This is a genomic window from Streptomyces iconiensis (genome assembly GCF_028657195.3).
GTDB lineage: Bacteria > Actinomycetota > Actinomycetes > Streptomycetales > Streptomycetaceae > Streptomyces > Streptomyces iconiensis.
In genome coordinates, this window is the sequence record NZ_JANCPR020000052.1 from 1 (window position 1) to 57,671 (window position 57,671).

The 57,671-nt window shown below is 72.1% G+C and carries 36 protein-coding genes and 1 pseudogene (1 of these 37 running past the window's edge); 25 read left to right on the top strand and 12 right to left on the bottom strand.

The window, feature by feature from the left end:
- The first annotated feature begins 281 nt into the window (after window positions 1-281).
- The 3 genes from NMN56_RS35355 (at window position 282) to NMN56_RS35365 (ending at window position 4,415) form a co-directional block, all read left to right on the top strand.
- Window positions 282-1,832, top strand: coding sequence for an acyl-CoA synthetase (locus NMN56_RS35355; protein ID WP_274039304.1), 1,551 nt, complete (start codon window positions 282-284; stop codon window positions 1,830-1,832).
- A gap of 375 nt (window positions 1,833-2,207) precedes the next feature.
- Window positions 2,208-3,692, top strand: a complete 1,485-nt coding sequence (locus NMN56_RS35360; RefSeq protein ID WP_274039305.1) for an amino acid permease — start codon at window positions 2,208-2,210, stop codon at window positions 3,690-3,692.
- A gap of 18 nt (window positions 3,693-3,710) precedes the next feature.
- Window positions 3,711-4,415 (top strand): alpha/beta fold hydrolase, encoded by a 705-nt coding sequence (locus tag NMN56_RS35365; protein ID WP_274039306.1) that lies wholly within the window; start codon window positions 3,711-3,713, stop codon window positions 4,413-4,415.
- A 281-nt stretch (window positions 4,416-4,696) separates the two neighbouring features.
- Here NMN56_RS35365 and NMN56_RS35370 read toward each other — a convergent pair whose 3' ends face one another.
- From NMN56_RS35370 to NMN56_RS35380, 3 genes are read right to left on the bottom strand one after another with little or no spacing between them, the layout of a single operon-like run.
- A complete protein-coding gene (locus NMN56_RS35370) occupies window positions 4,697-5,497 on the bottom strand; it encodes an SDR family oxidoreductase (RefSeq protein WP_274039307.1) in 801 nt (266 codons plus the stop codon).
- A gap of 21 nt (window positions 5,498-5,518) precedes the next feature.
- Window positions 5,519-6,763: an NADH:flavin oxidoreductase gene (locus NMN56_RS35375; protein WP_274039308.1), complete on the bottom strand. Its 1,245-nt coding sequence runs from the start codon at window positions 6,761-6,763 to the stop codon at window positions 5,519-5,521.
- Window positions 6,756-8,387 (bottom strand): acyl-CoA synthetase, encoded by a 1,632-nt coding sequence (locus NMN56_RS35380; RefSeq protein WP_274039380.1) that lies wholly within the window; start codon window positions 8,385-8,387, stop codon window positions 6,756-6,758. Before NMN56_RS35380 ends, NMN56_RS35375 begins: the two co-directional genes overlap by 8 nt.
- A gap of 222 nt (window positions 8,388-8,609) precedes the next feature.
- Here NMN56_RS35380 and NMN56_RS35385 point away from each other — a divergent pair, with 222 nt between their 5' ends.
- From NMN56_RS35385 to NMN56_RS35405, 5 genes are all read left to right on the top strand, one after another.
- Window positions 8,610-9,413 (top strand): crotonase/enoyl-CoA hydratase family protein, encoded by an 804-nt coding sequence (locus NMN56_RS35385; protein WP_274039309.1) that lies wholly within the window; start codon window positions 8,610-8,612, stop codon window positions 9,411-9,413.
- A gap of 127 nt (window positions 9,414-9,540) precedes the next feature.
- Window positions 9,541-10,539 carry a Zn-ribbon domain-containing OB-fold protein gene (locus tag NMN56_RS35390; protein ID WP_274039310.1) on the top strand — a complete coding sequence of 333 codons (999 nt, stop codon included), beginning with the start codon at window positions 9,541-9,543 and terminating at the stop codon, window positions 10,537-10,539.
- A complete protein-coding gene (locus NMN56_RS35395) occupies window positions 10,539-11,690 on the top strand; it encodes a thiolase domain-containing protein (protein WP_274039311.1) in 1,152 nt (383 codons plus the stop codon). The genes NMN56_RS35390 and NMN56_RS35395 overlap by 1 nt, the downstream gene beginning before the upstream one ends.
- Window positions 11,691-11,698: 8 nt before the next feature.
- Complete coding sequence (locus NMN56_RS35400) at window positions 11,699-12,865, top strand: thiolase domain-containing protein (RefSeq protein ID WP_274039381.1); 1,167 nt, start codon at window positions 11,699-11,701, stop codon at window positions 12,863-12,865.
- Window positions 12,866-13,025: 160 nt separating this feature from the next.
- A complete protein-coding gene (locus NMN56_RS35405) occupies window positions 13,026-13,244 on the top strand; it encodes a DUF397 domain-containing protein (RefSeq protein ID WP_274039312.1) in 219 nt (72 codons plus the stop codon).
- Here NMN56_RS35405 and NMN56_RS35410 read toward each other — a convergent pair.
- Window positions 13,237-15,630, bottom strand: coding sequence for a HelD family protein (locus NMN56_RS35410; protein ID WP_274039313.1), 2,394 nt, complete (start codon window positions 15,628-15,630; stop codon window positions 13,237-13,239). The genes NMN56_RS35405 and NMN56_RS35410 overlap by 8 nt on opposite strands.
- 324 nt (window positions 15,631-15,954) lie before the next feature.
- Between NMN56_RS35410 and NMN56_RS35415 the strand changes: the two genes are divergently transcribed.
- The 3 genes from NMN56_RS35415 to NMN56_RS35425 all read left to right on the top strand — a co-directional run bounded on the left by NMN56_RS35415 (window position 15,955) and on the right by NMN56_RS35425 (window position 22,274).
- On the top strand, window positions 15,955-19,224 hold the full coding sequence (locus tag NMN56_RS35415) for an AAA family ATPase (protein WP_274039314.1): 3,270 nt from the start codon (window positions 15,955-15,957) through the stop codon (window positions 19,222-19,224).
- A gap of 37 nt (window positions 19,225-19,261) precedes the next feature.
- The gene (locus tag NMN56_RS35420; protein WP_274039315.1) at window positions 19,262-19,759 is read left to right on the top strand and encodes a glycosyltransferase family protein; all 498 of its coding nucleotides are present in this window, start codon (window positions 19,262-19,264) and stop codon (window positions 19,757-19,759) included.
- 82 nt (window positions 19,760-19,841) lie between these two features.
- Window positions 19,842-22,274, top strand: coding sequence for a glycoside hydrolase family 95 protein (locus tag NMN56_RS35425; RefSeq protein ID WP_274039316.1), 2,433 nt, complete (start codon window positions 19,842-19,844; stop codon window positions 22,272-22,274).
- Here NMN56_RS35425 and NMN56_RS35430 read toward each other — a convergent pair.
- Together NMN56_RS35430 and NMN56_RS35435 are read right to left on the bottom strand one after the other, a co-directional pair.
- Window positions 22,261-24,321 (bottom strand): N-acetylmuramoyl-L-alanine amidase, encoded by a 2,061-nt coding sequence (locus NMN56_RS35430; protein ID WP_430542795.1) that lies wholly within the window; start codon window positions 24,319-24,321, stop codon window positions 22,261-22,263. The genes NMN56_RS35425 and NMN56_RS35430 overlap by 14 nt on opposite strands.
- Window positions 24,322-24,479: 158 nt before the next feature.
- Window positions 24,480-25,661: an aminoglycoside phosphotransferase family protein gene (locus NMN56_RS35435; RefSeq protein WP_274039317.1), complete on the bottom strand. Its 1,182-nt coding sequence runs from the start codon at window positions 25,659-25,661 to the stop codon at window positions 24,480-24,482.
- 235 nt (window positions 25,662-25,896) lie between these two features.
- On the opposite strand from NMN56_RS35435, the gene NMN56_RS35440 reads away from it, so the two are divergent.
- Window positions 25,897-27,441, top strand: a complete 1,545-nt coding sequence (locus tag NMN56_RS35440; RefSeq protein WP_274039318.1) for a DNA-binding protein NsdB — start codon at window positions 25,897-25,899, stop codon at window positions 27,439-27,441.
- Between the two features lie 72 nt (window positions 27,442-27,513).
- Here the strand turns inward: NMN56_RS35440 and NMN56_RS35445 are convergent, their stop codons facing one another.
- Window positions 27,514-29,046, bottom strand: a complete 1,533-nt coding sequence (locus NMN56_RS35445) for a PP2C family protein-serine/threonine phosphatase (RefSeq protein ID WP_274039319.1) — start codon at window positions 29,044-29,046, stop codon at window positions 27,514-27,516.
- 299 nt (window positions 29,047-29,345) lie between these two features.
- On the opposite strand from NMN56_RS35445, the gene NMN56_RS35450 reads away from it, so the two are divergent.
- Entirely contained in the window at window positions 29,346-30,818 is a 1,473-nt protein-coding gene (locus NMN56_RS35450) for a HEAT repeat domain-containing protein (RefSeq protein WP_274039320.1), read from the top strand.
- A gap of 204 nt (window positions 30,819-31,022) precedes the next feature.
- The gene (locus NMN56_RS35455; RefSeq protein ID WP_274039321.1) at window positions 31,023-34,688 is read left to right on the top strand and encodes a hydantoinase B/oxoprolinase family protein; all 3,666 of its coding nucleotides are present in this window, start codon (window positions 31,023-31,025) and stop codon (window positions 34,686-34,688) included.
- 87 nt (window positions 34,689-34,775) lie between these two features.
- Here the strand turns inward: NMN56_RS35455 and NMN56_RS35460 are convergent, their stop codons facing one another.
- Window positions 34,776-36,146 (bottom strand): MFS transporter, encoded by a 1,371-nt coding sequence (locus NMN56_RS35460; RefSeq protein ID WP_274039322.1) that lies wholly within the window; start codon window positions 36,144-36,146, stop codon window positions 34,776-34,778.
- Between the two features lie 173 nt (window positions 36,147-36,319).
- Here NMN56_RS35460 and NMN56_RS35465 point away from each other — a divergent pair, with 173 nt between their 5' ends.
- From NMN56_RS35465 to NMN56_RS35505, 8 genes are all read left to right on the top strand, one after another.
- Window positions 36,320-37,090 (top strand): GntR family transcriptional regulator, encoded by a 771-nt coding sequence (locus NMN56_RS35465; RefSeq protein ID WP_274039323.1) that lies wholly within the window; start codon window positions 36,320-36,322, stop codon window positions 37,088-37,090.
- Between the two features lie 318 nt (window positions 37,091-37,408).
- Window positions 37,409-38,917: a hypothetical protein gene (locus tag NMN56_RS35470; protein WP_274039324.1), complete on the top strand. Its 1,509-nt coding sequence runs from the start codon at window positions 37,409-37,411 to the stop codon at window positions 38,915-38,917.
- Window positions 38,918-38,954: 37 nt separating this feature from the next.
- Window positions 38,955-39,929: a hypothetical protein gene (locus NMN56_RS35475; RefSeq protein WP_274039325.1), complete on the top strand. Its 975-nt coding sequence runs from the start codon at window positions 38,955-38,957 to the stop codon at window positions 39,927-39,929.
- Between the two features lie 175 nt (window positions 39,930-40,104).
- The gene (locus tag NMN56_RS35480) at window positions 40,105-45,054 is read left to right on the top strand and encodes a coiled-coil domain-containing protein (protein WP_274039326.1); all 4,950 of its coding nucleotides are present in this window, start codon (window positions 40,105-40,107) and stop codon (window positions 45,052-45,054) included.
- A gap of 515 nt (window positions 45,055-45,569) precedes the next feature.
- Window positions 45,570-48,494: a nitrate- and nitrite sensing domain-containing protein gene (locus tag NMN56_RS35490; RefSeq protein WP_274039327.1), complete on the top strand. Its 2,925-nt coding sequence runs from the start codon at window positions 45,570-45,572 to the stop codon at window positions 48,492-48,494.
- Window positions 48,491-48,934 (top strand): roadblock/LC7 domain-containing protein, encoded by a 444-nt coding sequence (locus tag NMN56_RS35495; RefSeq protein ID WP_274039328.1) that lies wholly within the window; start codon window positions 48,491-48,493, stop codon window positions 48,932-48,934. Before NMN56_RS35490 ends, NMN56_RS35495 begins: the two co-directional genes overlap by 4 nt.
- A gap of 1 nt (window position 48,935) precedes the next feature.
- On the top strand, window positions 48,936-49,319 hold the full coding sequence (locus tag NMN56_RS35500; protein WP_274039329.1) for a DUF742 domain-containing protein: 384 nt from the start codon (window positions 48,936-48,938) through the stop codon (window positions 49,317-49,319).
- Window positions 49,300-49,929 (top strand): GTP-binding protein, encoded by a 630-nt coding sequence (locus tag NMN56_RS35505; RefSeq protein WP_274039330.1) that lies wholly within the window; start codon window positions 49,300-49,302, stop codon window positions 49,927-49,929. The genes NMN56_RS35500 and NMN56_RS35505 overlap by 20 nt, the downstream gene beginning before the upstream one ends.
- A 140-nt stretch (window positions 49,930-50,069) precedes the next feature.
- On the opposite strand, the gene glpK is transcribed toward NMN56_RS35505, so the two are convergent.
- The 4 genes and pseudogenes from glpK to NMN56_RS35525 form a co-directional block, all read right to left on the bottom strand.
- Entirely contained in the window at window positions 50,070-51,578 is a 1,509-nt protein-coding gene (glpK, locus tag NMN56_RS35510; RefSeq protein ID WP_274039331.1) for a glycerol kinase GlpK, read from the bottom strand.
- A gap of 79 nt (window positions 51,579-51,657) precedes the next feature.
- Entirely contained in the window at window positions 51,658-52,395 is a 738-nt protein-coding gene (locus NMN56_RS35515; protein WP_274039332.1) for an MIP/aquaporin family protein, read from the bottom strand.
- A 224-nt stretch (window positions 52,396-52,619) separates the two neighbouring features.
- Window positions 52,620-53,813 carry a lipid-transfer protein gene (locus NMN56_RS35520; RefSeq protein WP_274039383.1) on the bottom strand — a complete coding sequence of 398 codons (1,194 nt, stop codon included), beginning with the start codon at window positions 53,811-53,813 and terminating at the stop codon, window positions 52,620-52,622.
- 183 nt (window positions 53,814-53,996) lie between these two features.
- Window positions 53,997-54,425 (bottom strand): annotated as a pseudogene (locus NMN56_RS35525) (Zn-ribbon domain-containing OB-fold protein); the annotation flags it as partial.
- A gap of 229 nt (window positions 54,426-54,654) precedes the next feature.
- Between NMN56_RS35525 and NMN56_RS35530 the strand changes: the two are divergent.
- The 3 genes from NMN56_RS35530 to NMN56_RS35540 form a co-directional block, all read left to right on the top strand.
- Window positions 54,655-55,584, top strand: coding sequence for a M15 family metallopeptidase (locus tag NMN56_RS35530; protein WP_274039333.1), 930 nt, complete (start codon window positions 54,655-54,657; stop codon window positions 55,582-55,584).
- Window positions 55,585-55,969: 385 nt separating this feature from the next.
- Window positions 55,970-56,785 carry an SAM-dependent methyltransferase gene (locus NMN56_RS35535; RefSeq protein WP_274039334.1) on the top strand — a complete coding sequence of 272 codons (816 nt, stop codon included), beginning with the start codon at window positions 55,970-55,972 and terminating at the stop codon, window positions 56,783-56,785.
- Window positions 56,786-57,059: 274 nt separating this feature from the next.
- Window positions 57,060-57,671 carry the 5' portion of an SAM-dependent methyltransferase gene (locus NMN56_RS35540; RefSeq protein WP_274039335.1) on the top strand. It continues 204 nt past the right edge of the window, so the window shows 612 of its 816 coding nt (coding positions 1-612); it begins with the start codon at window positions 57,060-57,062; its stop codon lies off the right edge, out of view.

The window sequence follows — 57,671 nt, forward strand, 5'->3', positions numbered from 1 at the left end:
CCTCCCCACTGAACCCTGCTCCCCCCTCAACCCGATACGCCCCGAACAACCCCTCCCTCACCCTCACTTCGAGGCTGGTCCCGATACGGGCGGGGGAGTCCAGAGGGGGCGGAGCCCCTTTTGGCGGGGGGATTGCCGGGGGGCGGAGCCCCCCGACGCCCGGCCGGCGAGGCCAACGGGGAAAGGGGCGAAGCCCCATTAGGAACAGGAGCGGGCTTCAACCCACAGGAACCACAACAGGGGCACGGGGCGAAGCCCCGAAACAACGAGAGGAGACAGCTATGTCGGATGCCCCCAACGGCTTCTGGGCCCTAGCCCAAGAAGACCCCGAACGCACAGTCCTCACCACCCCCAACGGCACCCAATGGACCGCGTCCCGCCTGCACGCGGAGTGCAACCGCCTCACCCACGGCCTACGAGCAACCGGCATGCGCCCCGGCGACGCCTTCGCCGCGATCCTCCCCAACGGCCCGGAACTGTTCGCGGCGTACCTCGCCGCGACCCAGGCCGGCTTCTACATGGTCCCGGTCAACCACCACCTCGTAGGCCCGGAGATCGCCTGGATCCTCCAGGACTCCGGCGCGAAGGCCCTCCTCGCACACACCCGCTTCGCGGACACGGCGAAAGCCGCGGCGGACGAGGCGGGCGTACCGCCCGAACACCGTTACGCCGTAGGAGAGATCACCGGCTTCAGGCCGTACGAATCCCTCCTGGAAGGCCAGGACACAGCGCCACCCCAGGACCGCACCAGCGGCTGGGTCATGAACTACACGTCCGGCACCACAGGACGCCCCCGCGGCATTCGCCGCCCCCTGTCGGGCAAACCCCCGGAGGAAACGTACCTCGGCGGATTCCTGGCGATCTTCGGAATACGGCCGCACGACAACAACGTGCACCTGGTCTGCTCACCGCTGTACCACACAGCGGTGCTCCAGTTCGCCGCAGCGGCCCTGCACATCGGGCACCGGCTGGTGGTGATGGACAAGTGGACGCCGGAGGAGATGCTGCGGCTGATGGACACGTACGCGTGCACGCACACGCACATGGTGCCCACCCAGTTCCACCGCCTCCTCGCGCTGCCGGAAGAGACGCGGAACGCGTACGACGTCTCGGCGATGCGGCACGCCATCCACGGCGCAGCGCCCTGTCCCGACCATGTGAAGCGGGCGATGATCGACTGGTGGGGCACCTGCGTGGAGGAGTACTACGCCGCGAGCGAGGGCGGCGGCGCCTTCGCGACGGCCGAGGACTGGCTGAAGAAGCCGGGCACGGTCGGAAAGCCCTGGCCCATCAGCGAGTTGGCCGTCTTCGACGACGACGGCAACCGCCTGGGTTCCGGCGAACTCGGCACGGTCTACATGAAGATGAGCACAGGCGGGTTCTCGTACCACAAGGACGAGGGTAAAACGCGCAAGAACCGTATCGGGGACTTCTTCACCGTGGGCGACCTCGGCTATCTGGACGAGGACGGCTACCTCTTCCTCCGCGACCGCAAGATCGACATGATCATCTCGGGCGGGGTGAACATCTACCCGGCCGAGATCGAGTCGGCCCTGCTGACCCACCCGGCCGTCGCCGACGCCGCGGCCTTCGGCATCCCGCACGACGACTGGGGCGAGGAGGTCAAGGCGGTGGTCGAGGCGGCACCGGGCCACGAGGCCGGGCCGGCCCTCGCCGAGGAGATCCTGACGCACTGCGAGGCGCAGCTGGCGGGCTACAAGCGCCCCAAATCGGTGGACTTCATCGCCGAGATGCCCCGCGACCCCAACGGCAAGCTCTACAAGCGCAGGCTGCGCGAACCGTACTGGGAGGGACGCGAAAGGGTGCTCTGACCAGCGCGTAAGCAAACGGTCCGGCCGCGAACGATATGGAAAGGAGACCTGGCGCCCACTTCTCACACGCCCCTGTCGGGTCCATCATGATCGACCGGTAGTTGTATATACCAGCGAGACCTCGGGTGTCACGAGCACTCGGACACGAGTACTCAGGTACCACGGTGCTCAGGCACCACGGTGCTCAGGTACTACGAGCGCTCCGGCACCACGGTGCTCCGGCACCACGGGCGCTCAGTACCACAAGCGCTCAGGCACCACCGAGAACTCGGCCCCACCGAGAACTCGGCCCCACCGAGACCTCTGGTATCCCCAGCACTCGAACACGAGTGACAACTCCGGCATCAGCGACAACGGCGAGAAGAGGACAGACCCATGGCCGGGCTCTGGAGCGGCGAAGGCGTACTGCGCCGCAAACCCATCGAGCAGATCGAGGACGAAGGAAGCGGAGCGGAATCAGGACAGCAGCTCTCCCGCACACTCGGCCTCCGCCATCTGACCGCCATCGGCGTGGGCGGCATCATCGGCGCGGGCGTCTTCAGCCTCGCGGGCACCGTCGCCAACGGCAAGGCCGGCCCCGCCGTACTGATCTCGTTCCTGGTCGCGGGGCTCGCGAGCGCCTGTGCGGCGCTCTCCTACGCCGAGTTCGCCGGCCTCATCCCCAAGGCCGGTTCCGCCTATACCTACGGCTACGCCGTGCTGGGCGAGATCGGCGGTTGGTTCATCGGCTGGGACCTGCTGCTGGAGTACACGGCCATTGTGGCGGTGGTCGCCATCGGCATCTCCGGATACTTCTCGTTCCTGATGAACGAGATGGGCGCCAGCCTGCCGCACTGGATGCTCGGCGCGCCCGGTACGGGCGACGGGCACCGCGTGGACCTGTTCGCCGCGCTGCTCTGCCTGCTGATCGCGTTCGCCCTCACGCGGGGCATCAAGAGCGCCGCGCGCTTCGAACTGGTCGTCGTCGTCCTGAAGGTCGCGGTCGTCCTGCTCGTCATCGTCGTCGGCTTCTTCCACATCAAGACCGGCAACTACAAGCCGTTCTTCCCCTTCGGTCTCTCCGGCGCCTTCACGGGTGCCGCGACCGTCTTCTTCGCCGTCTTCGGCTACGACGCGATGAGTACGGCGGCCGAGGAGTCCAAGGACGCGCAGAAGCACATGCCGAAGGCGATCATCTACTCGCTGGTGATCTCGATGGTGCTGTACGTCCTGGTCTGCCTGGTGCTCACGGGCATGCAGAACTACAAGGAGATCGACCCCGACAGCGGCTTCTCGACCGCCTTCAAGTCCGTCGGCCTCAGCGGCGTCGCCGACATCATCGCCGTGGGCGCCATCATCGGCATCCTCACCGTGATGTTCACCTTCATGATGGGCGTGACCCGCGTCTGGTTCGCCATGAGCCGCGACGGTCTGCTGCCCAAGTGGTTCGCCAAGACCCACCCCGTACGCAAGGTGCCCACCCGCGTCACCTGGATCGTCGGTGGCGGCTCCGCGCTGATCGCGGGCTTCCTGCCCATCGAGGAGGCCGCCGAGATGACCAACATCGGCATCCTGCTCGCCTTTGTGGTGGTCTGTATCGCCGTGATCGTTCTGCGCTACAGGCAGCCCGATCTGCCGCGTAAGTTCAAGGCGCCGGGCATGCCCGTCGTACCGGCGCTCGGCGTGATCTTCTCGCTGTGGCTCACCACCTACCTCGCGTGGCAGACCTGGGTGCGGTTCGCTGTGTGGTTCGCGATCGGCCTCGTCGTCTACTTCGCGTACTCCTACCGCAAGTCCGAGATGGCCAAGCGCCCCGCCACCACGGGCGCGGAGCCCCCTTCCGACACCCAGCCCCCCTCCTTCGGAAAGAAGGACGACTAGCGAGGTACGGTCCCCCGTATGAGCGGAAACGGAACACGAACCGTCCGCACGGGCGGTGTGCGGCTCGTCTACCGCGCCTGGGGCGCGGAGGCGGGCCGTCCCATCGTGCTGCTGCACTGCCTGGGCGAGGACGGCGAGGACTGGCGCGGCCCTCTCATCTCCCAACTCGGCGCCGACCACCCCCTCTACGCGCTGGATCTGCGCGGTCACGGCGAGAGCGACTGGCCAGGCGCCTATGCCATGGACGACTACAGAAACGACCTGCTCGGCTTCCTGGACGCGCTCGGGCTCGACTCCGTGATCCTGGTCGGCCACTCCTTCGGGTCCGTTGTGGCCTACCTCTTCGCGCAGGAACACCCCGAGCGGGTGGACCGGCTCGTGCTGGAGGAGACGGGTGCCATGCGCCCGCTCGATCCCCCGCAGGAGGTCAGCGCCGAACCCCCGCCGGACGCACCGCCGTTCGACTGGGAGGTCAAGGTCCAGTGGACCCGCCAGCGCAACGAACCCGACCCGCGCTGGTGGGACCGCCTCTCCGCGATCTCGGCGCCCACGCTCCTGATCGGCGGCGGCGCGTCCAGCCATCTCCCCCAGGAAGACCTGGCCCTCATGGCCGACCGCATCCCCAACGCCCGCCACATCACCATCGACGGCGCCGGCCACCTGGTCCACGAGTCCCGCCCCCTCGAATTCACCACAGCGGTCCTCACCTTCCTCACGGAGTAAGCAACGGGGTGCCCCTCCACCTTGCGGGGCACCGTGTGCTCGCTCGGCCCGTGAGGAGGGGGCGGCCCCCTCTCCTTCCGCCGCAACGGCGCCCAGCCGAAACCCTCGTATCCGGCGGTGCCGAACCGCAGCCAGCCACCTGGGGACGGCTCGGCACCGCCGTACACCACCGTGCTGGTTGCGCGCCGTCGCGGCGGAAAGAGGGCACCCCACCAAACCGGAAAGAAGGGGAAACCCCTCAGCCCCGACCGGGAAGCAAAGGGAACAAGGGAAGCAAGGGGTCACTCCCACACGTGAGGCCATGCGCGGGAGCGCAGCAACGCTTCGGTGCCCCCGTCCGCCGTCATCACGGCGCCCACGCAGAAGGACGCGGCGGGCGACAGCAGAAAGCGGATGAGGGCCGTGATTTCCGCTGGCCGCCCGCCCCGCCCGGCGGGGACCGGGTAATGGGCCATCCCGTCGGCCGTGAGCGGGTCGACGCGCCCCGCCGCGGTCATGGGCGTGTCGATGAGACCGGGTGCCACGGCGTTGAGCCGTATCCCGGAGCCGATCCACCCGTCGGTGACGGCGCGCTCGCGGGCGTACCACGCGAGGGCCGCCTTGGTGGCGGGGTAACTGGCCACGCACCCGTGGCCGTCCGCGAGCGCGCACGCCGCGGGCTCGTCGTCCGCGAGGCACGCCTCGGCCAGCTCGACGGACCAACCGGGCTGGCAGGTGGCGGAGTTGGAGGAGACGAGCACGGCGGCCGGGCCGGCGGGGGAGCGGGCGAGGAGGGGGCGTATCCCCTCCAGCAGCCGCACGGCGCCGAAGTAGTTGACGGACACCAGCAGCGACCCCGCGCGCCCGGTGGCGGCGGCCAGTCCGGCGAGAGGTACGAAGCCGTCGACGACGCCGCCGGACTTCTCGGTGATCGCGGAGAGCGCCGCCGCGCGCCCGTCCGCCGTGGCGAGGTCCGCCTCGATGTCCGCGCCCGCGAGGTCGATCCCGAGGACGCGGTGCCCCTCGGCGCGCAGCTTTCCGGCGAGCGCGGCCCCCATTCCTGATGCGGCACCGGTGATGACGTAGGTCGACGGATGCCGCATACGTGCGCTCCCTCCGGGAGGTCAGGCGATCGGGTCCACGACCACACAGCGGCTTCTGCTGTAGATCGTCGGCATGCACTTGTTGCAATGTATGCATGCGGAGCGGGCCTCGGCGCCTGGTGATTCCGCCTGGTGGGACGCGAGTTGGGCGTCCCGCATCCGGGAGACGAGTGCCGGTTCCATCAGCAGGGCCCGGCCCATGGCGGCGAACTCGAAGCCCTCGTCCATCGCGGTGCCGAGAGCGGCGTTGCCCGTGATGCCGCCGAGCAGGATCAGCGGCATGTCGAGGGCCGCACGGAAGCGCCGTGCCTGCGGCAGCAGGTAGCAGTCCTCGTACGGGTAGGTACGCAGGAAGAGCCGTCCGAACACGCGGATGCCCAGCCGCAGCGGCTGGGGAAACGCGGTGGCGAACTCCCGTACGGGCGCGTCGCCGTGGAAGAGGTACATGGGGTTGGCGAGCGAGCTGCCGGCCGTCAGTTCCAGGGCGTCCAGGTGGCCGTCGTCCTGGAGCATGCGGGCCACGCGTACCGATTCCTCGACGGAGAAGCCGCCCCGTACGCCGTCCTCCATGTTGAGCTTAGCGGTCACGGCGATCCGCCGCCCGACCCGCTCGCGGACCGTACGCGCGACGAGCCGCGCGAGGCGGGCACGGTTCTCCAGGGTGCCGCCCCACTCGTCCTGGCGTCTGTTGCTTTTGGGGCTGAGGAACGAGCTGACGAAGTAGCCGTGGCCGAAGTGGCATTCGACGGCGTCGAAGCCCGCCTCGGCCGCCATCTCGGCGGCGTCCGCGTGCCCCGTCACGATGCGTGCGATGTCGGCTTCGGTGGCGGCGCGCGCGGCGAGCCCGGTCAGCGGGCTGCGGCGGCGCGAGGCGGCGACGGCCTCGGCGCGGTTGGACCTGGCGTCGGCCACGGGCCCCGCGTGGCCGATCTGCGCGGAGGCGGCGGCGCCCTCCTCGTGCACGGCTGCGGCGAGGCGCCGCAGCCCCGGCAGCGCCTCGGGCCGCATATGGATCTGCCGCCGCTCGGTGCGTCCCTCGGGTGCGACGGCGCAGTAGGCGACGGTGGTCAGCGCCACGCCGCCGGCCGCCACCTCCCGGTGGAAGGCGACCAGTTCGTCGCTGACGAGCGCTTCGGGTGTACGTCCCTCGAAGGTGGCGGCCTTCACGATCCGGTTGCGCAGCGTCAGCGGCCCGAGGCGCGCGGGCGCGAACGCGTCGCGCGGTGCCGGCCGTCCGGGAGGTGGCGCCGAGGTCGGCTCAGGCATCGCGCGCTGCCTTCAGCGCGGTCTCCTTGGCCCACCTGTAGTCCGCCTTGCCGCTGGGCGAGCGCTGGATACGGTCGCTGATCACGACCGTACGGGGGACCTTGTACCCGGCGAGCCGGGTACGGGTGTGTGCCTGTACGGCGTCCTGGGTGAGCGGCTCCGCGCCCTCCCTGAGCTGGACGACGGCGGCCACCCTGTTGCCCCAGCGCGCGTCCGGTATGCCGGCGACCAGCGCGTCGTAGATGTCGGGGTGCGACTTGAGCGCCTCCTCGACCTCTTCCGGGTACACCTTCTCGCCACCGGTGTTGATGCACTGCGAGCCGCGGCCGAGGACGGTGACCACGCCGTCGTCGTCGACGGTCGCCATGTCGCCGAGCAGCACCCAGCGCGCGCCGTCCGCCTCGAAGAACGTCTCGGCGCTCTTGGCGGGGTCGTTGTAGTAGCCCAGGGGCACATGGCCGCGCAGCGCGATCCTGCCGACCTCGCCGGGCGGGACGGGGCGGTGTGTGGCGGGGTCGACCACGGCAGTGCCGTCGTTGACGGTGATACGGAAGCCCTTGCCCGGGCCCGAGTCGGCCGTCGCCGTTCCGTTGAAGCCGGACTCGGAGGAGCCGAAGTTGTTGATGAGCAGGGTGTGCGGGACCAGTGCGGAGAACTGTTCGCGCACCGTCTCCGAGAGGATCGCGCCCGAGCTGGAGACCGCCAGCAGCGAGGAGCAGTCGGTGCCCTTGAGCGGGCCCGACAGCGCGTCCACCAGGGGGCGGAGCATGGCGTCGCCGACGAGCGAGACCGCCGTCACCTTCTCGCGCTCGACGGTGCGCAGCACCTCCTCGGGGACGAACTTGCGGTGGATGACGACCTTCTGCGCGTAGTTGAGGCCGATGAAGAGGGTGAGCGTCGAGGTGCCGTGCATCAGCGGGGGAGTGGGGAAGAAGACCAGTCCTTCGCCTCCGGCAGCCGCCCGTTCGGCCAGTTCCTCCGGGCGCGAGACGGACTCTCCCGTGGGGGCCCCGCCACCGAGTCCGGAGAAGAACAGGTCCTCGGCCCGCCACATCACGCCCTTGGGCATGCCGGTCGTGCCGCCGGTGTAGATGATGAACAGGTCGTCGGCCGAGCGCGGGCCGAATCCCCGCTCGGGCGATCCCGCGCGCTCGGCCGCCGCGAAGTCCACGGGTGCCACACCGGGCTCCGGCGCGTCCCCCGGCGCCGCTCCCACCCGTACGAGATGGCGCAGCTTGCCGGTGTGCGGCAGCGCGGAGGCGACACGTTCGGTGAACTCGCCGTCGAACACGAGCGCCGCGAGGTCGGCGTCCTTGTAGAGGTACACCAACTCGTCCGCCACGTAACGGTAGTTGACGTTGACAGGCACCGCGCGGATCTTCAGGCAGGCCAGCAGCGTCTGTACGTACTCGACGCCGTTGTACAGGTGGAGCCCCACGTGTTCGCCCGGCGTGATGCCGCTGTCGGCGAAGTGGTGCGCGAGGCGGTTCGCGGCGCGGTCCAGCTCCCCGTACGTCAGCCTGCGTTCCTCACCCGTGCCCGGGTGATCCACGTGCACCAGTGCCTCGCGGTCGGGGACGGTATCGGCGATGGACTCGAACAGGTCGGCAAGGTTGTACTCCACGGCGCGTTCCTCCAGACCCTGACAGGCGTAGGTGCGTGTGTAGGTGGCTGTCGGCTGTGCTGGTTGGGGTGCGGTCATCAGAGCACCGGCGCGCGGAGACGGGAAGGGTCGCGGCACAACTAATCTGACTGGGCGTCAGCAAACTCTTGAACTCGCCGCACGGCTACTGCAACCTGTTCCAGGTCTGGGTCCGCAAAGGCGGAGAGACGGGAGGACACAGCTATGGGCGGCACAGAGCATCTGTCCCTGGAGCGCGTGGGTGCCACCCTCGTGCTCACCCTCAACCGTCCGGAGGCCAAGAACGCGCTGTCACTGCCCATGCTCGTCGGCCTCTACGACGGCTGGCTGGAGGCCGACGAGGACGACACCGTGCGCTCCGTCGTGCTCACCGGGTCGGGCGGTACGTTCTGCGCCGGAATGGACCTCAAGGCCCTGGCCGACGGCGGCGCGATGGCGGGCGACCACTACAGAGAACGCATGCGGGCCGACCCCGACCTGCACTGGAAGGCGATGCTGCGCCACCACAGGCCGCGTAAACCCGTCATCGCCGCCGTCGAGGGCCACTGTGTGGCGGGCGGTACGGAAATGCTCCAGGGTACGGACATCCGCGTCGCGGGCGAGAGCGCCGTCTTCGGCCTCTACGAGGTGCGCAGGGGACTGTTCCCCATCGGCGGCTCCACCGTCCGCCTGCCGCGCCAGATCCCCCGCACGCACGCGCTGGAGATGCTGCTCTCCGGGCGGCCCTACCCCGCGGACGAGGCGGCCCGTATCGGGCTGATCGGGCACGTCGTCCCGGACGGCAGCGCGCTGGACAAGGCGCTGGAGATCGCCGAACGCGTCAACGCGTGCGGGCCGCTGGCCGTGGAGGCGGTCAAGGCGTCCGTCTACGACACGGCGGAACTGTGCGAGACCGACGGACTCGCTCTCGAACTGGAGCGTGGCTGGCCCGTGTTCGGCACGGCCGACGCGAAGGAAGGCTCGCGCGCGTTCGCGGAGAAGCGCGAGCCCCGCTTCCGGCGCGCATGAGCGCCCCGGCGGACTGCCGCCTCGCGGTGGTGCCCCGTGGCCCGCCGTGGGCGGCCCGTGGTGCCCCAGCCCGTGCGACGCCTGCCCGTAGACCAGGGCCTGCCTGTGAGATCAAGGAGAGCCAACGATGAACCCGGCACCCGCACAAGAAGCGCTCCACGCACCCCTCGTGGTCGAGTTCCCCTTCACCCGCTCCCTGGGACCCGTCCAGTCCGCCTTCCTCACCGGGCTGCGGGAGCGCACGGTGCTCGGCGTCAGAGCCGGTGACGGCCGTGTCCTCGTGCCGCCGGCCGAGTACGACCCTGTGACGGCCGAGGAGATCCGCGACCTGGCCGAGGTCGGCCAGACCGGCACCGTCACCACCTGGAGCTGGAACCCCGCACCGCGCAGGGGCCAGCCCCTCGCACGCCCCTTCGCGTGGGTGCTGGTCCGCCTCGACGGCGCCGACAGCGCGCTCCTGCACGCGCTGGACGCACCGGGCCCCGACGCCGTACGGACGGGCATGCGCGTGCGCATCCGCTGGGCGGCGGAGCGCAAGGGGGAGATCACCGACATCGCGTGCTTCGAACCGCACGAAGGGCCGGAGGGAGGGGCGGAAGCAGGGGCTGACGGGCCGGGCGAGCGTGCCCAACCACGCGCCCACGACGGGCAGTTCCCGGGCGAGGCCGTCACCGGCATCACCGCACCCGCACGCCTCGACTACGTCTACACACCGGGCCGCGCCCAGACCCGCTACCTCAACGCGCTCGCAGGCCACCACACACTCGGCGAGCGCTGCCCCGAGTGCCGCAAGGTGTACGTGCCGCCGCGCGGCGCCTGCCCCACCTGCGGAGTGGCAACCGACGAGCAGGTGGAGGTCGGCCCCTCTGGCACGGTCACCAGCTTCTGCATCGTCAACATCAAAGCCAAGAATCTGGACATCGAAGTCCCTTACGTCTATGGCCACATCGCCCTCGACGGCGCCGGACTGGCCCTGCACGGACGGATCGCCGGCCTCCCCTACGACCAGGTGCGCATGGGGCTGCGCGTCGAGCCCGTGTGGGCGGAGGGCGGGCGCTATCCGGACCACTACCGCCCCACGGGAGAGCCGGACGCCGACTACGACACGTACAAGGAGCTGCTGTGATGACGAGCCCGAGGGAAGTCGCCGTCGTCGCCTTCGCGCAGACGGACCACGTACGGGCAACCGACGGGCTGTCCGAGGTCGAGATGCTGCTGCCGGTGCTGCGTGACGTGCTGGGGCAGACGGGAATGGCGGCGGGCGAGATCGACTTCACCTGCTCAGGGTCCTCCGACTACCTCGCGGGCCGCGCCTTCTCCTTCACGATGGCCCTGGACGGGGTCGGCGCCTGGCCGCCGATCTCCGAGTCCCATGTGGAGATGGACGGAGCCTGGGCGCTCTACGAGGCATGGGTGAAGATCCTCACGGGCGAGGCCGAGACCGCGCTCGTCTACTCCTTCGGCAAGTCCTCGGCCGGCGATCTGCCCGAGGTGCTCACCCGCCAGCTCGACCCGTACTACGTCGCACCCCTGTGGCCCGACTCCGTCTCGCTCGCCGCGCTCCAGGCCCGCGCCCTCATCGACGCCGGGGACACCGACGAGCGCGCGCTGGCCGGAATCGCGGCCCGCAGCAGGGAGTCGGCCCGGGACAACTCCCATGCACAGCTGCGCGGTTCGGAACCCGTCGACACCCTCCTGCGCGGCGACCACCTGGCCCAGCCCCTGCACACCCACGACGTGGCACCTGTCACCGACGGCGCAGCCGCCGTCGTGCTCGCGGCGGGGGACACCGCACGGCGGCTGAGCGACAACCCCGCCTGGATACGGGGGATGGACCACCGGATCGAGGCGCACAGCCTCGGCGTACGCGACCTCACCGACTCGCCCTCCACCCGCCTGGCCGCCGAGCGCGCCGGGCTCTTCGACGAGGCGGCGGGCCCGCCCGACACCGCCGAGCTGCACGCGCCCTTCACCTCCCAGGAGGTCGTGCTCCGCAAGGCGCTGCGGCTCGGCGACGGCGATCACACAGCCGTCAATCCCTCGGGCGGCGCGCTGGCCGCCAACCCCGTGATGGCGGCGGGCCTGATCAGGATCGGCGAGGCAGCGGCACGCATCAGCGCCGGCGCCTCCCGCCGCGCCGTCGCGCACGCCACCTCCGGCCCCTGCCTCCAGCAGAACCTCGTGGCCGTGCTCGAAGCGACCCCCGCCGGGGCGGCGACAGGAACAGCGGCAGGAACAGCGGCAGCGGCCGACGGATCCGAAGGAGACCCCGAGTGAACGGCACCGTGAGCAAGGAACCCGTCGCCGTCGTCGGCATCGGCCAGACCCGGCACGTCGCGGCACGCAGGGACGTGTCCATCGCGGGACTCGTACGCGAGGCCGCCGTACGGGCCCTGGAGGACGCCGGACTGACCTGGGCCGACATCGACGCCGTCGTCATCGGCAAGGCGCCCGACTTCTTCGAGGGCGTGATGATGCCGGAGCTGTACCTGGCCGACGCGCTCGGCGCCGTGGGCAAGCCCATGCTGCGCGTCCACACGGCGGGCTCCGTCGGCGGCTCCACCGCGCTGGTCGCCTCCAACCTGGTCTCGGCCCGCGTCCACCGCACCGTGCTCACCCTGGCGTTCGAGAAGCAGTCCGAGTCCAACGCCATGTGGGGCCTCTCGCTGCCGGTGCCGTTCCAGCAGCCGCTGCTCGCTGGCGCGGGCGGGTTCTTCGCGCCGCACGTACGCGCCTACATGCACCGCACAGCGGCGCCCGACCACATCGGCTCGCTCGTCGCCTTCAAGGACCGCCGCAACGCGCTGAAGAACCCGTACGCGCACCTGCACGAGGAGGACATCACCCTGGAGAAGGTGCGTGCCTCGCCGATGCTGTGGGACCCCATCCGCTACTCCGAGACCTGCCCCTCGTCCGACGGCGCCTGCGCCATGGTGCTCACCGACAGGGAGGGCGCAGGCCGCGCGCCGCACCCGCCCGCCTGGGTGCACGGCGGCGCCATGCGCAGCGAGCCCACCCTCTTCGCGGGCAAGGACGCGGTCTCGCCCCGTGCGGGCAGCGACTGCGCGGCCGACGTGTACCGGCAGGCGGGCATCACGGACCCGCGCCGGGAGATCGACGCGGTCGAGATGTATGTCCCCTTCTCCTGGTACGAGCCGATGTGGCTGGAGAACCTCGGCTTCGCCGAGGAGGGCGAGGGCTGGAAGCTCACCGAGTCAGGAGCGACCGAACTGGACGGCGACCTGCCGGTCAACCCCTCGGGCGGCGTGCTGTCCACCAACCCCATCGGCGCCTCCGGCATGCTCCGCTTCGCCGAGGCCGCGCTCCAGGTCAGGGGGCAGGCGGGCGACCACCAGGTGGAAGGGGCCCGCAAGGCGCTCGGGCACGCCTACGGAGGCGGCTCGCAGTTCTTCTCCATGTGGCTCGTCGGCGCCGAACCCCCCGCCTCGTGACCCACTCGCTCCGCTGCGGGGCCCACCGCGTGCGAACCGGCGTGCGGCGGGCCCCCGTTACCGGCCGGCCCGTTCCCTGCTTCCCCGTACCGAGCCCTGTCCGCACGCACGTACCCGTGGTTAGGGTGGCGCCGGGACGACGACCGGGAGGAGCACAGGCGTGGCCAACAGCATCACCGAGCAGCCGGAACTCGATCTGAGCCGGGCGCAGTGGCAGTCGGGCAGCCGGGGTACGGGCGATGTCGAGATCGCCTTCGTCGAGGGGTTCATCGCGATGCGGCACGCACGCAAACCGGAGGGCCCCGCACTGATCTTCAACCCGCAGGAGTGGCGTGCCTTCGTACGCGGCGCGCGCGAGGGCGACTTCGACCTCACGTGAGCAGCAGCCGTGCGACGCCCGACAGTGCGCCCTCGTGCACCAGGACGAGCCGCTGGGTGACCCGGGTGGCCGCGACATAGAGGTCGTGCCCTCCCCGCGGCCCACGCGAGGCGAGCCCCACCGGGTCGGCGACCACCACCCGGTCGAACTCCAGCCCTTTCGCCTGCGCCACCGTCAGCACCGCCACGGGGGCTTCCAGCACCGCGGCGCCACCGCCGCGCACCGCCCGTACGTCCTCGGGCAGCGCGGCGGCCAGCGGGCCGGTCAGTTCGCCGGGCGCGATCAGCGCGAGCCGCCCGCCGCCCCCGGCACGCAGCTCCGCCAGCTCCCTGCCGACCGTGGCCGCGACCTCGCGTGCGAGCGTGCCGGGCGCCGCACGCACCGAAAGCGGAGGCCCGCCGCCCTCGCGCACCGACTCGGGCGGCTCCAGCCCCGGCGCCACCCGCGCGAGCAGCCGCGCGGCGGGCTCCATCACCTCTGCCGGAGTGCGGTAGTTGACGGTCAGCCGCTCCTCACGCCAGCGCTCGCCCACATAGGGGCCGAGCATGTCCTGCCACGCGCGCGCACCGGCCGCGCTGCCCGTCTGCGCCACATCCCCGACGACCGTCATCGAACGCCCGGGCACCCGCCGCATCACCGTCCGCCAGTCCATCGCTGACAACTCCTGCGCCTCGTCCACGATCACATGCCCGTACACCCAGGTACGGTCGGCCGCCGCCCTGTCGGCCGTGGTGCGTACGGGGCCCGTGTCGCGATGCCGGTCGACGAACTCCCCCACGTCCACAAGGCCCGTGCCGTCCAGACCGGTGAGCTGGAGCACCTCCCGCGCGTACGTCTCCTCCTCGCGCCGCTCCGCCGCCTCGGCGCGCAGCCGGGCACGTTCGCGCGAGTCGTCGGTACCGAGCAGTTCGGCCGCCTCGTCCAGCAGCGGCACATCCCCGACGGTCCACGCCGCGCCCTGCGAGCGCCACAGCGCGGAGCGTTCGCGCGCGTCCAGGAGGTTTCCGGCCGCCTCCTCCAGCGCCGCCTTGTCCGAGAGCAGCGAGCCGACCAGTTCACCGGGCTCCAGCGGAGGCCACAGCGTGTCCAGCGCCCGCCGCACGCTGCGCTGCCGCCACAACTCGCCTGGCCCGTGCCGCACTTCCTCCTCGTCCAGCGGCCGGTCGGCCGCCTCGGCCCGCACCCGCACCAGCGCGTCCAGCAGATCCGTGACCAGCCGCTTGCGCGCGACGTTGTGCGGCACCCCCAGGCCACGCGCACGCTGGCGTGCCCGCACGCATTCCTCGTAGGGCAGCGTCAGCGTCTCCGTCGTGCCCGGGCGCGTGCCCTCCACGACAACGGGCAGCCCGCCGGGCCCGGGAACCCGCTGCCGCGCCGCGACGGCGCGCGCGAGCACCCCGGTCATCCGCAGGTCGCCCTTGACCACGGCCGCCTCGGGGCCGTCCTCGGCCTCCGCGCTCACCCCGGGGAAGAGCCCGCCGAGCGTGGTGAGCACCACGTCCGTCTCGCCGAGCGAGGGCAGCACCTCGCCGATGTAGCGCAGGAAGACCGCGTTCGGCCCGATGACCAGGACGCCTCTGCGTGCGAGCGTGCGCCGGTGGGTGTAGAGGAGATACGCGGCACGGTGCAGCGCCGCCACGGTCTTGCCCGTACCTGGCCCGCCCTGCACGACGAGCACCCCGGGCAGCCCCGAGCGGATCACGCGGTCCTGTTCGCCCTGGATGGTGGAGACGACGTCCGACATCCTCCCGGTACGGCCCCGCCGCAGCGACGCGAGCAGCGCCGCCTCGCCCACCAGCTCCCGGCGCTCCCGCTCGGGCATACCCTCCAGGTCGAAGACCTCGTCGTCGAGCCCCGTCACCCGGCGCCCCGAGGTGTGCAGATGGCGGCGGCGCAGCACGTCGCCGGGGGCGCTGGGAGACGCGGCGTAGAACGGCCGCGCCGCGGGCGCACGCCAGTCGACGAGCAGCGACTCCTGCGCTGCGTCACGGAGCCCGATCCGGCCGATGTAGTGCGTAGGGCCCCCGCCCGCGCCCCCGGCACCGGCTCCGCCCCCGTCCCCGCCCGCGGTCCCGTTCCCTGTGGGGCCCGCGCTCCCGTCTCCCGACAGGTCGATCCGGCCGAAACACAGGCCGCTGTCCACGGAGTTGAGCTGCCCCAGCCGCCGTGCGTACTCGCCGGCTCCCGCCTCCCGCTCAGCGAGTGCCTGCGGATTGCCGCCGTCGGCGCCGTGCAGGTTGACGTCGGCGAGGAGCTTTTCCGTCTGCTGACGCTCGTCGTCGAGCCGTGCGTAGAGCACGTCGACGTACCGCTGCTCGGCGTCGACCGCCCTGCTCAGAGCGGTGGCCTCGGGCGCTTCTCCGGATTCTTCTTGACGGCGTTCCATGCGACTGATAAACTCCCCAACGGATAGTTTATGCGGTGAAGTTGGTCCCGCCATAAACCCGTGAGCGTACCACGCTCCCCGTCGGAGCGGGCTCCCTTCCGCCGGCTTCCCCGAGTTCCTCAGCACCCGGCCCCCGTGTGCAGCTGCGCGATCCGCGCGGTGCACAGAGGTGCGGCGCCGGCGCACAGGTGCCCCCGCGTGCGCGTGTCGTGAGGGAACTGCGGGGGAGTCGGCACCGATGTCTCCGCACCGCACAACGGCAAGTCCCCACCGGCGTACGCTCGGCGACACCTGCCGGAGGAGTATGGACGGGTAAGGACGAGGATGGCGCTGAACGCGGGCCGCCCGGCGCCCGAGGGCCGGACACTGCTGGAGCGGGAAGCCGAACTGTCCGCCGTTGAGCGGCGGTTGGCCCTCCTGTGCGGCGACAGGGACGGTGCGGACCACGGGGGCGCCCTGACCGGCGGAGTCCTCACGTTCGCCGGACCGGCGGGATCGGGCAAGACCGCGCTGCTGGCCGAGGCCGGGGCGCGCGCCGCCGCACGCGGCTGCACCGTGCTGCGCGCGTGCGGCGGTGAACAGGAACAGGAATCCGCCTTCCACGTGGTGCGCCAGCTCGTACGGCCCCTGCTCGCCACGGCCGGTGAGGGCGGACACCGCGCACTCCTCGGCGCCTGGTACGACCTCCTCGCGCCCGCCGTCGGACTCACGGCGCTGTCCGACGACGGCAGGACCCCCGATCCACAGGGCGTGCGCGACGGACTCGACCGGCTCCTCGCCCGCTTCGCCGTACCGCACGCACCCCTCGTCCTCCTCGTGGACGACGCGCACTGGACCGACCCCGCTTCGCTGGCCTGGCTGACCGGTTGCGCGGCGCTCACGGACGCGCTCCCCCTGCTGCTGCTCACCGGATACAGCCCTGGCGAACTGCCCGTCGGCGCCGCCGGCTTCCGCCGCTTCACCGAACACGGCGGACAACGGCCCCACACCCTCGCGCCGTTGAGCACACACGCCGTCACGGACCTCGTCGGGCGGCGCCTCGGCGACCACCCGGACGCCGCCTTCTGCCGGGAGTGCCAGGCCGTCACCGGAGGCAGCCCCTTCGAGGTCACCGAGTTGGTCGCGCTCGCGTACGACGGCGGCCTCAAGCCGCAGCAGGACAATGTGCCGCGGATCAGCGAACTCGCCCGGGCGGTCAAGGGCGACGGCTTCATCGACCGCCTCCAGCGCCTCGGCCTCCCCTGCGTACGGCTGAGCTGGGCCGTCGCCGTACTCGGTACGGGCGCCACGCTGCGCCTCGCCGCGAGCGTCGCCGCCCTGGGCATCGACGAGGCGCGGCACGCCGCCGGCACGCTGCGTGCCGCACGCGTGCTGCGCCCTCAAATGACGGGCGCGGAAACGGAGTTCGGGACCGGAACCGACCGGATCCACGGCACGGAGCACGGTCAGGGGCCCGGCGCCGGGTACGGCTACGGGCACCCGGAGGCGGGCGAACCGCTGGAGTTCAGCCACCCGTTGCTCGCCGCCACCGTCTACCGCGCGATCCCGGACAGCCTGCGTACCGCGCTGCACGGCCAGGCGGCGGCCTCCGTCGTCGCCGCAGGAAGGGGCGTCACGGCGTCGGCCCGTCATCTGCTGGAGATCCACCCCGACGGCGACCCCGCCGTGGTCGAGGAGCTGCGCCAGGCTGCCCGCGCCCACCTCAGCGCCGGTGCGCCCGAAGCGGCGCACCGCTGCCTGGGCCGCGCCCTGCGGGAACCGCCCCCGCTGCGCGACCGCCCCAGAGTGCTCTACGAACTGGGCTGCTCCGCCCTTCCCCACGCCCCGGCAGCGACCGTCAACCATCTGCGCGCCGCGCTCGAAGAGCCGGAGCTGGACTCCGGGTTGCGCGCCCTCGTCGTCCACCGCCTCGCCCAGGCACTCGGCCGTACCGAGCGCATGGGCGAGGCGGTCCGTACGGCCGGGCAGGAGGCGCTGCGCGCGACCGACACCGGCACCCGGCTGCGAATGCGGGCAGAGCAGTTCCTGTGGAGCACCTTCCACGGCGGCTCCCACGATGACGGCGTCAGTGACGGCGGCTGCGGCTGCGACCGCGACGGGGTCGGTGACAGCGAGGGCCAGAACGGCGGGGACCGCGAGCACGGGCCCGGCCGTTCGCGCGGGCTCGACGGCCTCTCCGGCCTCTCCGGCATCCCCGGGCTCTCCGGCCTCGCTGCCGAGGTGCTCGCCGCCGCCCCCGCGGAGCGCGGCATGGCGGGCCGGTACCTGCTCGGGCTGCGTGGCTGGGACGCCGTGGTGCGCGGTGAGCCGGCGGCCACCGCACTGGTCCACGCCGAAGAGGCGCTGGGCGACGGGCTGTCCTGGACCGACGAGGAGTGGGGTTTCGAGGTCCCCGTCCTCGTCGCGCTCACCTTCCTGTACTGCGACCGGCCTGGCAGGGCCGAGGAACTGTTCCGGCTCGGCATCGCCGAGTGCGAGCGCGCGGGGCTGCGCGGCAGCCACCTCGCCTCCGGCCTCGCCCTCCTCGGCCTCGTACGCCATCGCAGGGGCCGGCTCGCCGACGCCGAGGAACTGGTGCGTACGGGGCTAAGGATCGCCGGGCGCACCGGCAGCGAGATCCCGCCACAGTGGTGCGCGCCGGGCATCCTCATCGAGATCCTGCTCGCCAGGGGAGAGGTGGACGAGGCATGGCGCACCGCCGAGCGTCACGCGTACGGCGAGGCCACGCGCGACGTCGTCGTCCACCCCGACCCCTCGACGGTGTACGCGGGGCTGCTCCTCTCACGCGGGCACCGCGAGGAGGCCGGGGCGAAGCTCATGGCCGCCGGGCAGTGGCTGGAACCACGCGGCATGCGCAATCCCGCCTGGTGCCCATGGCAGCTCAGGCTCGCCGAGGCCCTCGCCACGACGGAGCACGCGCGCGCTGTCCGTACGGCGGACGAGGCCGTCGAGCGCGCACGGCGCTTCGGCGCCCCCTCAGCGCTCGGCCAGGCCCTGCACGCCAGTGCCCTGCTGCGCACCGGTCCAGCGCGCCTCGAACTGCTCCGCGCGGCCGTCGGCCACCTGGAACGCGCACCCGCGGCCCGCGAACTGGCCGCGGCCCTCGTCGCTCTCGGGGCCGCCCTGCGCGAGGCGGGTCTCGCCGGCGAAGCCGCCGGCAACCTGCACCGGGGCCTGGAAGGCGCCGTACGGTGCGGCGCCACCCCGCTCGCCGCCCGCGCACGTGACGAACTCGCGGCGGCGGGCCTCCCACAGCGCCCGCCGGCCGGCGGCAGCGACGGCGGCGAGGACAGCGGCCGTGACGACAGCGCCAGCGGTGAGAACGACCGCGGGTGCGACGAGAGCGCCAGCGACGACGGCGACACCCTCACGGCCCAGGAGCGCACGGTGGCCGACCTCGCGGGGCGCGGCACCCGTGTGGCGGACATCGCCCGCGAGATGGGCGTACGCGAGGCGGCGATCGGACCGCTGCTCTCGGGGGTCTGCCGCAAGCTCGGTACGGACCTCGCCGGGCTGCACGGCCCGCCGGAGCGCGGGGCCCGGCAGGCGCCGGCGGGGCATGAGCCCGGGGTCGCGGCCCCCGGGGGAGACTGACGCGGGCTGTTCCTTGGGGGCCACGTACTATTGCGGCATGTCGTTCCTCCGCCGCCGCAGCGCTGCCGTGCCAGCGGGCCCGGACTTCGATGTCCTGGCCATGGACCCGTCCGACTGGCCCGGGAATCTCGGTGCCGGACTCCTCCCCGCTCCCGACGGCACGTGCCAGGGCGTCTTCCTGCGCTACGACCTGTTCGGGGGACGCGGCCCCGCGATGATCATCGGGAATCTCCCCGAGGGCTCGCCCGCGCGCGAGGTCGGCGAGGACCAGGTGCCGTTCGAGGTCGCGCAGCTGCTCGCCGCGTTGGAGAACGAGGAGGAGATCTCGGTCGTCGGCACCGAGGACGACCCGGTGATGCACGAGGACAACCTCCTGATCGTCCGCCGCGTCAAGCTGTCCGAAGACCGCATCTCCTGCGTGCAGTTCGACCGCAGCGACGGCGTGCTGGTCACCATCGCCAGCTGGGACAGGCCCATCACCAACGACCTCTACGCACTGCTGAAGCCGCTGCCGGCCGAGATGTTCCAGCAGTAGCCCTTGCCGGGCTTTCATCGGATCTCTAGCCTGACGGCTGCCCGTTCAGGTCATGGTCCGTGCTGCTCGCTGGAGGCTGACGATGAGGCAAGGCATATCCCGGAGAGCCGCTTTCAAGACGGCCATCGGAGGGGGCGCCGCGCTCGCCGTCGCAGGTCTCGGCACGGCGCAGGGCGCAGATACGGGGCATGACCGTCCGGACTCCTCCGATGACTTGGCGCTCTGGTACGACCGTCCGGCAGCCGACTGGGAGACACAGGCGCTGCCGCTGGGCAACGGCGCGCTCGGCGCCATGGTCTTCGGCACCGTCGCCTCCGAACGCCTCCAGTTCAACGAGAAGACCCTGTGGACCGGCGGCCCCGGCTCCACCGGCTACGACCACGGCAACTGGCGCGAGCCACGCCCCGGAGCGCTCGAAGGAGTTCGCCGCACCCTCGACGCGAACGGCACAGCGGAACCCGAGAGCGTCGCAGCCGAGCTGGGTCAGGACACCCGGGCCTACGGTGCCCACCAGACCTTCGGTGACCTGCGCCTCGACTTCCCCGGCGCACCGTCGGCACCCGGCGGCTACCGCAGGGAACTGACCCTCGCCGATGCCACGGCCCGCGTCCGCTGGACCGACGGCGGCGTCACCCACACCCGCGAGTACTTCGCCTCCCACCCGGCAGGCGCCCTCATCGGCCGTATCTCCGCCTCGCGGCCAGGACAGGTCACCTTCACAGCCCGCATCGAGACACCGCACCGAGGCGCCGCGCTCAGCGCGGCGCACGGACGGATCACCCTCAGCGGCACGCTCCAGGACAACGGACTCGCCTACGAGGCGCAGCTCCTCGTCAGCGCCGAAGGCGGCACCCGCACCGAAGGCGCTGACGGCACCGTCACCGTCACGGACGCCGACAGCGCGTGGTTCGTCCTCGCGGCCGGCACCAACTACGCCGACACGTACCCCCGTTACCGGGGCGAGGACCCGCACGCGCGCGTCACCTCGGCCGTGGACACGGCGGCAGGGCACGGCCATGCCGCGCTGAGGAAGGCCCATGTGGCCGACCACGCGGCGCTGTTCGACCGCGTACGCCTCGACATCGGCCAGGCCATGCCGGAGGGCGTGCCGACCGACCAGCTCCTCAAGGGGTACGCCGACGGTGCCTCGCCCGGCGACCGTGCGCTGGAGGCCCTCTACTTCGCGTACGGCCGCTATCTCCTCATCGCCTCCTCGCGCCCCGGCAGCCTCCCCGCCAACCTTCAGGGTGTCTGGAACCACAGCACGGAGCCCCCGTGGAGCGCCGACTACCACACCAACATCAACGTCCAGATGAACTACTGGCCCGCGCAGGCGGCCAACCTCGCGGAGACCGCCGAGCCCCTGCACCGCTTCGTCAGCGCGCTGCTCGCACCGGGCCGGAAGTCGGCACGCGAGATGTTCGGCGCACGCGGCTGGACCGTGCACGGCTACACCAACCCCTACGGCTTCACCGGCGTCGACAACTGGGCCACCGCGTTCTGGTTCCCCGAGGCCGGGGCCTGGCTGTGCCGGCACCTGTACGACCACTACCGCTTCGGCCGCGACACCGGGTTCCTGCGCGGCACCGCCTACCCGGCCATGAAGGGCGCCGCCGAGTTCTGGCTCGACACCCTGCACACCGACCCCCGTGACGGGAAGCTCGTCGCCAGCCCCAGCTACTCGCCCGAACACGGCGACTTCAGCGCGGGAGCCGCCATCTCCCAGCAGATCGTCCGCGAACTGTTCACCACCACCCTGGAGGCAGCGCGCGTCCTGGACACCGACGCGGCGCTCCAGCGCGAACTGAGCGCGGCCCTCGACCGGCTCGACCCCGGCCTGCGGATCGGCTCCTGGGGCCAGTTGCAGGAGTGGAAGGCCGATCTGGACGACCCGGACGACGACCACAGGCACGTCTCCCACCTCTACGCGCTGCACCCCGGCAACCAGATCGGACAGGGCACCAGGGAAGCGGAGGCGGCGAAGGTCTCGCTCACCGCGCGCGGGGACGGCGGCACCGGCTGGAGCAAGGCATGGAAGATCAACTTCTGGGCCCGGCTCCACGACGGCGACCACGCCCACACCATGCTCACCCAGCTCCTCAAGCAGTCCACGCTGCCCAACCTGTGGGACACCCACCCGCCCTTCCAGATCGACGGCAACTTCGGCGGCACCTCAGGCGTCGTCGAGATGCTGCTCCAGAGCCACCACGGCACCGTCGAACTGCTGCCCGCACTGCCCTCACGCTGGCCCCGGGGCACGGTGCGGGGACTGCGCGCTGCGGGGGACGTCACCGTCGGCATCGACTGGGCAGATGGCAGACCACGCCGCGCGGCCCTCACTCCCGGCCGCGACGGCGACCTGCGCGTACGGGGCTTCGACGGCAAGGTCACCGCGCGCGACCGCACGACCCGTCGCCCCGTCCCCGTACGCCGCGAGGACGACGGCACCCTCGTGCTCGCCGCCCTCGCAGGACACACCTACACCCTCAACAGGGCCGGAACTAGCGGGAGTTGACCACCCGCACATCCTCGGCACGGACAAAGGCGATCCGGTGCCCGAGCTGGATCTGGTAGTACGTCTGCTTGCCGCGTACGACCGTGAACTTCTCGGCGCCGGGATCGAAGTCCGCCGCGTACAGATACTCGCCACGCGTCTTCAGGCCCGCCGCGTACCGCTGACCCGCCGCCACCTTGTACGGCAGCGGAACCAGCTGCTGCACCGGCACGCCCTGGGGGTACGCCTCCTTCTCCGGGTACGCGCGCCCGTAGACCGGGATCTCCTCCTTGCCCCGCCTGGGCTCGACCATGGCGCCCCGCGCGGGCACCGCCGTCGGCTCCTTACGGGGGTTGTGGAACCACGCCTTGTCGCCGAGGTACCAGATCGCCGTCCACGCGCCCTTGCGCTCCGCCACCGCGTACCGCTGGCCCGTGGAGGCGCGTGCGCCCGTGTCGTTGACGCCCGTCGTGGACGCGCTGCCGTCGGGGCGCAGACCGGCGTCCTTGACCAGCGGCGAGGACGCGTCGGGCGCCGAGTGCAGCCGTACGGCGCCTGAACCGTGCGCCGGGCACGGCTTGCCCGAGGTGTCGCACCCGGTGAACACCGGCTTGTGGCGGTCGTAGTCGGGCCGGATGGTCACCAGCTCGCCGCCCTTGCCCGCCTCGGGCGTGAAGGGCCTGCCGAGCAGCGTGAAGTAGTGCTGCCAGTCCCAGTAGGGCCCCGGGTCGGTGTGCATGCCCTTGATCGACGACGGCGTGGTGCCCGGCACATTGTCGTGCCCGATCACATGCTGCCGGTCCAGCGGAATGCCGTACGTGCGCGAGAGGTACTTCACCAGCCGCGCCGAACTGCGGTACATCGCCTCCGTGTACCAGGCGTCAGGATCGGTGAGGAAGCCCTCGTGCTCCAGGCCGACCGACTTGGAGTTGACGTACCAATTGCCCGCGTGCCAGGCCGTGTCCTTGTTCCGCACGTGCTGCGCCACATGCCCGTCCGACGCACGGAGCGTGTAGTTCCAGGAGACGTACTCCCGGTCCTGGACGAGCTTCAGCGTGGTCTCGTAGGTGGCCTCGGTGTCGTGCACCACGATGTAGTCGATCTTCTGCGAGGACGGCCGCCGCGAGGTGTCGTGGTTGCCGTAGTCCTCCTCGCCCTGGTCGTTCGTGAACTCCTCGTACGGAGCCGGCAGCCACTCGCAGTCCACGCTTCTGGGGCACTCGGCACCGCGCGCCTTCGCGGAGCCCCGAGCGCCACCGCGTGCCTTCTCGGCGCCGGGCGTGCGCACGGCCGGACCGGCCTTGAGCGCCATGGAGTCACCCGAGTCCGTGACGCGCCGCTCGCCCCGGCGCAGTACGTCGAACACGTCGTCCGCGAACGCCGTCGCCGAGGGGCGCCCGCTCCCGCCCTCCGGGTACGTGGCCACGGCGTCGTACCAGTCGGCGGGATCGGCGCTCAGCGGCTGCCCCAGCCGCTTCTGCGCCGCTGCCAGCAGCGCGGCGCCGCCCCGCACATTGGCGGCGGGCGAGGTGCGCAGTTCCTCGCGCGGCAGACCGGTCAGCTCGGCCGCGCGCTCCAGCGTTCGCAGCCGTGCGGGCAGCTTCCCCGACGAGGTGGCGGCACCGTGCGCGGCGACACGGGCAGGGCGCGCGGTGTCGCCCCGCGCGTCCTCGGTACCCCCGTGGCCCTGCGAACGTGAAGCGGCGAGCGCCGTACGCGCGTCGGTCAGGTGCATCGGGCCGTAGCCGCCGGACACGCTCGGCGCCCCCTTGTGCGCGTCCCAGCGTGACTGGAGGTACGAAACGCCCAGGAGCACGCGCTCAGGCACCCGATAGCGCTGGGCCGCCTCCGCGAACTCGCCCTGGAGCGTGCCCTGTTGAGAAGTACGGGCCTGGCGGGGTTGCTCGGCAGCCGCGTGCGGCCCCGCCGAGAGCAGCGGCACCATCAGCGCCGCCACCGCCGCACCCGCCAGCACCGACCGCTTCGCACGCCGACGCCCTTCGGTCGGCGCCGTGACCTGTCCTGTCGGCTCTGGACGTCTGTGGGGGTCAGGGAAGGAACCAGGCAACGCGGCCTCCTCGGACAGTGCGCCCTGGCCATCAAGGCGCGAGCAGACCACAGAGGTATCGGCTGGCCGACGATCCGTCAATCATCCCTTCCGCGCGGAAAAGCCGCACGTCATCCCAACTGCACGGCGCCACCGGTACAGACCGGTGGCGCCCCCGCTCAGCGCGTGCCGACGGCGGCCCGCACCGCCCGGCGTGCCATCCCGCAGTCGTCGTGCAGCCGCCGCAGCAGCAGCCGCTGCTCCTCGCCCGTCGGCATCGCGCCGGGGTGCGAAGCGGTGCCGGGCCGTCCGGGAGCGGGCGGCGAAGGGTCGCGCATGGTGCGCTGCACCGCCGTCTCGTAGGTGCGGATCTCCCGGGTGAGGACGAGCATCAGGTTCACCAGGAAGGCGTCACGGGCCGCGGGCCCCTCGGCCTGCGCCAGCTGGCTGATCTGGCGCCGTGCCATCGGCGCCTCACCCAGCACCGACCACAGCGTCGCCAGGTCGTACCCCGGCAGGTACCAGCCCGCGTACTCCCAGTCGACCAGCGAAGGACCCGTCGGGCCCAGCATCACGTTGGTCAGCAGTGCGTCCCCGTGGCAGAACTGCCAGGACACGCTCCGCCGCCCGCCGGGCCTCGCCGGGTGCGCCAGGCCGTGCAGCAGCTTCTGGAGGTCGCCCAGGTCCCGGTCGGTCAGCAGGCCCTGCTCGTGGAAGCGGGTGATCCGCGCCGGATAGTCGATGGGCCGCTCGAACAGGGACGGCGGCGGCTGCCACAGACCGACCCGCGAGAACGAACCGATCACCGCGCGCAGGTCACCGCGGGGTGGCGCGTCGAGCGGGTGGCGCTGCGCCGCCGCCACCCGGCCCGGCACCCGCTCGATCACCAGCGTGCAGGCGTCCGGGTCGGCCGCGACCAGCCGGGGCACCCGCACCGGGGGGCGGTGCCTGACGAACGCGCGATAAGCGGCTATTTCGTGCCGGAACCGTTCCTCCCAGCCGGGGGAGTGGTCCAGCAGACACTTGGCGATGACGGAGTTCCGGCCCGCCGTGCCCGCCAGCAGCACGGTGCGCCCGTGCCTGCGGAGCATCTGAACGGGCGTGAAGTCCGGGCAGATGCGGTGGACCGAGGCGATGGCCGCACGGAGCTGTGCGCCCTGAGGGCCGGACAAGTCCAGTCTCCCGCTCGGAGGTTGGGACAGGGTGCCGTGCGCACGCCGGGGCCGTCCGGCTGCCGCGTGCGGACTCGCCGTACGCGGTGCTTCGGGCGGAAGGACGGCCGGCGCCCGACTGTAGAGCTGCGCCGTCGGAGCGGCGCGGGGCCGGGGTGGCGCGGACACGGGGGACGTTGCTGGATACATGGGCGAGCAGGATCCCTTCGTGTGCCGACGGGGGGTTACCGCGCCACCCGGCCCTTCCGACCTGTGCACCCTGGGGAATGCGGACCGGACAGAATGACCGGGGTGGCGCGTTCCTACAGGACACCCGCGTGCGGGTGGCACACCATCTGGCGAACCCTGGCGAACCCTGGCGAATACTCGCTCGCCCGTTGCGGGGAAGTTACTGTCAACTCAGCCGAGAACCTGGGGGCTTGACGTGACAAAGGGACCCAACGCACGCCTCGCGGACCTCTTCGGCCTCGCCGGCTGGTCCAAGGGCGAACTCGCCCGGCTCGTGAACCGGCAGGCGGCGGCCATGGGGCACCCGCAGCTCGCGACCGACACGTCGCGGGTGCGGCGTTGGATCGACACGGGGGAGACCCCGCGCGACCCGGTGCCCAAAGTGCTGGCGGCCCTTTTCACCGAGCGACTCGGTCGTGTCGTGACCATCGAGGACCTCGGGTTCAGCAGGCCAGGGCAAGCGGGGAAGAGACAGCCCGCCGAGGGGCTGCCGCTGCCGCCCGGCCAAGTTGCCGCGGTCCTCACCGAATTCACGGGAATGGACCTCATGCTCAACCGACGCGGCTTGGTGGGCGCGGGCACCGCGCTCGCCGCAGGATCGGCACTCAGCAGTGCCCTGTACGACTGGATCAACGCTGACCCGGCAGCGGTCAGCGGAGCAGCGAACGCCCCCGGCGGAGCGGCCCACGCCGACCAGGCCGGCCATTCTGCCTCCGACCGTTACGAAGCGGCTCCCGTGGGAGCCCAGGAGATCGACGCGCTGGAACGCTCCGTCGAGGTCTTCCGCGCCTGGGACGCCCAGCGCGGCGGCGGACTCCAGCGCAAGGCCGTGGTGGGCCAGTTGAACGAGGTGGGAGGCATGCTCTCCTACCAGCACCCCGAGCACCACCAGCGCCGCCTGTGGAGCGTCGCGGCCAACCTCGCCGTGCTCGCGGGGTGGATGTCCCACGACGTCGGCATGGAACCCACGGCGCAGAAGTACTTCGTCATCGCGGCACACGCCGCGCGGGAGGGCGGGGACCGCCCCCGCGCGGGAGAGGCGCTCTCCCGCGCCGCACGCCAGATGGTGCACCTGGGGCGCCCCGACGACGCACTGGACCTGATGGAGCTCGCCACGGCGGGTTCAGGCGACGAGGCGCAGCCCCGCAACCGCGCCATGCTCCACACCATCGAGGCGTGGGCCCTGGCGTCGATGGGGCGCGGCCAGGCGATGCGGCGCACCCTGGGCCGGGCCGAGGATCTGTTCGTGGCCGACAGGGGGAACGAGCCGCCGCCCACGTGGATGCAGATGTTCGACGAGGCGGATCTGCACGGTATGCAGGCTCTCGCCTTCCGCACCCTCGCCGAGCACGACCCGGGCGCGGCCAAGACGGCCGAACGGCACGCCAGGCGGGCGCTCGATCTCCGCGTCGACGGAAGGCAGCGTTCCCAGATCTTCGACTACATCTCACTGGCCTCGGCCTGCTTCATCTCCGACGACCCGGAGCAGGCCGACCGTTACGCGCGGCTCGCACTGCTCGACATCAACGAGAACTCCTCGCACCGCACCTGGGACAGGCTCAGGGACATGTACGGCCTCACCGAGCCGTACTCCGGGTTCCCCAAGATCGAGAGCCTGCGTGAGGAGCTGCGGGACGCCTTCCCCAGGAGCCCCAAACCCTCCAGGGACTCCAAAGAGGTCAGGGATCCCAGGCAGCTCAAGAACCTCGCCAGGGGGGTCAGAGGGATCAGGACCGTATGAGCCCCGCCCCGTAGCACCGTGCGCCATGCCCAACGGGGGCAGGGGCTCACGTGTGCGCCTGCGACACCGGGGTCAGGGGCTCACTCGCGCGACCAACACGCAGGCGTCGTCCTCGCGTTCCCTGTCACCGAACTCCTCGGCGACCGCGCGGACACACTCCTGCGCCGTACGCGCGGAAGCGAAGCGGGAAGCGAGACCGAGCAGGCGCTCGGCGCCCGTTCGGGGCTCCTCCCCGTGAGGACCCCGGCTCAACTGCTCGCTGCGCGGCGCGAGTCCGTCGGTGTGCAGCACCAGCAGGTCCCCGGGCTCAAGACGCTCGGTGCGCTGTCCGTACGCCGCACCGGAGGTCACGCCCAGCAGTACGCCCTCGGGCCGGTCCAGCACCCGCGCGGCGCCGTCGCGGAAGAGCAGCGGCGCCGGGTGCCCCGCCTGTGACCAGGTCAGCTCGCGGGAGCGCGGGGCATAGCGGCAGCACACCGCGCTCCCCAGGGCCGGCTGGGCCGCCGAGTCCAGCAGCTCGTTGAGGTGCTCCATCAGAGGGCCGGGGCCGATCCCGGCGACGGCCATGCCGCGCACGGCGCCCAGCAGCATCGCCATGCCCGAGGTGGCCGCGACGCCGTGCCCTGTCAGATCGCCCGCCGTCAGCAGCGTGGAGCCGTCGGGCAGTTCCATGGCGTCGTACCAGTCACCGCCGATCAATGCGCCCGTCGCCGAAGGGAGATAGTGCGCCGCGAGATCGAGGGTTCCCGTCGCCTGCCCCTCGCCGTGCGGGAAGCGCAGCGAGCCCCGCCAGGGCGGCAGCACGGCTTCTTGCAGATCGACCGCCAGCTTCCGTTCGGCCTGTGCGAGGTGCCGCTCGCGCTGGAGCGTGTCACGGGACTCGCCCACGGCCAGCTCGCTGCGCCGCAGTTCGCTCACGTCACGGAGCACGGCCCACATGGACGCTGTGCCTCCGTCCTCGTCGAGCACCGGCTCGCCCACCATGTGCAGCGTGCGTACCGAGCCGTCGGGCCGTACGAGGCGGAACTCCCTGTCGATCGCCCGGCCGTCCACCAGGCAGTCCGTGAACGCGGTGGCCAGCGCCGGCTGGTCCTCCGCCACCACCCACGAGGGCAGCTCGTCGAGGGAGAGGGGACCGTCCTCCGGGGTCCTGCCGAAGATGCCGTACAGCTCGTCCGACCACGACACCTCGTCGGTGAGGAGGTTCCAGTCGGCGCTGCCCACCCGCCCCACCAGCGCGGACGGGGCTCCGGGAGCGGCCAGAGGCGGGGCCGCGTATGCCGCACCCACGGCGCTGTCCCGGTCGGCGTGCTGCCCCGTGGCGCCAGGGGGGGTGTCGTCGGTCTCCTGCGGCAGGCCCTCGCGCAGCTGGTCGAGATGGCCGTTGAGATCGTCGAGCTGGTGCACGGCCAGGTCGCACAGCGCGCGCTGCCAGCGCCGGCGGGGGTCGGGTGCGCCGTCCAGGCCCTCGTCGTCGCCCCCCGCTCCGCGCCGCACGGCGTCAACTCCGCCGCGTAGTCTGCGAGTCTGCGAGATCAGGGCGTCCAGCGCGCCGCGCTCCGGAGGCTGTGCGTCCGAGCGGTCCGCATGGAGGTGAGACGGCATCGAAGTCTCCGATACGGGTGAGGGTCGGTTACGACTGTCGCACAGCCTGCGACGGGCCGTAAGGGATTTGGCAACACCCGGTTCGGTGGTGCTTCCGTCATATGTCCTCGGATCCCGTTTCGTACCGACCGGTCGGGCCCGGGTCGGCGGAACGTGCACTTCCGGGTAGGCTCCGCCTCTTGACCAGTCACTGACCCCTTGGAGTAAAACCCAGGAGTAGAAACCTGGTCACCGGCAAGAATGGCGGGCAACGGAAATCCCGTTGCCAGTCGAATACCCCGCACCGGATGCTGACTCTTATGTTCGTCGATTCCGTCGATTCAGACATAGCGCCCAGCGGCACGTTGCTCGGCCTCCTTCAGCGAGGCCGCGGTGACGGGACGCTGCACGCCCTCGCGGCGCCGCGCTCCGAAGCGCTCAGCGCGCTTCGGCACTGCCTCCTGCACGACCCCAGGCGCGACTGGCAGATCGAGCACCGCTCCTTGTATTACGCCCGCCTCCACAGGGAGCTGGACGCCGGGCTCGACGACATCGAAAAGCACCTCCTCGACCCCGAGGACCTCCTGTGCACGCCGGAGGAGGCCGAGGCCCGCACGGGCCTCGCACTCTCCGTACTGGGCCACCTCGCCTCCTACGCCCAGACCCACGGCTCGCCCGCCGACGGCAACGCACCCCTGCGCCTGCTGCGCCGCTACGCCACCACGGGCGCGAACTGGCAATGGGCGCTCGACGAGCTGGCCGTCAGGGACGAGGACGCGGGCCTGCGCATCCTGGGCCCCGCGATCCTCGCCCGCTTCCCCGTGACCCCCGAGGGCGACGCGGCGCTGGCGGCAGCGGCACGGGAAGCGTTCGAGCCCCGCCCCTGGCGGCTGTGGGCCGAGGACCCCGCACACCCCCAGCAGGCCGAGCGGCTGCGGCAGGTCCAGGAGCGCGGCTCCTTCGACCGCTGGCAGCAGCAGATGCGCAGCCCAGGGCCCCGTCCGGGGTGGAGCGTGCGCGAGATCCTCGACTGGGCGCAGGACGGCTACGACCAGCACCCCCGCCAGCACCGGGAGTCCGCGGCTGCGCGCTGCCTGGCGGCCGTTGCCGGGATCGAGGAGCGCGCCGAGCTGATCGCCGCCGCACGCGGCCCCCGCGAGGCCGCCCGTGCCGCCGCGCTGCGGCACCTCGCCGACCGTAACGATCCCGACATCCTCGACCTCATCGAGGAGGCGGCGGCCGAACCGGTGGAGGCCGTCTCGCGCTCCGCGCTCTCCTCCTTCGCCCGTATGCGCTCACTGGCCGCGCTCGAACGCGCCAGGCGCTGGGCAGCGGCCCCCGAGGGAACGCTGCCCGAGGGCCTCGCCACCGTCGCGGGCGAGATGCTCGCCTGCAGAGGCGGGCGGCAGGACGCCGACGCCGTCCTCGCCGCGCTGCGCCGTACGGTCAGGCTCGAAGGCCCCGACAGCGAGGCGCTGTGGCCGCTCGTGGACGGCGCCGGACGCCTCACGATCGCCTGCGCCGCGCCCATCCTGCGCCACGTCTACCGCGAGACCGCCTCCTCCCAGCTGCGCGGACGCGCGGCGCGTGCCCTCGCGGCCACCGACCCCTCCTTCCCGGCGGGCTTCGCCATCGAGTGCCTGTGGGACTGCGAGGAGGCGACCCGGGAGGTCGCCGCGCAGCACGCCACGACCGGTGACGCACGCGTCGTCGAGCGCCTGCGCAGGCTCGCCGCCGACCCCGCCGAGCAAGAGGGCGTCCAGTCCGCCGTACGAGGCCGCCTCAGCCCCTGACCCCTCACGGGACACCCCTCACCGCACGACTTTCCGGGCGCCGGACCCCCTTCCCGCCCCCTGACCTTCCGGGCCCGGCACCCCCTTTCCGTCCCGTGACCTTCTCGGCGCCGTAACCCCCTTTCCGAGGGAGGGGGTGCGGGTGCGGCTTTCGGCACCTTTGCCTCGCCGGGCAACCCCCTGGGGCGGGGCACCATGGGACGCATGGATGCGCGGTGGGAGTTCTGGGTGGACAGGGGCGGGACGTTCACGGACGTCGTCGGGCGGCGTCCGGACGGCTCGCTGGTGACGGAGAAGGTGCTGTCGCACGACCCGGCCCGTCAGGGCCGCGACGCGGCGGTCGTGGGGATCAGGCGGTTGCTCGGGACACCGCAGGACGCACCCGTTCCGGTGGAGCGGATCGAGGCTGTCAAGATGGGCACGACCGTGGCGACCAACGCGCTGCTGGAGCGCAAGGGCGAGCCGACGGTGCTGCTCACCACGCGCGGCTTCCGGGACGCGCTCCGTATCGCGTACCAGAACAGGCCGCGCATCTTCGACCGCCGCATCCTGCTGCCCGAGGCGCTCTACGACCGCGTGGTCGAGGTGCCGGAGCGGATGGGCGTCGAGGGTGACACCGTGCTGCCGCTGGACTCGGAGGCGACGGCGGCTGCACTGCGCGCGGCGTACGCGGACGGCCTCCGCAGCGCCGCCGTCGTCCTGATGCACGCCTACCGGCACCCCGCACACGAACGCGAGGTGGCACGTATCGCGCGCGAGTGCGGGTTCACGCAGGTGAGCTGCTCGCACGAGGTCAGCCCGCTCATCAAGCTGGTGCCGCGCGGCGACACCACCGTGGTCGACGCGTATCTCTCGCCCGTGCTGCGCCGCTACATCGACGAGGTGGCGAGCGAACTGCGGGGCGTGCGGCTGATGTTCATGCAGTCGAACGGAGGGCTGCGCGAGGCGGGGCACTTCCGTGGCAAGGACGCGGTGCTCTCGGGTCCCGCGGGCGGGGTCGTGGGCATGGCGCGCAGCTGTGCGGAGGTCGGCCACGACCGGGTGGTGGGCTTCGACATGGGCGGCACCTCGACCGATGTGTCGCACTACGCGGGCGAGTTGGAGCGGGTGTTCGGTACCCAGGTCGCGGGGGTGCGGATGCGGGCGCCCATGATGGACATCCACACCGTCGCGGCCGGCGGCGGCTCGGTGCTGCACTTCGACGGCGCCCGCTACCGTGTCGGTCCTGACTCGGCAGGCGCCGTTCCCGGGCCCGCCTGCTACCGGCGCGGTGGGCCGCTGACCGTCACCGACGCGAACGTGATGCTGGGGCGGATCCAGCCGGCGCACTTCCCCCCGGTGTTCGGCCCCGAGGGCGACAGGCCCCTGGACGGCGACACCGTGACGGAGCAGTTCGCGCGGCTCGCCGAGCGGACAGGTGACGGGCGCACGCCGGAGCAGGTCGCCGCCGGGTTCCTGGAGATCGCCGTACTCAACATGGCGAACGCGGTGAAGAAGATCTCCGTGCAGCGTGGCCACGACATCACGCGTTACGCGCTGGCCAGCTTCGGCGGCGCCGGAGGCCAGCACGCCTGCGCCGTGGCCGACGCGCTCGGCGTCAGCACCGTCGTCGTGCCGCCGCTCGCCGGGGTGCTGTCGGCCTACGGCATCGGCGTCGCGGACGCGACCGCGCTGCGCGAGCGCTCGGTCGAGGCCGAGCTGACGGACGAACTCCTCGCAGACGTACGGGAGTTGTGCGCCGACCTGGAGCGCGGGACGCGCGAGGAGCTGCGCGCCGACGGCGTGCCCGACAGCGCCATCAGCACCGAGGCACGCCTCCAGCTGCGGTACGCGGGCACGGACGCCCCGCTCACCGTCGCGCTGGGCGAGGCGGCCACCATGGCGGAGGACTTCGCGGCCGAGCACCGTGCGCGTTACGGCTTCACCATGGACAAGTCCCTGGTCGTCGCGACCGCTGTGGCCGAGGCGACCGGCAGGGCCGGGCCCGTCACGGCGCACCCCGTGATGCCGGAGCCGGGCGAGGGCAGCCCCGAACCCGCCGACCGCGTCCGCATGTTCACGGGCGGGCGCTGGCGGGACACCCCGCTGTACCGGCGCGAGGACGTGCGCCCGGGGCAGCGCGTGGAGGGGCCGGCCGTCCTCGCCGAGGCGGACGCCACCACCGTGGTGGACCCGGGCTGGGAGGCGGTCGCCGATCCGCACGGGCATCTGCTGCTGACCCGGGTGCGCGCGCGGGAGACGGCCTCCGCGATCGGTACGGAGGTCGACCCCGTACGTCTGGAGGTGTTCAACAACCTGTTCATGGCCATCGCCGAACAGATGGGCGTGCGCCTGGAGAACACCGCGCACTCGGTCAACATCAAGGAACGCCTGGACTTCTCCTGCGCGCTGTTCGACCCCGAGGGCAACCTCATCGCCAACGCGCCCCACATCCCCGTGCACCTGGGCTCGATGGGCGAGTCCATCAAGGAGGTGCTGCGGCGCAACGAGGGCACGATGCGGCCCGGCGACGTCTACGCCATCAACGACCCGTACCACGGCGGCACCCACCTGCCCGATGTCACCGTCGTCACGCCCGTCTTCGGGGACGGCGAGCGGGAAGGTGACGCCACGTCAGGGGGTGGCGGTGGGGCCGGAGAAGACGGCGGGGGCGAGCGGCTGCTGTTTCTCGTCGCCTCGCGCGGTCACCATGCGGAGATCGGCGGCCTCAGCCCGGGTTCCATGCCCGCGTTCAGCAGCACGGTCGAGGAGGAGGGCGTCCTGTTCGACAACTGGCCGCTCGTGAGCGGGGGAAGCCTGCGCGAGGACGCGACGCGCGAACTGCTCACCTCGGCGCGCTACCCCTCCCGCGACCCGGACACCAACCTCGCCGATCTGCGCGCGCAGATCGCCGCCAACGAGAAGGGCATCGCCGAACTGCGCCGGATGACCGAGCAGTTCGGCCTCGATGTCGTCCAGGCGTACATGGGGCACGTGCGCGACAACGCCGAGGAATCCGTACGCCGCATCATCGCCACCCTCAGCGACGGCTCGTACACGTACGAGACCGACAGTGGCGCCGTCATCCGCCTCGCCGTCACCGTCGACCGCGAACGCCGTACGGCCCTGCTCGACTTCACCGGTACCTCCGCGCAGCGCGACGACAACCTCAACGCGCCCAGCTCCGTGGTGCTGGCCGCCGTCCTCTACGTCTTCCGTACCCTCGTCGCCGACGACATCCCGCTCAACAGCGGCTGCCTCACCCCGCTCGACGTCCGTATCCCGGAGGGCTCCATGCTCGCGCCCACCTACCCCGCCGCGACCGTCGCGGGCAACGTCGAGACCTCACAGGCCGTCACCGGAACCCTCTACGCCGCGCTCGGGGCGCAGGCCGAGGGGTCGGGCACCATGAACAACGTCACGTTCGGCAACGAGCGGGTGCAGTACTACGAGACCGTCGCCAGCGGCTCGGGAGCGGGCGACGGCTTCGACGGTGCCGACGCGGTGCAGACCCATATGACCAACTCCCGCCTCACCGACCCCGAAGTCCTGGAGTTCCGCTACCCGGTGCGCGTCGAGGACTTCCATGTGCGCGCGGCCAGCGGTGGCGAGGGCCGCTGGCGCGGCGGCGACGGGGTCGTCCGCAGGCTGCGCTTCCTGGAACCCGTCACCGTCGCCCTGCTCACGGGACACCGCCGCGTCGCGCCGTACGGCATGGCGGGCGGCGGCCCCGGCGCACTCGGCAGCAACGCCGTCGAGCGCGCCGACGGGCGCGGAACGGAACCCCTTGAGGGGCGGGACACGGCCGAACTCGCCGCCGGGGACGTGCTGGTGCTCCACACCCCGGGAGGCGGCGGCTACGGCAGCCCGGACGGGCGCCGAAGCGGCTGAACGCACGCCCGTGCCCTTCCCCCCTCCCCCCGCCTGCACGAGGGGGGAAGGACACAGGCGTGAGCCCGCCCGTCGGCGGGTGTCCGCTCAGGCGAGTTCGCGCCCGCGCGTCTCCGGCAGGCCGAGCAGGGCCAGCGCCGCGATGCCGTAGGCCAGCGCCGCGAACACCAGCGCTCCGCCGACGCCCCAGCTGTCGGCCATGGCCCCCACCAGCGTCGGGAAGAAGGCGCCGAGTCCGCGCCCGACGTTGTACGTGAAGCCCTGGCCCGTGCCCCGTACGGAGGTCGGGTACAGCTCCGCGAGGAAGGAGCCGAAACCGCTGAAGATGGCGGACATGCAGAAGCCGAGCGGGAAGCCCAGCACCAGCAGCAACCCGTTGGCGTGCGCCGGCACATGGGTGTAGCCCATGACGCATCCGGCGGAGAGCGCGGCGAAGAGCGCGATGGTCGCCTTGCGGCCCAGCAGGTCGGTCAGATAGCCGCCGGTGAGATAGCCGGCGAAGGCCCCCGCGATCTGCGCCGCGAGGAACCCGCCCGTGGTCACCACGGTCAGCCCGCGCTCTCCGCCGAGGAAGGCGGGCACCCAGGTGGCGAGGGTGTAGTAGCCGCCCTGCACGCCGGTCGCCAGCAGGGAGGCGAACAGCGTGGTGCGCAGCAGACCGGGCCGGAAGAGCGCGGCGAACGAGCCGCGTTCGGCGCTCTCCAGCCGCCGCGCCGCCACGGGGGCGTCGCTCACGTGCCTGCGGACGTAGAACACCAGGAGCGCGGGCAGTGCCCCGGTGAAGAACATGACGCGCCAGGCCAGCCCGTCGTCCAGCAGCCCGAAGACGGCCGTGTACACGAGCACGGCCAGGCCCCAGCCAACGGCCCAGGCGCTCTGCACCGTGGCGAGCGTACGGCCGCGGTGGCGTGCCGAGGTGTACTCGGCCACGAGCACGGCACCCACGGCCCACTCGCCGCCGAAGCCCAGCCCCTGGAGCGCGCGGAAGACCAGCAGCGTCTCGTAGTTGGGCGCGAGGCCGCACAGCACCGTGAAGACCGCGTAGGTGATCACCGTGATCAGCAGCGCCCGCACCCGGCCGAAGCGGTCGGCGAGAATGCCGGCCAGCGCGCCGCCGAGCGCGGACACCACCAGGGTGACGGTGGCCAGGAGGCCGGTCTCGCCGCTGCTGAGCCCGAAGTACGCCGCGATGGCGACCATGCCGAGCGGCAGCGCGTAGAAGTCGTACGAGTCCAGGCCGTACCCGCCGAACGCGCCGGCGAAGGCATGGCGCCCACGGGGGCCGAGGTCGCGGAACCAGGCGAAGGGCCCGCCGTCGTCGCTGTTGGTGCCGTCCCCGTGGGGGTCGGGGTTGTCGGGGGCGCTGGTGTCGTCGGCTTTGCCGAGCTTCTCGTCGGGTCCATGGGGCTTCGGGCGCGGCGTCTCTCCAGGGGGCCGGGCCGCTGGTGTCGTGCTCATGGGTACCTCGCAGGCAACGGGCCGGCACCTCCGTGGTGCGCGGCAACTCTGGGGCCTTGGGGCGGAGTTGGGCCCACCGTGGGCATCGTCCGCACTTCCACGTATAGAGGATTGTTGAACGATTCGGCAATCCTCACGTTGTCATGTTCTTCGCGGTGGGGTTCACTTCAGCCATGAGCGACGACGTGCTGGACGAACTCGCCGCCGACCGAAATCTGTTGAGCCGTACGAGTACGGCGGAGCGGGTCGCCGACATCCTGCGCAGCCGGATCATCGAGGGTGCCTTCCGTCCAGGAGCGCGGCTGCCCGAGGAAGAGATCGGCGCAGCGCTGGGTGTCTCGCGCAACACGCTCCGCGAGGCGTTCCGCCTGCTCACCCACGAACGGCTGCTCGCGCACCGCCTCAACCGGGGCATGTTCGTACGGGTGCTCACCGTCGAGGACCTGGAGGACATCTACCGCGTGCGTTCCCTCGTGCAGTGCGCGGTCCTGCGCGCGCTGGGGGAGCCCCCGTATCCGCTGGCCGCGCTGGAATCGGCCGTCACGGCGGGACGTGGCGCCTCCTCCGAGGCACGCTGGCGGGACCTGGGTACGGCCAACATGCGGTTCCACCAGGCGATGGTGGAATTGGCCGGAAGCCCGCGCACGGACGCGCTGATGCGCGGCGTCCTGGCCGAACTGAGGCTCGTCTTCCACGTGATGGACGATCCGCGCCGCTTCCACGAGCCCTACCTCGTACGCAACGAGGAGATCCTGCGCACCCTCCAGCAGGGCGAGGCGGCCGAGGCCGAACGCCTCCTCGCCGCGTATCTGGACGACTCCCGCAGTCAGCTGGCCGGCGCCTACGCGACCACGGACGTGCCCCGCGCGAGGGACGGGAGCACGGTGTACGGGAGCGCTGTGCACGGGCGTACGGCGGGTGAGCGTACGGCTGACGGGCGCTGATCCGGGCCCGGTGGGGGACCGGGTGCTGATCCAGTCCGGTGGCGGACCGGGCGAGGGGTCGCGCACGTGTCCCGCGTAGGATCACCGGGGCCGCGCCGACAGGTGTGTCCTGTGCCCGGCCGGACGGCGCCTCCGGGACGCAGCCGCCGGGCCGCGCTTCCGGACCCGTAGGCCCCGTAGTCGGTCGGGGCCGGGCGGGGGACGAGCGGGGAACGGGCGGGACGGAACGCCACATCCGTGCCGTTTCGGCTCTTGTCAGTGGGACCGCTTAATGTGTCCGTCGTGACTGAGCACGCCGCTACGACAGCGAGGACCACCATGACGGGGACCAGTGTGTCCTCGCGCCCTCCGGCCCCCGGCCCCGCAGCCGACGAGGGTCTGGCCCGCCGTCTCCGCGCGCTCGCCTGCACCGCGCCCCTGCACGACCTGGACACCCGCAAGGCCAATCTCGCGGGGGAGTACAGCACGTACGAGATGGCGGAGCTGGCGCTCGCCGCCATCGACCACGTCACGCTCCAGATGGACTTCGACACCGGAGCCGACCACGAGCAGATAGTCGCCAGGCTCCTGCCCCGCGTCGCCGCGCAGGCCCCGGCCAGGGACAGCGCCGAGCACGAGCGTGTGGCCCGCTGGGTGTTGGAGAACCTTCTGAACGTCGGCAGCGTCGACCGCGGCTTCCGCGCCGTGTACGGCACGTTCGGACCCGACGGCGTCTATGTGCGCAGGGACTACGACTTCAAGCTCATCGAGGAGGTGCCGGGTCCCGGCGGCAGCGTCTATCTGCGCACCACGGACGAGGCCGTCAACGTCCTGGTGGGCGCCCTCGACACCGATGTCACCAGCGCCCAGATCGCCGCCGAGGTCAAGCTGGAGGTCCTCATCAGCAGGGGCCGCCTCGCCGACGCGCAGCTCGCAGCAGAACAGGCCCGCTACCGCACCGTGCAGTACGCGGAGACGCTGCGCCGCACCCTGGAGGCCACACGCCGCGACGTGCGCGCGGTCGACTGGCTCAGCGCGGTGCCCGACATGATCAGCGAGGCGCTCGACCACGTCGCCGACAGGTACCGGCACGAGAACGCGATCCTCACCAACATCCGCAAGGCACGCGACGAGGCCGCCTCGGAGCGGGGCCCTGACCACAAGCGCAGAGCCGCCGAGCTGGTCGACATCGTCAAGGACTGCATCCGCCGCCACACCCAGCTCCAGTCCCGGCTGCTGGAGGCGGGCCCGCTCTTCCGCGCCGAGCAGGACCGCCAGGCTTTCGCCCCGCCCGCTGCGCGCGCCGGCACCGACCTGTACGGCCAACTGCTCGCCCCCGTACTGGAGTTGGAGGTCGAACGCGCCAGCAGGGTGACCGATGCGTTCTTCGCCGGGGGAGCGGGCCTGCGCACTCCGGGCGCCGTCCGCATGGGCGACCTGGTCGACCTGCTCCTCACCCCGCCCGCGCCCCGCGAGCACCTCGGGGCCGAGATGCCCGAACCCGACCTGGTGGCCACGCCCGACGACAGCCGCTTCAGCGAGGCGCAGATGGAGTCGGCGTCGGAGCTGCTCGAACTCCCGGCCGACGCGCCCCGCCGCCTCTCCGGACTGCTCGCCGACGCACGCCGCCGTGATCCCGAACTCCCGTACCTCGTCGCCCTGTTGGCCGTCCATGCGGCCAGTCCGCCGGTGGGCACCGCCTACCGCCAGGGCGAGGAGCGCCTCCTGTTCGCCGTCGACGACGGCACCCAGCTCGACGACCCGGAGTTCGGCGGCGCCGACCTCATCGTGGGCACGGCGCTGCTGGACGCGGCGGGGATGGCGGCGGACAGGACGGAGGCCGCGTGAGCGCGGAGCACCACCAGCAGCGACGAGATGAGCGAACGTGACTGACTACGAACAGGAAGCCGGGACGGCGGAACCCGCCGCGTCCCCGGCGTCCCCGGCATCCCCGGCGTCCCAGACCGCTTCTGCGACCCCGGCCGCCTCTGCCTCCTCCGCGGTCCCGTCCTCCGCGCCGAGCCCGAAGGCCGCGCAGCACGTCACACCGGCCGACGCGGCCGACGCGGCGCGGCTCGTCTCGCTCGGGCTGCACCCCAAGCTGATCCCGGCCCGCGATGTCGAGTACACCGAACTGCTGCGCCGGTACCGCGACGAGCCCGCTTTCGCGCGCCTCGCCGACGCCGTCGCCACCGGCCTCGGCCTGGTCGTGCTGGAGGTCTCCACCCGCGCCGGCATGGCACTCGCTGCCGACGAGGACTCCGTCTTCGCCGTCCGCATGGGCGACTACGCACGCCGCGCGACCGCCGATTCGGCCGACCGCTTCCTGCACGGCCTCGCCCACCTCGCCGTCGCCGCCATGGCCTTCCCCCGGCCCGAAGACCTCGCCGACGACGGCTACATCGGCCGTATCACCGTCAACGGCGTCGACTCCTTCGTCCGCCAGGCATGCCGCCGCCTGGACGAACGCGCCGAGGCCGAGGGCGAGAACACCGACCCGGCCACCGAGGCGCCGGGTCTTGAGGCCGGCTGGCGTGTCTACGCCCGCCGCAGCTCCACGGGAGCCACCAAGGACGCGCGGCGGCTCGCCGGTTCGACCACGGGCATCATCGCTAAGGCGGTCGGCTTCCTCGCGGACTCCGGGTTCCTCCAGCGCACCGGGGACGACGCGGGCGGCACGTACCGCACAACGGCCCGCTACCAACTCCAGGTCCGCGACATGGCGGGCAGCGCCGCCATGGCCGAACTGCTGGAGCTGGGCGTGGTCCCCGTCTCCGACGGCACGGCCAGCCTGCTGCCACCGCAGGACGCCGAAGGGCTGGAGCTGGCACCGGACGCCGGTCTGCCCTTCCACTCCTGAGCCCACCCACCCGGTACTCCGGCCCGACCCCCCTCGGACTCCGTGACCGCGCCCCCTCCGTGACCGCACGCGCTTCTAGGACCACCACCCACCCGCACTTCCCGCACCACCCACCTCTCAGACCACACGGGCGCCGCCCGTCCGACGAACCCCACAGACACGAGAGCCCGCCGCCATGTACGAGCTGTCCCGGATTCGCCTCTACTCCATCGGACCCGCCGGTGCGCGCTACGCCGACACCGTGCTGGACCTGCGCGGAGTCGGCGTACCCGTGCCCAGCCCTGCTCCGGCGCAGGCCGACTTCTTCGAGGAGGAGCCGCAGGGGCCGCCCCGCCGTCCCGCACCGGCCGGTGTGCTCTTCCTGGAGAACGGGGGCGGCAAGTCCGTTCTCCTGAAGCTGATCTTCTCCGTGATGCTCCCGGGGCACCGCAACACCCTGGGCGGGGCCAGCTCCGGTGTGCTGCGCAAGTTCCTGCTCGCCGACGACTGCGGGCACGTCGCGCTGGAGTGGCAGCACACCAGGACCGGCGAGACCATCGTCGTCGGCAAGGTCAGCGAGTGGCGCGGGCGGCAGGTCTCGGGCGACCCCAGGAAGTTCGCCGAGGCGTGGTACTCGTTCAGGCCGGGGCCAGGCATGTCCCTGGACTCCCTCCCCGTCGCCGAGTCAGCCGCGCTGCGGCCGGCGGCCGAGGGCGCCTCCTCGGCGCGCGGCAGGCGGCGCACCATGAAGGGCTTCCGCGACGTCCTCACGGAGACCGGCAAGGCGTATCCGAACCTGGACGTCGCCTGGGAGGAGATCCAGGAGCGCTGGAACGAACACCTGACAGGGCTCGGCCTGGACCCCGAACTCTTCCGCTACCAGCGCGAGATGAACGCCGACGAGGGCGAGGCCGCCGGCCTGTTCGCCGTCAAGAACGACTCGGACTTCACCGACCTGCTGCTGCGCGCCGTCACCGACACCCGTGACACCGACGGCCTCGCCGACCTCGTGCACGGCTTCGCGCACAAGCTCGGCCGCCGCGCCGAACTCACCGCTGAACGCGACTTCACGGCGGGCTCCCTCGACCTGCTCCAGCGCATCACCGAGTCGGCCGAGTCCCGCGCGCAGGCCCGCGAGATCCACACCGGGGCCGAGCGCCGCACCCGCGCCCTCGCGCACCGCCTCTTCGCGCGCGGCACCCAGGAGCGTGGCCGCGCTGCCGAGCTGGCCGAACAGGTCGCCCAGGCGCAGGAGTCCGTCACAGCGGCCGAGGACACCCGTTCCCGTGCCTCCCTCGTCTCCGCCGAACTCGCCTACCGCCATGCCTCCCTCGCGCTCGCCGACGCGGAGAAGTCGGCGGCACGGCAGAAGCGCGAGCTGAGCGAGGCCCGTACGCTGCACTCCGCCTGGCAGGCGGCCGAGACGGTGCTCGCGCACCGTGCGGCGGCCGACCGTTCGGCCCGTGTGGCCGCCGCCATCCAGGAGGCCGAACGCGACGCCGCGCCGGCGCTCGCCGCCCGCGCCACGGCCGCCACAGCGCTCGTACGTGCCCTCAACGCGGCAGCGGCTGACGGCGAGCGGATCGCCGTCGAACAGGAGGAGCGCTCGGCCGCGCTCCAGGGCGAGAGCGAGAGCGCGCACCGCGACGCCACAGCCGCGGCCACCGAGGCCCAGCGCGCGCGCAGCGAGAGCGACCACCTGCGCCAGCGCCTCACCGAGGTCGAACAGGAGACGGCAGAGGCTGTACGCGCCGGCTGGCTGGACGACTCCGACCCGGACGCCGATCCCGCACGTGCGGCGCTCGCGGCCAGCGAGGCGGAGAAGACCACCGTCGCCGCTTTCGACGCCGCCAGGGAAGCCGCACAGGGCTGCGCCGAGCGGGCCCGCGAGGCGGCCTCCCAGCACACGGCGGCCGAACTCGCCGCCGCACGCGCCGCCGACGCTGCCGAGGCGGCCGAGGCGGCCCACACGGCTGAGCGCGCAGCGGCCGAGGCACTCGGCGCCGAGGAGCGCCTGGCCGAACTGCTCGGTCTGCCCTCGGCGCAGGGCACCCGTACGGCGCGGCAGGGCGCAGAGCGCCTCCCTGGCCACCGCGCCGCGCAGGGTACGGCGAAGGCGGGGCAGCCCGCGGCCGACGGCGCCCAGGACGCACCCGCCCAGGGCCCGCTGACCGCCGAGGAGTTGGACCGTAACGCGGAGGCCCTCCGCGAGCTGCTGGACGAGGGCGTGGCGGCGGCCGAGCGCCAGCTGTTTGAGCTGCGTACGGACGCGGCCGAGGACTCCCGCATGCTCGGTGCGCTCGGCGACGGCGGACTGCTGCCTCCGGGGCCCGATGTCACGGCGACCGTCGAGTTCCTGGGCGAGCACGGCATCCCGGCGCTGCCGGGCTGGCGCTATCTCGCACAGGCCGTCGACCCGGCCGACCACGCCGCCGTGCTCTCCGCGCGTCCCGAACTGGTCGACGGCATCGTCATCACCGACCCCGACAGCCACGCACGCGCCCGCGAGGTCCTGGCAGGGGCCGCGCTGCTGCCGCGTTCAGCCGTCGCCGTCGGCACGGCAGCCGCACTCCTCGCGCCCACGCCCGCACCGGGCACGGGAGACGGCAGCGGTGATACGGGGGTCTTCCTCGTGCCGCCGAACCCGGCGATGCACGACGAACGGGCGGCCGACGACGAGCGCCGCCAGCTGCGCGAGCGTGCGGCCGGCCGGGACGAGGAGATCAGGGCGCTCGCCGCGCGCCTGTCGGCCGACCGGGGCCTCGCCGCGCGGCTCGCCTCCTGGCGTACCGGCTGCCCCGAGGGGCAGCTCGCCGAACTCGCCACGGCGGCTGCCGAGGCCCGCGAGGCTGCCGAGGCCGCACGCCTCCGCCTGACCGAGGCACGGAGCGCGCGGGAGGAGGCCGACGAGGCAGCGGCCGACACCGCGCGCGTACGCGACGAGCGCCAGGAGGCGGCCCAGCGCTCCCGCCGCAGCGCCGACGCGCTCGCCGGGCTCGCCTTCCGGCTGCGCGAGCGCGTCACCTGGCAGTCCAGGCTGCGGGAGCTGGCCGACGAGGTGGCCGCTGCCGAGGAGCGGGCCGAAGCCCTCGTCGAGCGCGCCCGTTCAGCCGACGACGACCGCCGTGTCGCCCAGCGCGCTGCCGACGACGCGCGCCGCACGGCCCGTACGCTGCGCGCCGAACGCGCCGAGATCGCCGGCGTCCCCGACGAGCCCGAGGGGGCCGAGGGGGCCGAGGGGGCCGGCGCGAGCGAACAGTCCGGCGGGAAGGGCGCCTCCGGGAGCGAGCAGCCCCGGCCGTCCTCGCTGCCCGACCTGCGCGAGGCGTACCGTTCGGCCTCGCAGCTCTACGAGAAGGTCGGTGTCGGCGCCGACCTGCGCGCCGAGCAGGCACGCGCCGAGAGCGACGAGTCGGCGGCGCTCGCCGGCCTCGACCGCCTCACCAACAAGGTCCGCACCCGCGCGGCGCAGCTCCTCGAAGGCCCCGACGGCGCCGACGGCCCCTCCCGCCAGGCCGCTGCCTCACGGGCCGAGGCTCTCGTGCAGAAGCTGGAGGCACGTGGCTCGGACGCCAGCGAACAGCTGGGGCGGCTGCGCGGCGAGGCGGAGCGGCTGGCGCCCGCGAACGGCGAGGCGCACACGGACCTGCCCGACGACCTGGTGCCGGCCGACGCGGCGCAGGCCCAGACGCTGCTGCGTACGGCCAACGCCGAACTCGCCGCACGCGGGGACGAGTTGGAGGCGGCGAGGTCGGCGCACAGCCAGCTCGTACGCGCGCACACGGCGGCCGAGGACGCGGCGGGCGGCTTCGACGAGACGGCGACAACCCTGCGCGACCTGCTCCGCGACCCGCACGCGGCACCCGGCGAACAGGGCAGCGAGGAGCGCCCCGAACCGTACGCGGGCACACCGGCCGAGGCACGCCAGGCGGCGGCCGAGGCCCGGCGCTCGCTGCGCGGCTGCGCCGCCGACCTCACGGCGGCCGAGCAGGCACTGCGCGAGACGTGCGACGTACTCGTACGGCACGCCAACTCCACCCGCTACGAGCAGGTGCGCACCCCGGCACGCCAGCAGATCCGGGAGCTGCCCGCCTCGTCGCTGCCCGAGCACGCGGCGGCATGGGCCGCGGCCTTCGCGCCGCGGCTGCGCGTCCTCACCGACGAGCTGGCGCAGTTGGAGCGCAACCGCGACAGCATCGTCGACCGGCTGCGCGGCCTCGTGGAGTCCTCCCTCACCACCCTGCGCTCCGCGCAGCGCCTCTCCCGGCTGCCCGAGGGGCTGGGGGAGTGGTCGGGCCAGGAGTTCCTGCGGATCCGCTTCGAGGACCCCGACCAGGCGACGCTGACCGAGCGGCTGGGCGAGGTCATCGACGAGGCCACGCGCTCAGCCGTGCGGAAGAACTCGGATCTGCGGCGGGACGGAATGTCCCTGCTGCTGCGCGGGGTTCAGGCGGCGCTCCAGCCGCGCGGCGTCTCCGTCGAGATCCTCAAGCCGGACGCCGTACTGCGCGCCGAGCGGGTGCCGGTGGGGCAGATGGGAGATGTCTTCTCGGGCGGCCAGCTGCTGACGGCCGCGATCGCGCTCTACTGCACGATGGCGGCGCTGCGCAGCAACGACCGGGGTGACGACAAGCACCGGCACGCGGGCACGCTCTTCCTCGACAACCCCATCGGGCGTGCCAACGCGACCTATCTGCTGGAGCTGCAGCGTGCCGTCGCCGACGCGCTCGGCGTCCAACTCCTCTACACCACGGGCCTGTTCGACACCACGGCGCTCGCGGAGTTCCCGCTCGTGATCCGGCTGCGCAACGACGCCGACCTGCGTGCCGGGCTGAAGTACATCAGCGTCGAGGAGCATCTGCGGCCAGGACTGCCCGCCGGCGAGGGCGAGGAGGGCGAGCCGTCCGTGCACGGTGAGATCACCGCGACGAGGATGTACCGGCGCCCCGGGGACGAGCGGGACGAGCGGGAGGAACAGGGCGACCCGGACCCGGACCCGGCCCCGGTCCCGCCCCTGTCCCGGGCTGAGGGTGCCCCGCGTGCGCACGCTGAGGTGGAGGCGCCGGGTGAGCCGGATGGCCCGCAGGACGTGACGCCCGTGCCTCGCCCGGCACGGGGCGGCCCGGAGGACGCCGTGCGTCCTTAGCCGCCGCGGCACGCGCGCGCCGGCGGGCCGCGCTGCTGGGCTCCGAGACCACGCCGTTGCGCTGCACCCACACCTGCCGCGTGATCCATACGTCCAGCACGGCCCATGTCGCCACAACCGTGCTGGCCACCGTGGACAGCACCATCGGGAACGCCAGCCACACGGTGGCGAGCGAACAGAAGAACGCCACCATGAGCTGAACCAGCGTCAGCGCACCGATGATGACGGCGCGTACGGCGGCTGCGCGTACCGGGTCCGGAAGACGGCTCTTCGCGTACATGACCTTCACTCCCCCTTCACGACCCCTCGGTGTACCCACGGTTCCATAAACGTGTCCTGCGCCACAATCTGCGAACGCGCACCCGGGCATCGACGGACAACTCAGGATGAGGCACCCTGGACGGCCTGTTCCCCCTCCCGTACATATCTACGAGTTGGCCGAACGCGAGTAGTAAGCTCACGCCGTTTGCTGTCGGTATACGCCCCCGAGCGCTGGGGTTGACGTAGGGGAGGCCATGCGCTTTCGCGGGAAGTCGATCCGCCGGAAGATCGTGGTGCTGCTTCTGGTGCCGCTGGTCTCCCTCGTCTCGATCTGGGGCTTCGCCACCTACATCACCGCGACGGAAGCCAACAGGCTGCTGCGGCTCGACGAGGTCACCCACAAGGTCGGTGACCCCACGGAGGAGACCGTCCAGGCCATCCAGCGCGAGCGGCGCCAGATCCTCGTGTACCTGGCCGACCCGCGGCGCACCGACGGGCTGACCAAGCTGCACAAGCTCCAGCGCCAGACCGATGCCAAGGTCTCCGTCATCAGGAAGAACGCGGCGGACAGCGGCCTGCGTTCCGATCTGGGCGCCGATGCCACCGCACGCCTCGACGACCTGCTCGGGGCGCTCGACGGGCTGGACAAGCTGCGCGAGAAGGCCGAGGACAACACCATCACGCGGGGCGGCGCCTTCCAGGCGTACAACGAACTGGTCGACCCCGCCTACGCGTTCGTCAGCTCCCTCAGCAGCGTCGACAACGTCGACCTGGAGAAGCAGGGCCGCGCGCTCGTCGGGGTCACCCGCGCCCGCGAGTACCTGTCCCGCGAGGACGCGCTGATGGCCGCCGCCTATGTCGCGGGGCAGTTCACCAAGGGCGACCAGCGCGCGCTGTCCGACCGTGTCGCCGAGCGCAACATCACCTACCAGACCAACCTGCCCTCGATTCCCGCCGACGACCGGCGCGCTTTCGAGAACTACTGGGACGGCACCGACGGCCGTACCCTGCGCGGCTACGAGGACGCCGTCATCGCCGCGGGCCCGCGCAGCACCTCGGGGCCCGTGAGCGCCGTGCGGTGGCGGGCGGCGATGACCACGGCACTCGACGACCTCGACCGCATGAGCGTCGAGGCGGCCGAACGGCACCAGGAGCGCATCGCCCCCGTCGCCACCAAGGTCCTCATCCAGGCCGCCGCGGCAGGCGTCCTCGGCTTCCTCGCCGTGCTGGCCTCGCTCGTCATCTCGTTCCGCGTCGGCCGTGGCCTGGTGCGCGACCTCAACATCCTGCGCAAGGACGCCAACGAGTCCGCCGGAGTGCGCCTGCCCAGCGTCATGCGGCGCCTGGCCTCCGGTGACCAGGTCGATGTCGAGACCGAGTCGCCCCGGCTCGACTACCCGCCGGACGAGATGGGACAGGTCGGGCAGGCGCTCAACACACTCCAGCGCGCCGCGGTCGAAGCGGCCGTCAAACAGGCCGACATGCGGCGCGGTGTCTCCGAGGTCTTCGTCAACCTCGCCCGCCGCAACCAGGTCCTGCTGCACCGCCAACTCACCCTCCTCGACGCCATGGAGCGCCGCACCGAGGACGCCGACGAACTCGCCGACCTCTTCCGGCTCGACCATCTCACCACCCGCATGCGCCGGCACGCCGAGGGACTGGTGATCCTCTCCGGCGCCGCGCCCTCGCGGCAGTGGCGCAAGCCCGTACAGCTCATGGACGTCGTCAGGGCCGCCGTCGCCGAGGTCGAGGACTACGAGCGCATCGAGGTGCGCCGGCTGCCCCGGCTCGCCGTCGACGGCAGCGCCGTCGCCGACCTCACCCACCTCATCGCCGAACTGCTGGAGAACGCCACGGTGTTCTCGCCGCCGCACACCGCCGTACAGGTGCTGGGCGAGCGCGTCGCCAACGGCTTCACCCTGGAGATCCACGACCGCGGCCTGGGCATGACGGCCGAGGCGCTGCTCGACGCGAATCTGCGGCTCGCCGAGACCCCCGAGTTCGAGCTGTCCGACACCGACAGGCTCGGCCTGTTCGTCGTCTCCCGCCTCGCCCAGCGCCAGGGCGTACGCGTCTCGCTCCAGCCCTCTCCGTACGGCGGCACGACCGCCGTTGTCCTGATACCCGGCGCCGTCCTCACCGAGACCCCCGACCGCGACGACGAGGTGACGGGTCAGGGCACGCACCGTACGGCGCTGGAAGGCGGTTCACGGGGCGAGCGGAACGGCGACCGCGCGGGGCCCGGGGAGCGCGAGCTGACCGAGGCACTGGCGCAGACGCCCGTCCCGCTGCTGGAAGGCGGCGCCGAACGGCGCGCACTCGGCAGCCAGGGGCGCCCCGTCGACGGGCCTGTCGAACTTGAGGCACCGTTCGAAGGTCTGGAAGGACCAGACAGCGGCGGCAGGCTCTTCCGTAAGCGCGACCGCACACCGCCCTCCTCCGTCCCGACGGGAGAGCAGCACCAGCAGGCGCGCGACGAGTCCGAGTCCGGCCCCTCCTCCCGTACGACGGCGGACCGTACGGCAGCGGACCGTACGACCGAGGACGAAGCCGGCACCGGGGCGCCCGAGGACACGGGGCGGCCCACGCCCCTGCCACGACGCCGTCCCGGAGCACCGGTACTGGTCTCCGACCACGGGCGCCCGGTCGACAACGGACGTACCGCCGACAAGAACCGCCAGCCGGACAGCGGACGTTCGGGCGAGAACGGGCGCTCGGGGGACAACGGCCGTTCCGGCGCCGGAGGGCCCGCGGCGCTCCCGCGCCGGGAGAAGCCGGCGGGCGCCCCCTCGGCGGGCGCCCAGGCAGCCCCGGCGGTGACCCGCGAAGCGGGAGGGCGCGCGGAGCCTGAGCGGGACCGCAGGCCCAGCGTCGGTGGCCTGCCGCGCCGCGTACGCCAGGCCAGCCTCGCACCGCAGTTGCGCGCGGACGGCGCCGCCGGCGACGGCCAGGAGCCCGGCACGGCTCCCGGCCGCACCGCACCGGCCGACACGGGCGAGCGCGACGCCGACGAGGTGCGCAGCAGGATGGCCTCGCTCCAGCGCGGCTGGGAACGTGGCAGGCAGCACAGTGAATCGGACACATACGGCGCGTACGGTGCGTCCAGAGAACCAGACCCGTCGGGGGACGACGCGGGGGAGACAGCACACGGAACGACACCGGAGGGGGACGGTCGATGACCGCACCGAAAGCCGCAGCGCACAATCAGCCCAAGAGCGGTGAACTCAACTGGCTCCTCGACGAGTTGGTCGAGCGCGTCGGCAGCATCCGCAAGGCGCTCGTACTCTCGGGGGACGGCCTCGCCAGAGGCACCTCGCAGGGCCTCACCCGTGAGGACGGCGAGCATCTGGCGGCCGTGGCCTCCGGCTTCCACAGCCTCGCCAAGGGCGTCGGCCGGCACTTCGGCGCCGGTGGCGTCCGCCAGACGGTCGTGGAGCTGGACGAGGCGTTCCTCTTCGTCACGGCGGCGGGCGACGGAAGCTGCCTCGCCGTGCTCTCGGACGCCGACTCCGACGTGGGTCAGGTCGCGTACGAGATGACCCTGCTCGTCAAGCGGGTCGGTGTGCACCTGGGCACCGCACCCCGCATGGGCCCCGCCGGTGGCACCGGTACCGACTGACATGAAGGACCGGTGGTTCGACGACGCGGCAGGACCTGTGGTGCGGCCGTACGCGATGACGCGTGGCCGCACACGCAGCAGCGCCGAGGAGGCACCGCTCGATCTCATCGCCCTGGTGATCGCGGATGTCGACGGCGAGGAGGACGTCCAGGACGACCACTCGCTCGCGCCCGAGCACGTCGACATCGTGACGTACTGCCGCCGCTCGTCCCTCTCGGTCGCCGAACTGGCCGCCGAACTCGACCTGCCCGTCGGGGTCGTACGCGTCCTGATCGGCGACCTGGTGAAGGCGGAGCTGGTCCATGTCACCCGTCCCGTCCCTCCGGCCGAACTGCCGGACGAGAGCATCCTCAGAGAGGTGATCAATGGTCTTCGGGCGCTCTAAGCGGAGCGGCAAGGCCGCACCCGCCGAGCCGGTCACGCTGAAGATCCTGGTGGCAGGCGGCTTCGGGGTCGGCAAGACGACGCTGGTCGGCGCCGTCAGCGAGATCAAGCCGCTGCGCACGGAGGAGACTCTGAGCGAGGCGGGACGGCCGGTGGACAACACCGAGGGGGTGGAGGCGAAGTCCACGACCACGGTCGCCATGGACTTCGGTCGCATCACCATCAACGAGCAGCTGGTCCTGTACCTGTTCGGCACCCCGGGCCAGGACCGCTTCTGGTTCCTGTGGGACGAGTTGGCGCAGGGCGCGCTGGGCGCCGTGGTGCTCGCCGACACGCGCAGGCTGGAGGACAGCTTCGCCGCCGTCGACTACTTCGAGCGGCGCGGCATCCCCTTCACCGTCGCCGTCAACTGCTTCGACGGCGCCGAGCGCTACCCGCTGGAGACGGTGCGGGAGGCGCTGGACCTCGACGGCGAGGTGCCCGTCATGCTGTGTGACGCGCGCCGCAGGGAGTCGTCCCGCGACGTGCTCGTCTCCGTCGTCGAACACGCCATGCACGCCTCGGCGCAGGCAGCGGCGGCTGCGGCCTCCCGCGAGCCCGCCACCACCTGACGAGCACGGCGCGTGCCCCGCCGTCCAGGGCGCGCGCCGTGCCCGCGTGCGGTGGGTGTGCGCCCGGAAGGGGCACGGGGAACTGCGCGAGCAGCCCTCACTCACCCGCAGCCGAAACACTTCCCACAAGCGGCAGGGCCCTAGCTCTCCTCCTCGTGCCAGCCGAAGCTGCGCTCGACGGCCTTGCGCCAGTTGCCGTACTCGCGGTCCCGCTCCTCCGCGCTCATGCGCGGCGTCCACTCGGCATCGCGCTTCCAGTGCGCACGCAGCTCGTCCAGGTCCGACCACACGCCGGTCGCCAGCCCGGCCGCGTAGGCGGCGCCCAGACATGTCGTCTCGGCCACCACGGGGCGGATCACCGGCACGTCCAGCACATCCGACTGATGCTGCATCAGCAGCCCGTTGACGGTCATGCCGCCGTCGACCTTCAGCGCGGTGATGCGCACGCCGGAGTCCTCGTACATGGCGTCCACGACCTCCCGTGTCTGCCAGCTCGTCGCCTCCAGCACCGCGCGCGCCAGGTGCGCCTTGGTGACGTAGCGGGTCAGCCCGGTGATGACGCCGCGCGCGTCGGAGCGCCAGTACGGCGCGAAGAGGCCCGAGAAGGCGGGCACGATGTACGCGCCGCCGTTGTCCTCCACGCTGGCGGCGAGCGGCTCGATCTCGGACGCGTCGCCGATGATGCCGAGCTGGTCCCTGAACCACTGGACGAGGGCCCCGGTGATCGCGATGGACCCCTCCAGACAGTAGACGGGCGGCTCGCCGCCCAACTGGTAGCCCATCGTCGTCAGGAGGCCGTTCTTGCTGGGCACGGGCCGGTTGCCGGTGTTGAGCAGCAGGAAGGAACCCGTGCCGTAGGTGTTCTTGGCCTCGCCGACGCCGTAGCACGTCTGGCCGAAGACGGCGGCCTGCTGGTCACCGAGCGCCGAGGCGACGGGCACCCCGGCGAGCTGCCCGACGGCCGTGCCGTACACCTCGGACGAGGGGCGGATCTCGGGCAGCACGGCGGCCGGCACGCCCATGGCGTCCAGCACGGACTGGTCCCACTCCAGGGTCTCCAGGTTCATCAGCATGGTGCGGGAGGCATTGGTGACGTCCGTGACGTGCCTGCCGCCCTCCGTGCCGCCCGTGAGGTTCCAGATGAGCCAGGAGTCGATGGTGCCGAAGGCGATCTCACCGTTGACGGCGCGCTGCCGCAGCCCCGGCACGTTGTCGAGCAGCCAGGCGACCTTGGGGCCCGCGAAGTAGCTGGCGAGCGGCAGGCCCGTACGGTCGCGGAAGCGGTCCTGGCCGTCGCTCGCGCCGAGTTCCGCGCACAGCGCGGAGGTACGGGTGTCCTGCCAGACGACGGCGTTGTGCACCGGCTCGCCGGTGGCGCGGTCCCACAGGACGGTGGTCTCGCGCTGGTTGGTGATGCCGACGGCGCTGAGCTGGTCGGTGCGCAGTCCCGCGCCTGTGAGCGCGCCCGCCACCACGGCCTGCACCTTGGACCAGATCTCGGTGGCGTCGTGCTCGACCCAGCCGGGTTTGGGGAAGATTTGCCGGTGCTCGCGCTGGTCGACGGCGACGACGCCGCCGTCCTGGTTGAAGATGATGCACCGGCTGGAGGTGGTTCCCTGATCGATTGCGGCGACGTACTTGTCCGTCATGGTGTGACGACCCCTCGGGTGAGTGCTGTCGGACGGTGATGCGGGAAGGCGGCCGTCGGTGGGGGAGCGGCCGTGGAGATCAGAAGGCGGCCTTGAATATGAGCGCGCCCAGTGCCCCGCCTGCCAGGGGCCCGACGACCGGCACCCATGCGTAGCCCCAGTCGCTGGTGCCCTTGTTGGGTATCGGCAGCAGCGCGTGCGCGATGCGCGGGCCGAGGTCGCGCGCCGGGTTGATGGCGTAGCCCGTCGGCCCGCCGAGGGAGAGGCCGATGCCGACGACGAGGAACGCCACCAGCAGGCTGCTCAGCCCGCTCTCGCCGATGCCCTTGGTGAGTCCGAAGGCCAGCAGCGGCAGCACCAGTGCGAGGGTGGCGACGGTCTCGGTGAGTACGTTCGCGACGGGCTTGCGCACCTCGGGCGCCGTGGCGAAGATGCCCAGCGTCGGTGAGGCGTTGTCCTTGTCCCTGTTGGCCTCGAACTGGGCGTGGTACGCGACCCAGCACAGCGTGGCGCCGATGAGGGCGCCGATCATCTGCCCGGCGATGTAGAGCGGGACCTTCTCCCAGTTGTCGCCCTCGTTGATGGCGATGCCGAGCGTGACGGCGGGGTTGAGGTGCCCGCCGGAGAGGGTCCCCACGGTGTAGGCACCGGCCATGACGCCGAAGCCCCAGCCGAACGCGACAACGATCCAGTCGGCGTCCTTGGCCTTGGAGAAGCGGAGGTTGACCGCGGCGCACACGCCCGCGCCCAGGAGGATCAGGATCGCCGTGCCGATGATCTCGCCGATGAAGATGTCCCCATTGGAAAACTGGTCCATGACGGCTCCTTGTGCTCTCGGCCGGAGCTTCGGGCTCCGTTCCGTCCAGCGGGATGCGCATGTGCCACCGCTACGGAGCCGACGTCAGGAGGGCAGCGGGGAGCTGGGATCCCCGTTCCGCCGCGTGGGGTGACCTGGCGCCCGCGACGAGCGTGACGGCAGTGTTCAACCCTGCCGGGAGGCAGTCAAGGTTGCGGACGCACCCGGTATCCGGAGCCGCCCGGTCAGCGTACGGCGACCACGGAAGAGCCATGCCCGAACAGCCCCTGGTTCGCGGTGACACCGGCCCGCGCCCCGGCCACCTGGCGCTCACCCGCCCGGCCCCGCAGCTGCCACGCCAGCTCGCACACCTGGGCGATGGCCTGTGCGGGAACCGCCTCGCCGAAGGAGGCCAGGCCCCCGCTGGCGTTGACGGGGATCCGGCCGCCGAGCGCCGTCGCACCCTCGCGCAGCAGTCCGGCGCCCGCACCCGGCGCCGCGAGACCGAGGTCCTCGTACCACTGCAGCTCCAGCGCCGTGGACAGGTCATAGACCTCGGCCAGCGACATGTCGCCGGGCCCGAGACCTGCCTCCTCGTACGCGGCGTGCGCGATGGAGGCGCGGAACCCGCGGTCCTGCGGGGGCACGGCAGCCGCCGAGTCGGTCGCCACGTCCGGCAGATCGAGAACGGTGTTCGGGTAGGAGGGCGAGACCGTCGAGACGGCGCGGATACGCACCAGCGGCCCCTCGGCCGCGTGCCGCCGCGCGAAGTCCATGCTGGAGAGCACCAGCGCGGCCCCACCGTCCGAGGTGGCGCAGATGTCCAGCAGCCGCAGCGGATCGGCGACCACGGCCGAGGCGGCGACCTCCTCCTCGGTGACCGGCTTGCGGTAGCGCGCGTACGGGTTGAGGGCGCCGGCAGCCGCGTTCTTCACCTTGACCCGCGCGAAGTCCTCGCGGGTGTCGCCGTGCACGGCCATCCTGTGCCGCGCGTAGAGCCCGAAGTACGCGGGGTTCGTGGCGCCCAGCAGCCGGAACCGCAGCCAGTCGGGGTCCTCCGGCCTGTCGCCGCCCGCCGGTTTGAAGAACCCCTTGGGCGCCGCGTCGGCGCCCACCACCAGCACCACGTCGGCGAGCCCCGCCAGTATCTGCGCCCTGGCCGTGCCGATCGCCTGCGCCCCCGAGGCACACGCCGCGTACACGCTCGTGACCCGCGCGCCCTGCCAGCCCAGCGCCCGTGCGAACGTCGCCCCGGCCACATAGCCCGGGTAGCCGCCGCGCACGGTGTCGGCGCCGACGACGGAGCCGATGTCCCCCCACGCGAGCCCGGCGTCAGCGAGCGCGGCGCGTGCGGCACGCGTCCCGTACTCCACGAAGGAGTGGCCCCACTTGCCCCACGGATGCATTCCGGCGCCGAGCACCGCGACCTCGCCGCTCACCGGCCCGTCTCCGTGTCCCCGTCGCCCGGCGCGGCCTGGCCGCGCGGCGGAACGGGACCGTCCGCCGGCACCGGATCCATCGTCCGTGGGAGCGGGACCGTCCGCCGGAACAGGATCGTTCATCGGCACCGGACCGTCCGCCGGAACAGGCCCGTCCGTCGGGCCCGGACCGTCCGCCGGAACCGGGCGCCAGTGCCAGGTGGTCCAGCTGTGCTCGCCGTCCTCGTTGAGTACGCCGGGCACCACTTCGGCCTCCATGCCCACGGTGAGGTCCGCCGTGCTCGTACCGGGTGGTGCTTGCCCGAGCACGACCATCCGTTCGGCCTCCAGCTCCACGGCGAGCAGCACATACGGCTCCCACTCGCTGTCCGGGTCCGAGACGTACGGAGCCGGCGGACGGTAGCGCCCGTCCGTGAAGGACCACACGCGCCCCCTGCGCGAGAGCGGCACCTCGTCCAGTTCGCTGCCCGAGCAGCGGGGGTTGCGGCAGAAGGAGTCCTCGCGGGGGAAGAAGACCGAGGCGCACGCCCGGCACCTGGTGCCCAGCAGCGCGAAGTCCTCACCCTCTCCGGCGAACCATCCCTCCACGGCGGCCCTACGTGTGCGCTGCACAGCCTCTCCCCACACCAGAACTGACGGCCCGTCAGGAGTGTGGCACGCGCCGGCGCCGACTGTCACGAGGGTGTCACCGGAAGCTCACATGCGCATACGCCCGCCGGGTCGCCCGAACCGCGGAGGCCCGTTCGGCGTCCAGAGGGACATGAGCGGTGGTACGGGGCCGACGGGGGTGGTCCCGTGCCACCGTTCCTCTCGGCTCCGTTCCCTGGTAGAGGAGAGGAGCATGAGACGTATCCGCTTCGCCCCGCGCCCCGCACTCCGTACCGTCCCCGTACTCCGTACCGCCGCCGTGCGCACCGCCCCCGTGCTCGCCGCCGCGGCGTTGCTGACCCTGGCCGTGGCTCCCGTACAGGCACAGCCGCCAGGTCAATCGCCGGCCACCGGCACAGGGCAGGACCAGCCGTCCTCCACCGGCGTACGGGCCGGGCACGGCGGCCACGGACCCAAGGCGCCCGAGGAGTTCGTGGCCCTGCGCGATGTCGCCCCGACCATCCGGCAGGAGATCCGCTACGTCACCCCGCACAACTTCGTCGGCGAGCCCATCGACGGCTACCGCAAACCGCTGTGCCTCGTCACCCGCGACACCGCCAAGGCCCTCGCCACGGCGCAGCGCTCCCTCCTCAGGCGCGGCTACACCCTGAAGGTCTACGACTGTTACCGCCCCCAGCGCGCCGTCGAACACTTCGTGCGCTGGGCCAAGGACCTCGACGACCAGCGGATGAAGGCGGAGTTCTACCCCCGCGTGGACAAGTCCCGCCTGTTCGAGGACGGTTACATCGCGGAGAAGTCCGGCCACAGCAGGGGCAGTACGGTCGACCTGACGCTCGTGCGGCTCCCGGCGAAACCCACCCGCCCCTACGAGCCCGGCGAACCCCTCGTTGACTGCGCAGCGCCCAAGGGCGAGCGCTTCCCCGACAACTCCGTCGACACCGGCACCGGGTTCGACTGCTTCGACACCCTCTCGCACACGGACGACCCCCGTATCCAGGGCAAGCAGCGCGCCAACCGCCTCCTGCTGAAGAACACCCTGGAGAAGGCCGGCTTCGCCAACCTCCCCGAGGAGTGGTGGCACTTCACCCACAAGCCGGAGACGTTCCCCGACACCTACTTCGACTTCCCCGTCACCCGGCGCTCCCTCAGCCACCCGCACTGAAGCCGCCACGCGCGTTCCCTCGCCTTCCCTCGCGCTCGCGTTCCTTCGCGCTCCCTCAGCCGCGAGCACCGGCGGGACCGCGAGTACCGAAGGTGCCACGCGCGCCGGCGGGACCACGTACACCCATGGGGCCACGTACACCCACGGGGTCACGCACACCGAGCGGAATGTCCGCTTCCCGGCTGTACGGTCCCCCGCCGTACGACACCCCGGTGGATCGGCCGCGGACAGCCGCGGACAGCCGCCTACCGGGCGACGACCGGGCGTTCGGCCGGGCGCCCGCCCGGGTCTACGCGCATGTACCGACCGCCGTACCGGCCGCGCGTCTGATCCACACCTGCCGTAGGTTGGGCGTCAACAGGCGGACCGAAACACGGAGTTCCACATGTCAGACGACTCGTCGCCCGACCGGCGGACCCCCGGGGTCAACACCACCGTGGCGCACTCGGCACGGATCTGGAACTACTGGCTGGACGGCAAGGACCACTACGACGTGGACAGCCGGGTCGGCGAGGTGATCAAGCGGGCCTTCCCCGACATCGTGCGGATGGCGCGCGCCGACCGGGCCTTCCTCACCCGCGCGGTGCGGTACCTCGCCGACGAGGCGGGCATACGGCAGTTCCTGGACATAGGTACCGGGCTACCGACCTTCGACAACACCCATGAGGTCGCCCAGCGCGTGGCCCCCGAGTCGCGGATCGTCTATGTGGACAACGACCCCCTGGTGCTCGCGCACGCCCGCGCCCTGCTGACCAGCACGCGCAGGGGAGCAACCGACTACATCCAGGCCGACGCACAGGCACCCGACGCCATCCTGGAAGCGGCGGCGCGCACCCTGGACTTCACGCGCCCCGTGGGGATCGTGATGCTGGGCATCACGCACTTCCTGCTCGACGACTACGAGGCCAAGCGGATCGTGGACCGGTTGCTGTCGGCCGTGCCCTCCGGCAGCTACCTCGTGCTCTCGCACGCCACCGCCGTCGTGAATCCCAAGGGGATCACCGAGAGCGTGCGGCACTGGAACCGTTACGGCAGGCCCAAGATGTACCTGCGCAGCCCCTCCGAGATCGGCCGCTTCTTCGAGGGCCTGGAACTCCTGGAGCCAGGAGTGGTGTCCTTCCCCCACTGGCGCCCCGACGCGCACGGGCCGAACGAGAGCGCGGAGGTGGACGGCTACTGCGGCGTCGCCCGCAAGCCGTGAGGCTCCCAAGCCGTAGAGCCCGAAGGCCGTAGGGCCCCAAGCGGTAACGGCGGCTCCCGCAGAGGGCGGTGACCGCAGCATGAACGCGCCGCCGAATCGGGGTAGTTGACGCCTACGCGCGGCCATATGCCTCTGGTAGGGGCTACGTTGTCCCGGAGATCACGGCGAACCCGGACACCGCGAAGGTCACGCGCGCACACGATCGGGCAATGACCGCGTACACGACCGGGCAACGACCGCGTACACGAACGCGCACACGACAAGGAGAGCCCTCATGGCGGACGGACACGGCGAGGACGCCGTGCTGCCCTCGATCGACGAGACCGTGCCGCACTCGGCGCGCATCTGGAACTACTGGCTCGGCGGCCGTGACAACTACGCCGTCGACCGCGTGGTCGGAGACGGTATCCGCCGCGTGAACCCGGAGATCGTCGAAATCGCCGTCGCCCAGCGGGCCTTCCTCTGCCGCGCCGTACGCCATCTCGCCGCAGAGGCGGGCGTCCGGCAGTTCCTCGACATCGGCACAGGGCTGCCCACCGTCGACAACACCCATGAGGTCGCCCAGCGCGCGGCGCCCGAGGCCCGCGTCGTCTACGTCGACAACGACCCGCTGGTTCTCGTACACGCCCGCGCCCTGCTCACCAGCACACCCGAGGGCGCCACCCGCTATCTGTACGCCGACGCGCGCGACACCGGCGCCATCCTCGACGGGGCCTCGCAGACGCTCGACCTCAGCGAACCCGTCGCCCTGATGCTGCTCGGCGTCACCGGCCACATCACCGACGACCAGGAGGCCCAGGCGCTCGTCACCCGCCTCATGGACGGGCTGTCCCCTGGCAGCCACCTCGTCCTCTGCGACGACACCGAGGTCGTCAACCCGCGCGCC

Coding starts and splice junctions, on each gene's coding strand:
- NMN56_RS35470 (WP_274039324.1), top strand. CDS start 37,409: ATGACGGGGACCAGTGTGTCCTCGCGCCCTCCGGCCCCCGGCCCCGCA.
- NMN56_RS35515 (WP_274039332.1), bottom strand. CDS start 52,395: ATGGACCAGTTTTCCAATGGGGACATCTTCATCGGCGAGATCATCGGC.
- glpK (WP_274039331.1), bottom strand. CDS start 51,578: ATGACGGACAAGTACGTCGCCGCAATCGATCAGGGAACCACCTCCAGC.
- NMN56_RS35490 (WP_274039327.1), top strand. CDS start 45,570: ATGCGCTTTCGCGGGAAGTCGATCCGCCGGAAGATCGTGGTGCTGCTT.
- NMN56_RS35410 (WP_274039313.1), bottom strand. CDS start 15,630: ATGGAACGCCGTCAAGAAGAATCCGGAGAAGCGCCCGAGGCCACCGCT.
- NMN56_RS35425 (WP_274039316.1), top strand. CDS start 19,842: ATGAGGCAAGGCATATCCCGGAGAGCCGCTTTCAAGACGGCCATCGGA.
- NMN56_RS35395 (WP_274039311.1), top strand. CDS start 10,539: ATGACGAGCCCGAGGGAAGTCGCCGTCGTCGCCTTCGCGCAGACGGAC.
- NMN56_RS35535 (WP_274039334.1), top strand. CDS start 55,970: ATGTCAGACGACTCGTCGCCCGACCGGCGGACCCCCGGGGTCAACACC.
- NMN56_RS35480 (WP_274039326.1), top strand. CDS start 40,105: ATGTACGAGCTGTCCCGGATTCGCCTCTACTCCATCGGACCCGCCGGT.
- NMN56_RS35495 (WP_274039328.1), top strand. CDS start 48,491: ATGACCGCACCGAAAGCCGCAGCGCACAATCAGCCCAAGAGCGGTGAA.
- NMN56_RS35420 (WP_274039315.1), top strand. CDS start 19,262: ATGTCGTTCCTCCGCCGCCGCAGCGCTGCCGTGCCAGCGGGCCCGGAC.
- NMN56_RS35370 (WP_274039307.1), bottom strand. CDS start 5,497: ATGCGGCATCCGTCGACCTACGTCATCACCGGTGCCGCATCAGGAATG.
- NMN56_RS35500 (WP_274039329.1), top strand. CDS start 48,936: ATGAAGGACCGGTGGTTCGACGACGCGGCAGGACCTGTGGTGCGGCCG.
- NMN56_RS35355 (WP_274039304.1), top strand. CDS start 282: ATGTCGGATGCCCCCAACGGCTTCTGGGCCCTAGCCCAAGAAGACCCC.
- NMN56_RS35445 (WP_274039319.1), bottom strand. CDS start 29,046: ATGCCGTCTCACCTCCATGCGGACCGCTCGGACGCACAGCCTCCGGAG.
- NMN56_RS35365 (WP_274039306.1), top strand. CDS start 3,711: ATGAGCGGAAACGGAACACGAACCGTCCGCACGGGCGGTGTGCGGCTC.
- NMN56_RS35390 (WP_274039310.1), top strand. CDS start 9,541: ATGAACCCGGCACCCGCACAAGAAGCGCTCCACGCACCCCTCGTGGTC.
- NMN56_RS35455 (WP_274039321.1), top strand. CDS start 31,023: ATGGATGCGCGGTGGGAGTTCTGGGTGGACAGGGGCGGGACGTTCACG.
- NMN56_RS35435 (WP_274039317.1), bottom strand. CDS start 25,661: ATGTATCCAGCAACGTCCCCCGTGTCCGCGCCACCCCGGCCCCGCGCC.
- NMN56_RS35460 (WP_274039322.1), bottom strand. CDS start 36,146: ATGAGCACGACACCAGCGGCCCGGCCCCCTGGAGAGACGCCGCGCCCG.
- NMN56_RS35530 (WP_274039333.1), top strand. CDS start 54,655: ATGAGACGTATCCGCTTCGCCCCGCGCCCCGCACTCCGTACCGTCCCC.
- NMN56_RS35415 (WP_274039314.1), top strand. CDS start 15,955: ATGGCGCTGAACGCGGGCCGCCCGGCGCCCGAGGGCCGGACACTGCTG.
- NMN56_RS35465 (WP_274039323.1), top strand. CDS start 36,320: ATGAGCGACGACGTGCTGGACGAACTCGCCGCCGACCGAAATCTGTTG.
- NMN56_RS35385 (WP_274039309.1), top strand. CDS start 8,610: ATGGGCGGCACAGAGCATCTGTCCCTGGAGCGCGTGGGTGCCACCCTC.
- NMN56_RS35375 (WP_274039308.1), bottom strand. CDS start 6,763: ATGCCTGAGCCGACCTCGGCGCCACCTCCCGGACGGCCGGCACCGCGC.
- NMN56_RS35505 (WP_274039330.1), top strand. CDS start 49,300: ATGGTCTTCGGGCGCTCTAAGCGGAGCGGCAAGGCCGCACCCGCCGAG.
- NMN56_RS35450 (WP_274039320.1), top strand. CDS start 29,346: ATGTTCGTCGATTCCGTCGATTCAGACATAGCGCCCAGCGGCACGTTG.
- NMN56_RS35360 (WP_274039305.1), top strand. CDS start 2,208: ATGGCCGGGCTCTGGAGCGGCGAAGGCGTACTGCGCCGCAAACCCATC.